Origin of the sequence: Paraburkholderia sp. UCT2 (genome assembly GCF_014397665.1) — a bacterium.
Classification (GTDB): Bacteria; Pseudomonadota; Gammaproteobacteria; order Burkholderiales; family Burkholderiaceae; genus Paraburkholderia; species Paraburkholderia tuberum.
In genome coordinates this window covers 1-56,101 of sequence record NZ_VZQO01000038.1, presented here as the reverse complement: position 1 = coordinate 56,101, position 56,101 = coordinate 1, and the positions used below count along the sequence as shown (strand labels likewise).

Here is a 56,101-nt window from a genome sequence, read left to right as displayed (position 1 = left end):
GCGGTGCCGTGCTGATCGTCGTGGAAGACCGGAATCTTCATACGTTCGCGCAGCTTCTTCTCGATGTAGAAGCACTCGGGCGCCTTGATGTCCTCGAGGTTGATGCCGCCCAGCGTGGGCTCGAGCATCGCGATCGCCTCGACGAGCTTGTCCGGATCGGATTCGCTCAGCTCGATGTCGAACACGTCGATGTCCGCGAACTTCTTGAACAGACACCCCTTGCCTTCCATCACCGGCTTCGCGGCAAGCGGGCCGATGTTGCCGAGGCCGAGCACCGCGGTGCCGTTCGTGATCACGCCGACGAGGTTGCCGCGCGACGTGTACTTCTGCGCGTCGAGCGGTTCCTCGTGAATTGCCATACAGGCTGCCGCCACACCCGGCGAATACGCGAGCGACAAATCCAGCTGGTTCGACAGCGCCTTGGTAGGCGTCACCGAAATCTTGCCAGGTTTCGGATTCTGGTGATATGCGAGAGCGCTTTGCTTGAGTTGTTCGTCCATTTCTAGGCCTGCGAGACGTAAGTGATTGGGCCCGGCGACACACATCGTTGCAGCGCTTTCATCTGTCGGACCGATAGCCGACCGAGGCGGTTTTCGCACGCGCCCGGTCAGGCGCGACGGCTTACCTCGACGAAGACGGGACGATGTGGAGTGCTTCGCGGGTCGATTAGTGTACACCCCGGACGTGTCGATGCACTGAGTGGTTAACAGGACTCGCCATTAGCGAAACAGGCGCTCAGGACGCTGCGTCGCCACGACCCGGCCGTGCTTTTCGCCACGCGGCGGGGCGCCATGCCGGCCGCATGGTCCACGCATTCGCAGTATTCGAAGCGATTGAAGGACGCGCTTCGTCGACGCGGTCAGTCGAGTTCGGCGCCGCGTCGCTCAGGTATCAGAACCAGGGTCGCGAGGATGTCGAGCAGGTAAATCGACGCCAGTAGCGCGAGCGCCACGCCGAACGAGTAGCGCGCCGCCAGCGCGCCCACGACGACCGGCCCAAAGCCGCCCACCGCGCGACCCGCATTGAACAGCACGTTTTGCGCGGTGGCGCGTGCATCGGTTGGATAGAGCTCCGAAATCAGCGCGCCGTAGCCGCCGATCATGCCGTTGACGAACACCCCCATCGCCGCGCCGCCGATCAGCAACGCCATCGGCGTCGTCAGTTGCGCATAGACGAACACCATGACGACGGCGCCCGCCTGGTAGAACAGGAACGTCGGCTTGCGGCCGAAGCGGTCGGCGGCGATGCCGAATAGCCAGATGCCGGCCGCCATGCCGAGAATCGTCGCGGCGGTCCACAGCCCCGATTTGGTCAGCGAGTAGCCGAAGGTCTTCGACAGATAGCTGGGTAGCCAGATCATCAGCCCGTAATAGCCGAAGTTCTGCACCGAGCACAGGATCGTGACGCCGAGGCTCGCGCGCGTCGTGCGTCCATCGACGAACAGCAGTTTCAGCGGCAGCTTGCGCATGCCGCGCGCAACGCGTTGGTTGAAAAGCGCCGGCTCCTCGACGCGGCGCCGCACGAAGAACGACACGACCGCCGGCAGCAGCCCGAGCGCGAACATGCCGCGCCAGCCGATCACCGGCAGCAGCAGCGGCGTCAGCAACGCGGCCGCCAGCACGCCAAGCTGCCAGCCGAGCCCGACATACGACGACACCCGCGCCCGCTGCGACGCCGGCCACGCTTCGGCGACCAGCGTCATACCGATGCCGAATTCGCCGCCCAGCCCGATCCCGGCGACGGTCCGATAGATCAGCAGGTCCGTGTAGCCTTGCGCGAGCGCGCACAGGCCGGTGAACACCGCGAAGATCAGGATCGTCCACGTCAGCATGCGCACGCGGCCGAAATAATCGCTGAGCACGCCGAAGAGCACGCCGCCCGCCACCGCACCGATGAGCGTCCATGTGACCAGCGCACCGGCCTGCGAGGAACTCAGATGCAGGTCGGCGGCGATCACCGGCAGCATGAAGCCGAGAATCAGCAGATCGAAGCCGTCCATCGCATAGCCCAGCACCGACGCAAGCAGCGCGCGGCCCGCATAGCCCGGTTCGACGGCGGAGCGGGTTTCGGTGGCGGAGGCGGAGGCGGGTGGAGCGGCGTTCATTGAAAGCATTCCGTAGGTCTGAAGGCGGCTGCGTGGAAAGTGTCCCGGGAAAGTCGCGTGAGTGTAAAGGCGGCCTCACCCGGTCACAAGACGATGCGCGCGCCAAAGCGCCCGCCGGCTGCGCCGCCGCGCACGACGGCCTCCTCGGTGCGACCCATTTCAGGTAAAATAGCGGCCCACGCGCGCAGCAAAAGCCGGTCTGTGCTCTTCCCCCGGCCGCGTATCCCGCCCAGCATGGCGCGGCATACACCGCTTGCTGCGCCACCGGGCCCAGCGCCCGCTTCTCCCCCGCTCACTCCGAAGGATCCGCCCATGACAGGCTTCGATCGCCAGACGATCTCCGACACCACCGCCAAGATGCTGCTCGAAGTGCAAGCAGTGCATTTCAACGCGGAGAAACCGTATATTTTCACGTCCGGCTGGGCGAGCCCGGTGTATATCGACTGCCGCAAGCTGATCTCGTATCCGCGTGTGCGCCGCGGCCTGATGGAAATGGCCGAAGCGACGATCCTGCGCGACGTCGGCTATGAGCAGATCGACGCGGTCGCCGGCGGCGAAACCGCGGGCATCCCGTTCGCGGCATGGCTGTCCGACCGCCTGATGGTGCCGATGCAGTACGTGCGCAAGAAGCCGAAGGGTTTCGGCCGCAACGCGCAGATCGAAGGTCTGCTGACCGAAGGCCAGCGCGTGTTGCTCGTCGAAGACCTGACGACCGACAGCCGCAGCAAGATCAACTTCATCAACGCGCTGCGCACCGCCGGCGCGACGGTGAACCACTGCTTCGTGCTGTTCCACTACAACATCTTCAAGGAAAGCGTGTCGGTGCTGAAAGACATCGACGTCGATCTGCACGCGCTCGCCACGTGGTGGGACGTGCTGCGCGTCGCGAAGCAGAACAACTACTTCGACACGAAGACGATCGACGAAGTGGAAAAATTCCTGCACGCGCCGGCCGAGTGGTCCGCTGCACATGGCGGTGCGACGTCTACGCCGCAATAAAGCCATCGCGCTAAGGCAGTGACAATAAAAACGTAGCCGCTTTATGCGGATTGAATGAAAAAGCCGCCTGTTTCGCAACAGGCGGCTTTTTTTATCGCCGATTGTTTATCGCCGATTACCCGGCGGACGAAACGAGGCCCGATATCAGGACTGGTTCGCGATGTCCTTACTCGAGTTCGACGAAAGATTCAGCAAACCATTGCTCTGCGCATACTGGAATAGTTGGGAGTCGCGATCGATTCCGAGCTTGCGCATGGCCGCGTTTTTTTGTGTGCTGATCGTCTTGATGCTGCGATTCAAACGCTCCGATATTTCCTTGATCGTCATACCCGATACGAACAGGCGCACGACTTCGAGTTCGCGCCGCGACAGCTTCGAGTCGTCGCGCTTGCCGGCTGAATTGACCCGCAACCCATCGAGCACCGCCTTCACCGACGGACTCATATAGGTCATGCGACGGCCCACGTGTTGTACCGCAAGCGCAATATGGCTGAGATCGTCCGATTTGTTCACGACCGACGTCACGCCAAGTTCCTTGAGCCGTTTGAGCAATGCGGCGTTCTCGAGCATGGTGAGCACGACGATCGGCAGATTCGGGAAATTGCGGCGCAAATAGTCGATGAGTTGCAAGCCGTCGCCGTACTGACCGCCCGGCATGGCCAGGTCGGTGACGAGCACGTCGCATTCGGTGGATTGCAACATTTTGATAAGTTCAGTCGACTGCCTTGCGCGCCCAACGACTTGCATACCGGGAAATTTGAGCAGCGCATTTTCAGCGCCAAACAGAATAACCGGATGATCGTCTGCCACCACGACCCTGAGTGAAACTTGCATCGTCCTCCTCTGGACGGATAAACCGGTCTCCACAACTTCTAACACTGCTTTTGACGCTCGCTATTTAAACGAGTCAAATGCAGTAAGGGTCGCGCGACAACCCCCTTACTATAGCTGATTTCCTGTCTGCGAATTCCGCGGCACGCGAACATATTGCGTCGCAGAGCTAATCAGCGCTGATGTTAGACTTGATTCGACCTTGGGGCACAATTCAGGACAACGACAGTCGCGAGGACCCGCGCCTCGCGCCCTTACAGGAGAACCGGCATATGCGCGTGCGTTGCCTGGTTGTTTCGCTGGCTTCATTTTGGCGGCATCGATCGCTCGCCGTCGGCGCGATGCTCGCGCTATTCGCAGCGCATAGTGCCGGTGCGCGGGCCGACGAGCCGTTCACGCTGACGAGCGCGAGCGTGCGCGCGGGCGGCACCGTGCAGAATGCGCAGGTATTCGACCGGAACGACTGCAAGGGCGGCAACCGTTCACCGCAGCTCTCATGGCGCGACGCGCCAGCCGGTACGCGCGGCTTCGCGATCACGATGTTCGATGAGGACGCGCCGGGGCGCGGCTGGTGGCACTGGGCGGTCGCGGGCATCCCCGCCACGGTCGACAGCCTGCCCGAGAATGCGAGCTCGTCCGGTTTCCTGGGCAAGCTCGGCGCGGTCGAAGCGCGCAACGACTTCGATACCGACGGCTATGGCGGCCCGTGCCCACCGCCCGGCAAACCGCATCGCTATATCATCACCGTGTACGCGCTGAACTCGGCCGATCTGCGCCTCGCGCAAGGACGTCCCGCGTTGATGTTCGATCACGAGATCGGCACGGCCGCGATCGGCAGCGCGCGGCTGGTGGTCAATTACGGGCGCTAGTGGCGGCCGTCGCGGTCGTGATGGGGCGCCGCCGCGCCGCATCGCCTGGCTTGCGCCGTTCGCCTTCCCGATCGCTTTGCTGGAGCACTTCATGTCGAAGATCGTCATCGTTTATCACAGCGGCTACGGCCACACGAAGAAGGTCGCCGAAGCCGTGCTCGCCGGCGCGCTGGAAGCCGGTGCGCAGGCAAAGATGATGCCGGTCGGCGACCTCGACGACGCCTCGTGGGACGAACTCGCCGCCGCCGACGCGCTGATCTTCGGCGCGCCGACCTATATGGGCGGCCCGTCGGCCGACTTCAAGAAGTTCGCCGACGCCAGTTCGAAACCGTGGTTCGCGCAGGCGTGGAAAGACAAGATCGCAGCCGGCTTCACGAACTCGGCGACGATGAACGGCGACAAGTTCTCGACCATCCAGTACTTCGTCACGCTGGCGATGCAGCACAGCATGATCTGGGCCGGCACCGGCATGATGCCGTCGAACACGAAGGCCGCGACGCGCAACGATCTGAACTTCGTCGGCGGCTTTACCGGACTGCTTACGCAATCGGCGGCCGATGCGTCGCCCGACGAAGCGCCGCCGCCGGGCGATCTCGAAACCGCGCGCCTGTTCGGCGCGCGCATTGCGGGCGTCACCGCGCGCTGGATCGCGCCGCGCGGGTAGCTGCGCGCGGCTAATGGCTGAACGGCGCCGAGACGACGTCGCGGCTCATCTGCGGTTCATCTTCGGTCATCAGCCCGCATTCGCCGCGCAACGGGTCACGCCGACGTCACGTTGTGCGCGCATCGTCGTTTTTTCGCGCTGCACCGCACAGTCGCGGCGATGACGCCTTAAAATAACGTTCCGGCGCGGCGTCGCGCCCCGTTTCCAGCGAGTGAGATCGAGATGAGCACGAAAGTTTTTGTCGACGGACAGGAAGGCACGACCGGCCTGAAAATTTTTGAATACCTGTCGCAGCGCGCCGACGTCGAAATCCTGCGTATCGAAGAAGCGAAGCGCAAGGACCTGGACGAGCGCCGTCGTCTCATCAACGCGTCGGACGTCACGTTCCTGTGTCTGCCCGATGTCGCCTCGCGCGAGTCGGCCTCGCTCGTCGAGAACGACCGCACGGTGCTGATCGACGCGAGCACCGCGTTCCGCACCTCGCCCGACTGGGCCTACGGTCTGCCCGAGCTGGCTCGCTCGCAGCGCGAGCGCCTGCGCACCGCCAAACGCATCGCCGTGCCGGGCTGCCACGCCTCGGCGTTCGTGCTCGCGATGCGCCCGCTCGTCGAAGGCGGCGTCGTCGCGCCCGAGTTCGCCGCGCACGCCTATTCGATCACTGGCTACAGCGGCGGCGGCAAGAAGATGATTGCGGACTACGAAGCCGGCGGCAACGACAGACTCAAGAGCCCGCGCCCGTACGCGCTCGGCCTCACGCACAAGCACCTGCCGGAAATGGCCACGCATACGGGCCTGAAGTCGGCGCCGATCTTCACGCCGATCGTCGGCGACTTTTACAAGGGCCTCGCGGTCACCACGTACTTCTCGCCGGGCCAGCTCGCGAAGAAGACGACGCCGCAGGATGTGCAGGCTCAGTTCGCCGAATACTACGCGGGCGAAGCGTTCGTGCACGTCGCGCCATTCAACGCCGACGCGAGTCTCGACAACGGCTTCTTCGACGTGCAGGCGAACAACGACACCAACCGCGTCGACCTGTTCGTGTTCGGCAACGAAGAGCGCTTCGTGACCGTCGCGCGGCTGGACAATCTCGGTAAGGGCGCATCGGGTGCGGCGATCCAGTGCATGAATCTCGCGATCGGCGCGGCCGAAGACACCGGTTTGAAACGCTAGGCGAGTCGACCCGCATCCGCGGTGCCACGAAAAAAGCCGGTCTTTGCAGACCGGCTTTTTTGTTTTAAAGCCCGCTCATTAAAACTGATACAAAACATTTCTGCCTGGTAGCCTCGGCGCCATACTCGCCGCCGGTGCGGGCAAGCCGGGGCTGACGCAGGTGTCGGCGAAGGCGTCGTCGTCGTGGGCGCCGGTGTTCAACGCGGGCCTTGCGTACAACATCACCGAGCACTGGGGGCTCGTTGCGTCGGTCACGTATATCCCGCTGAAGATGACGTCCTCGGTCATCATCAAGGCGGCCGATGGGACGGAGCTTGGCGTGTCGAAGGCGGATCTGGGCGCAAACCCGATCATTTCCTTCCTGGCCGTGTCGTATAAGTTCTGAATTTGATTTTCCGCGGTCGCGGCGCCGCTTTGGGCGCGCGGCGAATTCCGGGCAAAAAAAAGCCCACCTAGGTTGGCGGGCTGAATCCATATCAGAGGAGACATGGAGGAGACAAGACGAACTATAGCAGACCGCTTGGTGCGTTGCAACATGCAAATTAGGGTTGACCCTCAATGTTGCAGACATACAACGGTCACATGGGTACGGCTCAGTTTTCCCTTGTCTGCCGACACGCGCGGTGCTTAGTGCCTCACCAGCGCCATCATCGCGCCGAAACCGACGAACACACCGCCCGTCAGCCGGTTGAACATCCGCGCGACGCTGCGGCTCTTCAACCTGGCGCCGATGCGCGTGCCAAAACCCGCATACACCAGATACCAGCTGACCTCGATCGACGCGAATGTCGCGAGCAGCACGCCGAACTGCGGCAACTTCGGCTGGGTTGCATCGATGAATTGCGGCAGCAGCGCGGCCGCGAACAGGATCGCCTTCGGATTGCTGCTCGCGACCAGAAAGCCGTTGCGAAATAGCGCGAAGCGCGAGCGCGCGGGCCGGGCCGTCAGGTCGTCGACGTTGTGCGCGGCGGTTTCGTCGGCCGGCGCGCGCCATGCCTTGATGCCCAGATATACGAGGTAGGCCGCGCCGATCATGCGTAGTGCGTTGAACATGGTCGGCCATGCCGCCAGAAACACGCCGAGCCCCGCCGCCGATACCACCAGCATCAGCACCAGCGCCGATAGACAACCGGCCATCGTCGCGCTCGCGCGACGCAGGCCGTGCTGGGCGCCGTGCGTCATCACGAGCAGCATGTTGGGACCGGGAATCGCGGAAACGACGAAAACGGTGGCGGCGAACAGCCACCAGGTATGCAGAGTCATCGAAATCGGGTGTCGGGGAATCGGGTGGCTATTATGCCTTGCCGCCCAGCGCGACTGATGCGGGCACGCTGCGTCGATCGCTCGCGTCCGGCAATCGACAGCGCCGTCAGCGGCCGGCCCGACGCGTCGCGACCTGACCCAGCACCGCGAAATCCTTCTCGCCGTCGCCGTGCGCGATCGCCTCGATCAGGCTGTCGCGAACCACGCTCGCGACCGGCATCGGCGTCGTCACCGCATCGGCGGCGGCGAGCGCGAGGCGCACGTCCTTCAGCCCCAGACGCGCCTTGAACAGCGCCGGCTCGAAGCGCTGCTCGGCGATCAGCTTGCCGTAGCCCGAGTACACCGGTCCCGGAAACAGGCCGCTCGTGATCACGTCGAGAAAGTCCTGCATCGCGAGGCCGTGGCCCGTCACGAGCGCGGCCGCTTCGCCGAGCGTCTCGATCGCCGCGCCGAGCATGAAGTTCGCGGCCAGCTTCATCACGTTCGCCTGCTGCGGCAGCGAGCCGATGCGCCAGGTCTTCTGGCCGAGTGCGTCGAAAATCGGCTGGATCCGGTCGATCGATTCGGCCGGGCCGCCCGCGACGATCGTCAGCTTGCCCGCGGCCGCGACGTCGGGCCGCCCGAGCACCGGTGCGGCGACGTAATGCACGCCGCGCGACGCGTGCGCGGTCGCCAGTTCCTCGGCGAGCGCCACGGAAATCGTCGCCATATTCGCGTGGATCAGCCCGCGCGGCGCATGTTCGAGCAACGACGCGGTGATGACTTCGCGCAGCGCGGCATCGTCGGCGAGCATCGAGAACACGGCGTCGCCCGCAAACGCTTCAGCCGGCGTCGCGACGACTTGCGCGCCCAGTCCGGCCAGCGGCTGAGCCTTTTCCGGTGAGCGGTTCCACACGCGCACCTGGTGCCCGGCTTTCAGAATGTTTGCAACCATCGCGGCGCCCATCTCGCCGAGACCGATAAAACCGATGTCCATCTATCGCTCCGTCTTCTAAAGAACCCGAAGTAGAGCACACTCATGCGACAAGCGCAGGACAACGCGCAACCCGAGCGGTGCGATACTGCAGGCATGGTCACCGCGACATTCCGCTTCTACGAGGAGCTGAACGACTTCATCGCCCGGCCGCTGCGCCGGCGCGCGTTCACCTGCGTCTGCGCGCGCGGCGCAACGACCAAGCACATGATCGAAGTGCTCGGTGTGCCGCATACCGAGGTCGAGCTGATACTGGTGAACGGCGACTCGGTCGGTTTCGATCATCCGCTCGCCGACGGCGACCGCGTCGCGGTCTATCCGAAATTCGAGGCGCTCGACATCCAACCGCTGCTGCGCGTGCGCGAGCGTCCGTTGCGCGTGATGCGCTTCATCGCCGATGCGCATCTCGGCGGCCTCGCGCCGCTTCTGCGGCTTGCGGGCTTCGATACGCTGTACGACAACCACTTTCCCGACGCCGATATCGAGGCGCTCGCCGCCGCGCAGCAGCGCATCGTGCTGACGCGCGACCGCGAGCTGCTCAAACGCCGCAACATCACGCATGGCTGCTACGTGCGCGCGCTGCGGCCGCGCGAGCAGTTGCGCGAAGTGTTCGAGCGGCTCGACCTCGCGCGCAGCGCGCAACCGTTTCGGCTATGCCTCGTATGCAACGCGCCGCTGCGACGCATCGCGCGCGAGGAAGCCGGCCCGCGCGTGCCGCGCGGCGTGCTGCAGCGGCACAGCCGCTTCGTGACCTGCGATGTATGCGGACGCGTATTCTGGGAAGGCACGCATTGGCAGAGGATGCGCGCGTTGATGGACAGCGTCTCCGCCGGCGCGCCGGACCGTGTCGGCTGACGCCCCGCGCTTGCGTACAATGCGGGTTGATCTATTTGGCAGAGGCCTTTCCGATGATGAAAAAAACCGACCTTGAAAAGAACAAGGCGCTGAAACTGGGCAACGCGATGAAACAGGCGACCGCTAACCGCGGTGGCAAGAACGCGGCGACCGAGCCGAAGATTGACCGGCGCGAGCAGCGCAAGCTCGATCAGGCGCAAGGCCTCGTCCCGTTTGCGTGCAAGCTCAACGGCGAGCTGGTGGAGGAGCTGAAAACGCGCGCCGCCAGTCATCCGGACGGCCTGAACGGGCTGCTGGATGAAGTGATCCGGCGCGGGCTCGCGGGCTGATCTTCCCGCGCGCAATATCCGCCGCAACAGCAAAAAGGCCAGAGCGCGAGCTCTGGCCTTTTTGCTGGCAACGCATCTGCCGCCACCGGCTGCACCGACCGGCAAACGGTGCGGCGCAGCGCTATGTCGCGCCCAACGGGCGCGCGTTGGCTTAGTTCTGCACGCCCTTGTCGTTCGTGCCTGCTGCCGAAGCTGCGGCGGAAACGTGTGCCTTCTTGCCGTGGGTCTTCAACTGCTTGATGTGGTGCTTCTTCGGTGCGCTTGCTGCTTCCATAGCAGCGGCATCCGATGCCTGCGCGAAAGCCTGAACGGAAACGAGTGCGATCGAAGCGGCTGCGAGCGAGACGATAACTTTTTTCATGTGTTGATCCCCAAACCAGACGACTGAGTCAATGTGAATGAATACAGCTGCACGGTAGAGCGGCTGGACTTCGAGGTGCCTTGTGCTCCCCGCGGGAGAGTATTACCCAGGCGTAGGCGGTTTGTCATGCGCAAAACTCGATATGTATTTTCCGGGAGACAGCCTGCTTTCAGCCTGCTTTCAACTACCTGCAAGCCGCAGCGGGGACCCTACCAGATCCGCGTGAAGCCGCGGCCCGCGCGCCTCGCCGACCGCTTCGCGGCGCTCAAACCAGGTTCCGCAGCAGGCTCGCGGTCTCCTGCAGCGCCGGCAAAACGCGGTGCAGCGCGGCGTTCGCCGACTCCTCGCCGATCGGCATGCTGACGCTGATCGCCGCGACCACCGTACCGTGCCGGTCGCGCAGCGGGACCGCGACGCCGCGCACACCGATCTCGAGCTGCTGGTCGGTGACCACGTAACCGTTGCGGCGGATTTCGCCAAGCGCTTCTCTGAGCCGTTCGACGGTCGAATAAGTGTACGGCGTGAAAACCTTGATCGGATACGACGCGAGCCACGGGTCGATGCTGTGGGGCGGCTGGAACGCGAGCAGCACGAGCCCCGCCGACGATAACGGCGCCGGCGCGCGCGAGCCGGTCACGAAGCCGACCGCCATCGCCCGATTCACGCCGTTGCGCGCGACGTAGACGACGTCGTGTTCGTCGAGGATCGCAACCAGCGCGGTTTCCTGCACGGTCGCGGTAATCCGCTGCAGGAACGGTTGCACCGTGCGCGGCAGCCGCGCCGAATCGAGGTAAGACTGGCCGAGCCGCAGCACGCGTGGCGCGAGCCAGAACAGCTTGCCGTCTGTGTCGACGTAGCCGAGCTCGCGCAGCGTCAGCAAATAGCGGCGCGCAGCCGTGCGCGACAGGCCGGCGCGCGCGGCGACCATCGTTGGCGTCATGCGCGCGTGCTCTTCGTCGAATGCTTCGATGATCGCGAGCGCCTTCGCGGCGCCAGCGATCCAGTCCTTGTCGTCCATGTCGTTTGCTCGTGGAAGGAGCGGGGGATCGCGGTCCGGTCCGCAAGTCGCGATCACCGCGATCCGCAGGCCGGCGACCGCACGGCCGTTGCGCGATTATCGCGCGACTCGCGGGGTTTGCCTGCCCGGCGCGCGACGCCCGCGTATCATGTGAGCGATTCCTTACCGGCTGAGCACCGCGTGGCGCGCCTGCGCGGCGTCCCAGCGCGATCCCAAGACAAATCAGAAGAAATCTTGAATCCCGATACCCGCCAACACCTGCGCGCGAACGTGCTGATGCTGATCGCCGCGATGATCTGGGGCTCCGCGTTCGTCGCACAGCGACTGAGCCTCGATACGATCGGCCCGTTCCTGTTTACCGGCTTGCGCTTTCTGCTCGGCGCGCTCGTCGTGCTGACGATGATCGTCTGCGTGCGCCGCGCGGCGCTCGCCGAGCTGACGAAGCGCGCGCCCGGCGGAGCCCGCGAACTGCTTGGCGCGGGCGGGCTGCTCGGCGTCGTGCTGGCCGTGTCGATCTCGCTGCAGCAGATCGGCCTGCAGTACACGAAGATCGCGAACGCGGGCTTCATCAGTTCGCTGTATGTGGTGATCGTGCCGCTGCTCGGCGTGCTGTTTCGCCACCGGACTGGCCTCCGTACTTGGCTTGGCGCGCTACTGGCGGCCGTTGGCATGTACTTCCTGAGCGTCGACGAGCACTTTTCGATGCTGTACGGCGACTGGTATCAGCTCGCCGGGGCGCTGGCGATTTCCGCGCAGATGATGCTGGTCGGCCGCTTCGCGGCGCGCCACGACACGCTGATGCTCGCACTCGCGCAGTTCGTGACCTGTGGGATCGTGTGTCTGTCGATCGGCCTTGCCATTGAGCCCTTTAGCGCCGCGATAATTGCGCGAGCCGCGCCGACGATCGCGTACGGCGGTGCGTTATCGGTGGGCGTCGCGTATACGATCCAGGTGGTCGCGCAGCGCTACGCGGCGCCCTCGCATGCGGCGGTGATTTTCAGCATGGAAGGCGTGTTCGCGACGTTTGCGGGCTGGCTCGTCCTCGGCGAAACGCTGACGACTCGCGCGTTGTTCGGCTCTGCGCTGATGCTCGCGGGATTGATCGTGTGTCAGATACTGCCGGGCTGGAAACGCGCCCGGCAGCGTGCGCCGCAGGTGATGTGATTTACAGCGTTATAAAACGATTCGACGCCAACGCTCGGTGCGCGATGCGCGCCGACAGGCGTCTTGCCCTTCGCCAACTATGCCGCGCGCGGATGAGCGAATAGGCTCGGCGTATCGGCGGTTGGCGGAAACACGCACCAGCAGCCGTCGTCGTGGCGAAAGAAGAACAAACCCCGCCCGCCCTGTTCCCGCGACGTCTCCACCCGCACATAGCGCCGCCCGCCCGCACGTGTGCGGCTGAACTCCGTCACGTGAACCGGCTCGGCCGGCGATGGCGAAAGCCACTTCTCGACCAGAAACCGCAACGACTGTTCGCTCGCGGCTCTCATGATCTGCTCCGGAACAGCTTGTCGCGCTGCGCATCGCGCGTGGACTCGGGACTGTCGTCGTCGCGAGCGGCGTCGCCGTTCTCGGCGGCCTCGGCGGCTGCCAGCGCCATCATCCGACTGGTCGCGACTGCGCGCAACGAGCTGCAATGGGCCGCATGTCGAAGGTCCGACAGAAGACGGACTAGCTGTCGTGCTGATCTGCGTTTCATACATCCCCCGCACTGCACCAGAAACCTCACAAAGCACTTTAACTCTATGCCGGATTGTTCGCTGGGCAAATGGTTTTGACTAAATAGCAACAGTTGCGCTTGCAATAAGAAGGCGTGCAATCTTCGTACCGAGTTATCAATGTGCGCGTTCGGTGGGCGGAAATCTGTGCGTTGGCGAGCCCTTCGCGTCGCGCGAAGCGTCGATGCGGGAGCAACGGGAAGTGTCGGTCGGAGGCGTGGTTATCCACAGCGACCTCTGAATAACTTCGGGATAGCTCGACGAACAGCCTGTGCGCGAAATCTTGATAAAGATCAGGGTCGGCTAACGGTGTTCGAACTTATCCCAGTTATGTAGTTTTTCTACCGACGTGTTCCGCAGGGTTATAGGTTTCGCATGATGTTGAAGCGGCGCGACATTTGCGACTTATCCACAGAATCGGTTAACCCTTGTTAACTACTACTACGTATGTATACGTATCAAGTAAACACCATAAGGTGAAATCGCCGCGCGCCTGAATCAGAGGCTGATCGAACCTTGATCAGCCTCGATGCGAAAGCCGCTGCGCGGCTGTCACGGCACCAGAGGCGCCGTGCCGCTCGCGGGTTCGATCGCTGCAGCCTGGCCAATCGAGTCGGCGGGTTGGACCGGCGAGGATGTCGACGGTGTCGTCAACGGAACCGGTGCGGGCGCGGTTAACTGCACTGGCGCGGGCGCTGACTGGACCGCCTGAGCCGCGGCTGGTGGCGTCACGGCGACAGGCTTGTCGGTCGTCGGTTGGGCGAGCGCTGGTGACGTCGTCTGAACCGGCACGGTCGGCGTCGCTCGAACTGCAGCGGAGGTGGTCGCCGCTACCGGCTCGGGCACCGGCTCAGGGATTGTCAGTTGAAGCGGCGCTGCTACCGGCATCGGCAGCGTCCGCGTCTCGATCGGGCTGCTCGTCACCGGCTGCGTGCGCACGACCGTCTGCAAGTAATGATCGACGAGACCGAAAAAGCGGTCATAGAACTTGCCCGACGGAATCGTCTCGCTCGAGATCTTCACCATCGCGTCGCTATTGGAGCGAATCGGCAGCGACAGCGAACCGAGCACGCTGAGCCCGACGCTCGCCGACGTATCGCTCTTCTTCAATGCGAAGCCGTTCTGCACCGCGTTCACGTACACGATGCTGGTATCGGCCGCCTCTTCGCCGGGCGTGCACACGACGTGAAATTCGACGACCACGTGCGAATCGCCGGTCGGCTGAAAATTCTTCGTGCCGTCGACGGTATCGGGACGCGACATCGTCGTCAGATAGCCTTGGCTCAGCAATGCGCGGCGCGCGGCTTCGCAGCTATCGCCCGTACTCGAATTGAAATTGCGCGCGTACGGGCTTGCACCGGTTTCGAATAGTTCCTGAGTGAATTGGGGTTGCGGCGTGCTGCTGCATGCCGTGAGCGCGACCAGCCCGAACAGGGCCGCGGCGGTGGTGCGGGAAAAGGGGTTCTGCATGATCAGTTGCAAGAAGCGCCTCGTGGGCGCGAATGGAAATGCATTGTAGAGCGGGCAGCGTCACGTGCGTAAAAAGCGTGCAAGGTGCAGCCCCGACCCTATTACAGGGGGAAACAGGGCGTCAATTTGAAGCACGCCGCCGCGCCCTCGCAGTACATACGGGCGAAAATGCGAGACGAGACCGCGCGTGCGTGCCTAGTTCGACGTCGTGCGCGCCGAGCCCACCGTCGCGGCCGAAGTCGACCCAGAGGTCGCGGCCGACGATGCCCCGGCTGCCCCGCTCGCGGCGGGTGCCGCGGATGCAATGAGCGCCGCCGGCACGCTGAACGCGTCGGCCCACGGGTTCGCGCTGGCGCAACGATCCGCCTCGCACGACGCGGCCCGCCCAGCGGCCCCGGAAGCGCCGTCAGCGGGTGTCGCAACCGCCGCGAAATCCTCCACGCGCAGATTCACCTTCTGCGCATAGGCCTTCGAGCCGCCATAGCTCTTGAGCGCGGTATTCAGATCGCCGTTCGCCGAGCGCATGTAGCCGTACAGAATCGCCGAGCCCGCTTCGATGTTCGCACCCGGCTCGGTCAGATCCTTCACGTTGCGCAGCAGGCCGCGGTGCGCCTGCGGCACGACCTGCATCAGCCCCGTCGCGCCATTGGCGCCGCGGGCTTTTTCCTTGAAGCGGGATTCGATCGAGATGATGGCGAGCAGCAGCGCCGGAGGAAGGGAGTATTTGTTGGCAGCGGATTGCACCGCGTCGGAGATCTTTTGAGCCTTTTCTTTGCCCACACCGAACTTCTGCGTCAGGTACGCCGATATTCGGTCGGTGTTTTCGTCGGCCGCCGCGGTTTGCGCGAGGCCGAGCGAAAGCACGATCAGGCAAAGTAACCGGCTCATAGTGGACGTCGGAGGAAGCAAAGATCCGCGCATTATAGCGCCGCTGCGTCGGGCGGCGCCTTTCCTCGGCAATTTTTGTCTTTTAAATCAAGGGTGAGCGGAACTCGCCCCGCTTTCCGATGCGTTCATTTGAGCGCTTTTGACTTCAGGTCATAGCCGTCGCTCAGCGTCGCGAGGAACGCGGCGACGTCGTCGATATCACGCTCGGACCAGACCGGACGCTCGCCCGTTTTGCGCGTCAGCGGCTCGTCGGTCGTATCGACGTTCACGCGCAGTGCGACCGGCAGATCGTTGAATTTGTCGACTTTGCCGTGCGCATCCCTCGGATACCACTTGTCCGGGTTCGTATCGCGTTGCACGTAGAAACGCAAGGCCTCTTTCAGCGTGTGGAAGCGACCGTTGTGAAAAAACACGTGACGCGTGGCGGTATTGCGCAGCGATACCGACTTGAACAGTCCGCAGTTCAGCTTGTCGCTCTGATCCGTGCGCAATGGTCCGCACAGGCCCATGTCGAAATACTTCGGATCGGCGTTGACCTTCAGTTCAGCGTTGCGCGGCACGCCAAGCGCCTGAAAGTTGAAGTCGGTGAAAAGCGGATGAGCGCCGTTCACGCCCGACTGGTCGATATGACAGGATGCGCAATTGCCGCCGGCGGGGTCGTCGAACAGCTTTTTGCCGCGCAACTCTTGTGCAGTTAGTTGCACTTTCCCGTCCAGGTAGTAGTCGAACTTGCTCGTGTACGGATGAAAACTCGGGTCTTCGAGCTCGAAGCGCTCGATCGCGTACATCGCCTGGGTGAACGCCTTGGTCGGATCGGCAAAAATGTTCTGGCCGAATACTTCCTTGAAGCGCGCAGCGTATGGCGCGCGCTGCATCTTCGCGAGCAATGCGGCCGGATCCTTGTTGGCCATCTCGTTCGGATTGAACAGCGGGAAGTTCGCCTGATCGTGCAGATAGTTGAAGCGCCCGTCCCAGCCGAAGCCGCCGACCGGCGCGTTGTCCGTTTCGCTGAGCCGCTCGGACAGGCTCGCCGCCTGCGCATGCGTCCAGATCGGCGTACGGTTCAGCACGTAGCGCAGGCTCGGCACCGCGCGCGTGCCCTGCTGATGCAAGTCCGCGCCGCCCAGTTGCGCGGCGAGACCGTTGGGCGGCCCGTACGCGTGCTCGGGACTGTGACAGCTCGCGCACGACATCTTGCCCGAGGCCGACAGCGCCGGATCGAAGAACATCAGTTTGCCGAGCGCGGCGGCGTCGCTATAGACGGGCTTCGCATCGGCGGATGCCGGTGTCGCATTCGACGCAATAGCGCGCGCCGCACCGGCGCCCCCCAGTAACGCGCCGCCCATCAGGGCGGCGAGCGCTATCCGACGCGCGCTCGCGCGCGCCGTGAATCGCATGACAGAAGACAGCATCGAGTCTTTTACAGGTTCGTGAAGATGTCGCTGCCGAACCCCACCAGACCGGCCTGTCCCGCATAACCAAGGTGGTCCAGCTGGAAGATGTCCTCGATGCTCTTCAGCATCGAATAGTGGTTGTACGGCACCGTGGACACCGTACCCGGCTTGATGAACTTCGAGATCATCACGGCGCCGGTCTGGTCGCCGCCGTAGCTCGACTTGGTCAGGTTGATCGTGATGCCGTTATAGGCGAGCGACGAAGTCTCCGGGAACGACGGCAGGTTCGGGCCGGGTTGTTGGCTACAGCAGGTCGTGCCCGCAAATACCAGATCCTCGCCCGACGCGGACTGCGTGACCGTCGCGTAGCTGCTTTCGTCGAAGTTGATGATCAGCAGGCCATCCTTCTGGAACGCCGGCGATGCGGTAATGATCGGCACCCACTTCTGCAGGAACGTGTTCGCGCTCGTCAGGCCGCCCGGCTGGCCGTTCACGCAAGGTGCGTCGTGGCCGTCGTCGCACAGGTTCGGCGTGATCAGGTTGAAGTTCGCGGTGGTCGAGACCGATTGCAGATCGTTCTGCAGGTTATTCAGATTGACGACGTGCTGTCCGCAGTCCGGCGAATCGATGATCGAATGGAAGTACATGAACGGATTGTGGCGCGTCGCATACTGGTCGCCGAGCGGCACGGCCGCGCTCGGCGCTTCGGCCGACTGCGTCAGGTCCGTCGTGTTCAGCGTCGGATGGCCGCAGGTAGCGGCTTCGCGCGACGGATCGTTGCCCATGTCGCCTTCATAGCCCTTCCACGTATAGCCCGCTGCCTTCAGCTGGTCCGGCAACGTCTTCACGCTCGCCGGATACACGCAGCCCGAGCCGATCGCCTGGCCATCGGACGTCATGCCGGTCAGCTTGAAGTCCTGATAGGTCATGCAGTCGTTGTCGGTCTCGTTGGTCGGCGACTGGCCGCTGATCATCGAGATGTAGTTGTCGAGACTCACGTGGCCCGTGCCGTAGTACTGCTGCACGAGCGCGCCTTGCGATGCCAGTGTTTGCGCGAGATACGGCGCTTTGGTGTTGGCGCCGAATGTGGTCGCGTAGTTTTCGTTTTCGAGCGTGATCACGAAGACGTGGCGAATCTGCTGCTGTCCGGTCAGTTGCAGCCCGCCGGACGAAGAAGACGAGCCGCAGGCGGCCACGATCAAAGCGATTAAAGCCGCGCAAGCGGCCATGATGAGTGCGCGTAGCCCAATGCGGTGTGACATGTTCGTTGCCCTCTGTTGCTGTCTCTTTGTTGCCCTGTCGGGAATGCGGTTTTATTTGCGGGCAGACTTTATGGAGCGCCTATGACATTGCCGTGAAAGTTGACGTTCGTTCACCGATAAAACCATTGGCGAACCAGCGGGTTGCCGACTCGATTCACGCTTCGCGCCGATTTGAGACAATGCGCGTCGGCCGCGCGCATCGTTGCGCGCCGCCTCAACGAACAACCGATGTTTTCAGCTATGAGCAAGACCGCGTTTATTCCCAGCGTCCCCGGCACGTCGGAGGACGACTTCGAGATTTCGGCGAGCGCGAAAATGGCCGGCTACCGGCGCTTCTTCGGCGTATTGAAGGTGGTGCGCACGACCGACGGCCGCGTGCTGTTTCCATTCGATGGCGCGCCCGAACTGGGCCCACACGCGAGCCGACTCGAAGCGCTCGCGGCCGCGCAGGTGTATGGCGAACACATCGTCGCGAGCGATCTGGCGCGGCCGGAGTTGTAGATTTCGTCGATCACCCGGCGATATGCCGATACGCGAAAAAATACGGGTGGGTCAGCGCACGCGTACCCGGTTTGCCGCGCCTGCCCCCGCACGCGCGGCGAGCACACCACCGAGCACGCCGCCGACATGGCTCTGCCACGACACATCCGGATAGATCGGCAGTACGCCGAACAGCAGGCTCAGACCGTAGCTGCTGACGACGACCAGGGCCACGAGGATCGACACGAGATCGCGCGTGTAGTAGCCGCGGGCGACCAGGTAGCCCGCATAGCCGAACACCAGCCCACTCGCGCCGATATGCACCGAATACGGCGCGCCGAATAGCCACGCGCAAAGACCGGCGCCGAGCATCGCGCCGATGGTCGCGCGCCAGAAGCCGGCGATGTTCGGCCACGTACACAGCCAGCCGAGTACGACGAGCCCGCTGGTGTTGGCGGCGATGTGTCCGACGCTCGCATGCAGCCACGGCGCGAACAGGATGCCCTGCAAGCCGTCGAGCGAACGCGGCACGACGCCGTGTTCGTTCAGATGCAGGAACGGCAACGCAACCGACAGAAAGAACACCGCCCACATCGAACCGACGAACAGCGCGATTAGCACGACGCGTGACTTCAGCTTTTCGGTTAGCGTGTTGGGAGATGAGGTCTTCATGATGACGAGGCCACGTGGGATGTCGACAGAGGGTAGTCGATGTGGCGTCGTCACGTCGAGGCATCGTGGCAAGACAGATGCCGATGGTGTTTCGTCCGCCGGACCGCATGGCGGCGCGGCGGAATGCGTGAGCTTGCGGCCCGGTTTGCCGCTACGTCTTCGTCACTCCACCGTCACCGACTTCGCCAGGTTCCGCGGCTTATCCACATCCGTGCCACGCGCACAAGCGGTGTGATACGCGAGCAACTGCAGCGGCACGACGTGCAGGATCGGCGACAGCAAGCCATAGTGCTCTGGCATCCGGATCACATGCAGCCCTTCGCCGTTGACGATCTTCGTATCGGCATCGGCGAACACATAAAGCTCGCCGCCGCGCGCGCGCACTTCCTGGATGTTCGACTTCAGCTTTTCGAGCAGCGCGTCGTTTGGCGCGACCGTCACCACCGGCATCGCTTCGGTCACGAGCGCCAGCGGCCCGTGCTTCAGCTCGCCGGCCGGATACGCCTCGGCGTGGATATACGAAATCTCCTTGAGCTTCAGCGCGCCTTCGAGCGCGATCGGATAGTGCATGCCGCGTCCGAGGAACAACGCATGTTCCTTGCGCGAAAACTCCTCCGACCACGCGATGATCTGCGGCTCCAGCGCGAGCACGCTGTTGAGCGCCGCCGGCAGGTGGCGCAACTGCTTCAGATAACTCGCTTCCTGCTCGTCGTTCAAACGTCCGCGCAGCTTCGCGAGCGTTGCCGCCAGCGTGAACAGCGCAACCAGCTGCGTCGTGAATGCCTTGGTCGACGCGACGCCGATCTCGCGGCCCGCGTGCGTGAGGAACGACGACTCGGTCTGCCGCACCATCGCGCTCGTGCCGACGTTGCAGATCGCGAGCGTGTGCTTGTGGCCGAGCTCCTGCGCGTGCTTGAGCGCCGCGAGCGTGTCGGCGGTTTCGCCCGACTGCGAAATCACCACCACCAGCGACTTCGGATTCGGCACCGACTCGCGATAGCGATACTCGCTCGCGATCTCGACCTGAGTCGGAATCTTCGCGAGCGATTCGAGCCAGTACTTGGCGGTGAGCCCCGAGTAGTAGCTGGTGCCGCACGCGAGAATCAGCAGGCTGTCGATGTCCGCGAACACCTGGCGCGCGCCTTCGCCGAAGATCGATGCATCGAACGCGTCGGCCTGCGGAATCGTGTCGGTGATCGCGCGCGGCTGCTCGAAGATTTCCTTCTGCATGAAGTGGCGATACGGGCCGAGTTCGACCGCCCCGCCATAGGCCGCGACCTGGCGCACCTCGCGTTGCGCGGCCTCGCCCTGGCGATCGGCGATGCGCACGCCATCGAGCGACAGTTCGCAGACGTCGCCTTCCTCGAGGAAGATGAAGCGCTCGGTGCTGCCTGCGAGCGCGAGCGCGTCCGATGCGAGGAAGTTTTCGCCGTCCCCGAGCCCGACCACGAGCGGCGAGCCCTGGCGCGCGCCGACCACCGTATGCGGCTGATCCTTGTGCAGCACCGCGATCGCATACGCGCCGTGCAGTTGCGCGATCGCCTCGCGCACCGCAGCGAACAGGTCGCCGCGATACAGGCTATGGACCAGATGCGCGATAACCTCGGTGTCGGTCTGCGAGACGAACTCGTAACCCTTGCCGCGCAGCATTTCGCGCAAGGTCTCGTAGTTTTCGATGATGCCGTTGTGTACCAACGCCAGCGCATCCCGAGAGAAGATCGGGTGCGCGTTGTCGGTGACCGGTGCGCCATGCGTGGCCCAGCGTGTATGCGCGATGCCCGTCACGCCTTCGAGGCGACCGTCGCGCACCTGGCCTTCGAGGTCGGCCACGCGCGCGACGCTGCGCGCGCGGCTCGGCCCGCGAGCGCCGAGCACGGCGACGCCGCACGAATCGTAGCCGCGATATTCGAGGCGTCGCAGTCCTTCGATCAGGACGGGAACGATATTACGTTGCGCAACCGCGCCGACAATGCCGCACATGGTGTATTCCTTTTCAGTGCCGGATTCAGTGAGCGCGCCTCGTGGGCACGCCGTATCGATCAGCTTTTCTTTTTGACAGGGCGCACGTAGCCCGTCTTGCTCGTCTGGGTTTTATCGTTCAACACCAGCGCGTCGGCGGCGACGTCCTTCCACACCGTGGTGCCGGCCGCGATCGTCGCGCCGCGCTGCACGCGCACCGGTGCGACCAGTTGCGTGTCCGAGCCGACGAACACGTCGTCCTCGATCACGGTGCGGAATTTGTTGGCGCCGTCGTAGTTGCAGGTGATCGTGCCCGCGCCGATATTCACGCGCGCGCCGACATCCGCATCGCCGATGTAGGTGAGGTGGTTGGCCTTCGAGCCATGACCGAGCACCGCGTTCTTGATCTCGACGAAGTTCCCTACATGAGACTCGTCTTGCAGCGCCGCGCCTGTGCGCAAGCGCGCATACGGACCGACAACGGCCTTCGCGCCGACTTCCGCGCCTTCGATGTGCGTGAACGCATCGACGCGCGTACCGGCGCCGATACTCGCGTTGCGAATCACGCAGTTCGGCCCGATGCTGACGTTGTCGGCCAGCGTCACACGGCCTTCGAACACGCAGTTGACGTCGATCGACACGTCGCGGCCGCATTCGAGCGTGCCGCGCACGTCGACGCGCGCCGGGTCGGCGAGCGTCACGCCCGCGACGAGTAGTGCGTCGGCGACATTGCCCTGATGAATCCGCTCGAGCTCGGCGAGCTGCTGCTTGCTGTTGACGCCGAGCGTTTCCCACTCGTCGTCGGGCTGCGTGGTGACGACTTCGAGGCCGGCTTCGATCGCCATTTCGACCGCGTCGGTCAGATAGAACTCGCCTTGCGCGTTGTCGTTTTTGAGCGCCGCGAGCCAGCCGGCAAGGCGCGCGGTCGGCGCGACGATGATGCCGGTGTTGATTTCGGCGATCTTCAACTGCTCGGGACTCGCGTCCTTCTGCTCGACGATGCGTTGCACGTTGCCGTGCTGATCGCGCACGATGCGGCCGTAACCGGTCGGGTCGTCGAGCGTGACGGTGAGCACGCCGTAGCCGTCCTGGCCAGCACGCCCGGTCAGTGCGCGCAGCGTTTGCGCACGCGTGAGCGGCACGTCGCCATAAAGCACCAGCGTGGGCAACGAAGGATCGAGCAGCGGCAGCGCCTGCTGCACCGCGTGGCCGGTGCCGAGCTGTTGCTCCTGCACCGCGAACTGGATATCGGGCGCCGCGACGGCTTCGCGCACGGCTTCGGCGCCGTGGCCGATCACGACGATCAGGCGGGCGGGCTTCAGCGCGCGGGCGGTGTCGATGACATGAGCGAGGAGCGGCCGGCCGGCCAGAGGATGGAGCACCTTGGGAAGCGCGGACCGCATGCGCTTGCCGGTACCTGCCGCCAAAATGACGATGTTCATGGCGTCGGCAAATAGACGAGTTTGGAGCGGACGATTCTATCATGCTGCACCTGCAAAAAAGGCCGCAGACGCGGCCTCGGCAGGGCTTGCAAGCCAGCGGAAAAGCGCCGGAATGCCGCCGGAATGCCGCCGGAACAGGCACTTTTCGCTCGTTACAGGTCGTCGAACTGGACCAGCGGAATGGTCTTCGCACTGGTAAGCGGCGCGCCTTCGTCGCCGCTCGAGCATGGTTCTTCGTCGAACGCGATGTCACCTTGCGGGTCGGCTTCGCCGCTCGCGCGCAGCCCCGCGAACGCAAACAGCTGGTGATCCATCAGATGCGACGGCACCACGTTCGACAACGCATTGAACATGTTCTCGATGCGGCCCGGGAAACGCTTTTCCCAGTCGCGGACCAGCGCCTTCATTTCCGCGCGCTTAAGGTTTGGTTGGCTACCGCACAGATTGCACGGAATGATCGGGAATTCACGCAGCTCGGCGTACTTCTCCAGATCGGTTTCCTTCACGTAGGCGAGCGGCCGGATCACGATGTTCTTGCCGTCGTCCGATTGCAGCTTGGGCGGCATGCCCTTCAACTTGCCGCCATAGAACAGGTTCAGCAGCAGCGTTTGCAGGATGTCGTCGCGATGATGGCCGAGCGCGATCTTGGTCGCGCCGAGCTCGCCGGCGACGCGATACAGGATGCCGCGCCGCAGCCGCGAGCACAGCGAACAGGTGGTCTTGCCCTCCGGCACGAGCCGCTTGACGATGCTGTAGGTGTCCTGGTTCTCGATGTGAAACGGAATGTCGAGCTGGGTCAGATACTCGGGCAGCACGTGCTCGGGGAAGCCCGGCTGCTTCTGGTCGAGGTTTACCGCGACGATGTCGAAATTGATCGGCGCGCGCTCGCGCAGCCGCATCAGGATCTCGAGCATCGCGTAACTGTCCTTGCCGCCCGACAGGCACACCATCACCTTGTCGCCGTCCTCGATCATGTTGTAGTCGCCGATCGCCTGGCCGACCTGGCGCGCGAGACGCTTGAAGAGCTTGTTGTTCTCGTACGCTTCCTTCTGCTCGCGGCGCGTGAGCGGCGATTTCGAGGCGCGGGCAGCGCTCGGTGCCGCGGTGGCGTCAGCGGCTTCGTTGTCTGCGGTCAGCATTTCCGGTGCGTTCATCGCTCAGTCCTCCTTGATGCGGAAGACTTCGACGCCGACCGCATCGCAGTCCGGATACACGTCCGGCTTTTCGGTCGACACGCGCGCGCCACGCACCTGCGGATGTTCGAGCATCGCGCGCACGAGGTCGTCGCACAGCGTTTCCTGCAGATGAATATGGCCTTGCGAGACGCGCCTCGCGATCGTCGAGCGCATGAAGTCGTAGTCGACGACTTCGGTGAGCTTGTCGTGCACCGGCGTGGACATCGCGAGCGGCACGAACAGTTCGACGTTGATCACGACGCGCTGCTCGCCGCGCTTTTCGAAGTCGTGCACGCCGATATTGATGTGCACTTCGTAATTGCGCAGAAAAAGCCGGCGGCAATCGGCGAGCCGGGGGTGCGAAAGAGCGGCAAACATGTTCGTTCCAGTCCAAAAAAGCGTGCGGGGCACGCAAAGGGGCGCTTCGCCACACGCGATGACCGCCTCGAAGGCCGGCCGCGCGCGCGGGTCAGGCGCCCGTCAAAAACATCACGTCGCGCGGCAGCGGCACGAGATGCTGCCCGCCGTCGACCACCAGCGTCGTTCCGGTAACGCCGGCTGCATCCGCGAGATACAGCGCGGCGGCGACGATATCCTCGGGCCGCGACGCACGGCCAAGAGGCGTCATACGGTGAGCGGCCTCGAACCCGTGCTGGGTCTGGTCGCCCGATTGCATGGTCAGCCCGGGCGCGAGCCCGACCACCCGGAGCTTCGGCGCGAGCGCCTGAGCGAGCGCGACCGTCGCGGTCTGCAGCGCCGCCTTCGACAGCGTGTACGACAGATAGTCCGGGTTCATGTTGTACAGCTTCTGATCCAGCACATTGATGACGACGCCGCGCTGGCTTTCGTCGCGCAACGCCGCATCGGGCGTCGCGTCGTAAAGCATGCGCGCGAGCACGAGCGGCGCGCCGACGTTCATCGCGGTCAGCTTCAGCAGCAGCTCGTAGCCGACGTCGCGCGCCGTGTCTTCCTCGAAGCGCGACGCGTTATTGACGATGCACGACGGCCGGCCGAGCGCAGCGGCGCAGTCCGGCAGCAACCGGGCGACCTGCGCCTCGTCGCCGAGCTCGGCGTGCAGCGCGACCGCGCGGCGGCCCAGCGCGACGATCTGCGCGACCACTTCGTCGGCGTCCTCACGCGAGGCACCGTAGTGCACGGCCACGTCCCAGCCGCGCGCGGCGAAGCCGAGGGCGAGCGCGCGCCCGATGCGGCGCGCGGCGCCCGTAATCAGCACGACACGGGGCGTTTCGGGCGGCAGTTCAGCCGCGCGGGCAGCGATGTCCGGAGAAACGGTCATTTACAATGCGGGGATGAATCCCAAAGCTCACCAACCCGATAGTTTACCTGCTCCCGGCCCGAGCGCGCTCGCGCAGTCCGACGCGCTCGTCGCCGAGATCCGCGCGCGGCTCGACGCGGCCGGCGGCTGGCTGCCGTTCGACCGCTACATGGAGCGCGCGTTGTACGCGCCGGGTCTCGGCTACTACAGCGGCGGTGCGCGTAAATTCGGCCTGCGCGCCGACGACGGCAGCGACTTCGTCACCGCGCCGGAATTGTCGCCGCTGTTCGCCGCGACGCTCGCGCGCCCGCTCGCCGAAGCGTTGGAGGCGAGTGGCACGCGCGACGTGATGGAGTTCGGCGCCGGCACCGGCAAGCTCGCCGCGGGCTTGCTCAATGCGCTCGACACGCTCGGCGCCGAGTTCGACAGCTATTCGATCATCGATCTATCGGGTGAGCTGCGCGAGCGGCAGCGCGAAACGATCGCGGCGGCCGCGCCCGCGCTGCTCGCGAAAGTGCGCTGGCTCGACGCGTTGCCGCAGCGCTTCGAAGGCGTGGTGATCGGCAACGAGGTGCTCGATGCGATGCCGGTGCGGCTCTTCGCGCAAAACGGCGGTGTCTGGTGCGAGCGCGGCGTGGTGTGGCGCGACGGCGCCTTCGCGTTCGACGACCGCCCCGTCGCGGCCGCCGCGGACCTCGCGCTGCTGACCGAAATCGATGCGACCCGCGAACCGGCCGGCGACGACTACGTGACAGAAACGCACGAAGCCGCGCGCGCCTTCACGCGCACCATCTGCACGATGCTCGCGCGCGGCGCGATCTTGCTGATCGACTACGGTTTTCCGCGCCACGAGTACTACCACGACCAGCGCGCGCAGGGCACGCTGATGTGCCACTACCGGCACCGCGCGCACGGCGACCCGTTCCTGTACCCCGGTCTGCAGGACATCACCGCGCACGTCGAATTCACCGGCATCGCCGAGGCGGGCGTCGAGACCGGCGCGGACCTGCTCGGCTTCACATCGCAAGCGCGCTTTCTGCTGAACGCGGGCGTCACCGAGGTGCTCGGCGAAATCGATCCCGCCGACGCCGCGCGCTTTCTTCCCGCCGCCAACGCGGTACAGAAGCTGCTGTCCGAGGCGGAGATGGGCGAGCTCTTCAAGGTGATCGCGTTTTCGCGTGGACTCGACGATACGCTGCGCGCCTTTTCGAGCGGCGATCGTTCGCATACGCTGTGATTGTGAATCCGCTCTGGCTCGAGGACTCGCGATGATTCGCTGGCTTTTGACGACCTTCGTTGCCGTCGCGGTGCTGTCGTCGTGCTGGCCGTGGCTGAGGAAGCTCGGCATCGGCCGGATGCCCGGCGACGTGACCTTGCGGCTGTTCGGCCGCGAGTATCCGTTTCCGTTCATGTCGACGCTGGTGCTGTCGATGCTGTTGTCGCTGTTGGCGCGGGTGTTGTAGTCGCCGTCGCGCGCTACTTTACGCCCGCGCGACTTCAAGCCAGCGCAGCCTCTACCGCACGCACGCGCTCCTCATGCACGGCGTCCTTGATGCCGGCCGGCGCATCGGCGAGCCGCTGCGCCACTGCCCCTGCATCCACGCCTCGCGCGGCCACCAGTGCAAGCCTCAGCCGCTCGGCCTGCGGGTACTCGCTCATCTCGAGGCCGAGCCGCCCACGTGCATCCGACTCGCAGGCCTGCAGCGCCTCGGCGAAGCGCGCCGGCTTCCTGATCGCGTCGCTGCGCTCGAGCAGGCGCAACAGAGCCGCCGCCCCCATCTCCATCACGCGATGAATATTGCCGTGCTCGCGCGCGACCAGCACCGCCAGATCGCGGCACTCGTTCGGCACGCGCAGCCGCTCGCACAGCGGCTTCAGCAGATCGACGCTGCGGCCCTCGTGGCCGATGTGCCGCGGCAGCAGGTCCTCCGGCGTGGTCGCCTTGCCGAGGTCGTGCGTCAGTGCCGCGAAGCGCACCGGCAGCGCGTAGCCCTGCTGCGCGGCATGGTCTAGCACCATCATCACGTGGACACCGGTATCGACCTCGGGGTGATAGTCGGCGCGCTGCGGCACGCCGAACAGCGCGTCGATCTCCGGCAGAATTCGCGCGAGCGCGCCGCAGTCGCGCAGCACGCCGAACATCCGCGACGGCTTCTTCTCCATCAACCCGCGCGACACCTCCTGCCACACGCGCTCGGCCACCAGCGCATCGGCTTCGCCGTCGGCGACCATCTCGCGCATCAGCGCCAGCGTTTCCGGCGCGACCGTGAAATCGACGAAACGCGCCGCGAAACGCGCGATGCGCAGAATCCGCACCGGATCTTCGAGGAACGCGGCGCTGACATGGCGAAAAAGCCGCGCCTGCAAGTCAGCCTGGCCGTTGAACGGATCGATGACGGGGCCGGTCAGCTCGCCGTCCGGACGCACCTCGCGCGCCATCGCGTTGATCGTCAGATCGCGGCGCGCGAGGTCTTCTTCGAGCGTCACGTCGGGCGCATAGAAAAACTGGAAGCCGTGATAGCCGGCCGCCGTCTTGCGCTCGGTGCGCGCGAGCGCGTACTCCTCCTGCGTCTGCGGATGCAGGAATACCGGAAAGTCCTTGCCCACCGGCCGATAGCCCTGCGCGACCATCTGCTCGGGTGTCGCTCCCACCACCACGTAGTCGCGGTCCTGCACCGGCACGCCGAGCAGCTCGTCGCGGACCGCGCCACCTACTGCATAGATATTCATGGGCATTCGTCTTGATAGGCGATCGCGTGCGTTTCGCGGCGCGAGGCGTCGATCCATGCATTGACCGCGGGCAGCTCGGTGAGCCGCTCGACATAGGCGGCTGCGGTCTCCGACAACGCGGGCTTCCACGTGTTGAAGCGCATCGCGACCGGCGCGAACATCGCGTCGGCAATGCCGAATTCGCCGAACAGGAACGGACCGCCGTAGGTCTCGAGGCAGTCGCGCCAGATCGTCTCGATCCGCGCGATATCGGCGAGCGCGCCCGGCGTCGCGTTCTTGCCCGGGAACGACGCACGGATGTTCATCCACATCTTCGAGCGCAACTCGCCGAACCCCGAATGCATCTCGGCGCTGACGCTGCGCGCATGCGCGCGCGCCGCCGCGTCTCGCGGCCACAGCGCGTGTTGCGGGAAGCGCTCGGCGAGCGTTTCGGCGATCGCCAGCGAATCCCACACGGCCTGCCCGGCGTCGTCGATCAGGCACGGCACCTTGCCCGGTCCGCGCGGCGCCTGAGCGCGGATCTTCGCATTCGTGTCCGCTTCGTACAGCAGGATCAGTTCCTCGTCGAACGGAATGCCGAAGTGCGTGAGCAGCAGCCACGGACGCATCGACCACGACGAATAGTTCTTGTCACCAATCAGCAGTTTCATACTTGTTATCAGGTAGAGGGAAAGGCTTCAGCGCCCGGCGTTGGCGCGGAACGTGTCGAGTCGCGAACCCGAGGCAGCACCGGTCAGGTACGTCGGCACGATCGCTTCGATGCTGACCGGTTCGAGTCCGAGCTCGGGCGCGAGCGGCCCGCTCAGAATGTTGGCAACCTTCATCGAATCGAGATTGTCGCGCGAAATCACCGGTTCGCCCGGCGCCAATTCGAAGCTCAACGCCTGCAGGCGCGCGAGCGGCTCGGGCAGACGGATGATGCGCGCATGCTTGCCGATCACGTCGCCGCAGTACGAAACCAGGTCTTCGAGCGTGTAGACGGTCGGGCCGCCGAGCTCGTAGGTGCGGCCGCTCGCGCCATCGAGATCGAGCACGTTGACGATCGCCTTCGCGACGTCGCCGACATAGACCGGTTGGAACTGCGCGTCCGGCATCGCGAGCGGAATGGCCGGAAACACGCGCTGCAGGAACGCGAACTTGTTCAGAAACGCGTCCTCGGGTCCGAACACGACGGACGGCCGGAAGATCGTCCATGCGACGTTGGCCGCATGCACGGCCTTCTCGCCGTCGGCCTTCGAGCGCGAATACATGCTCGGGCCGTTCGGATTGGCGCCTAGCGCGCTCAGATGAATCAGCCGATGCACGCCCTTGCCTTCGCAGGCGGCGACGATGCGCGTCGGCAGCTCGACGTGCGCATGCGCGAACTCCCGCCCATAGGGCTTGCCGCGCTTGCCGTTCAGGATACCGACGAGATTGATTACGCAATCGGCGCCCTCGACGAAGCGCGCGAGTTGCACCGGATCGAACACGTCGGTTTCGAGCACGTCGATCGGCAGCATGGTCAGATGGCGCGCGTTGTAACGTCGCCGTGTGGCGACGCGCACGTCCTTGCCCATCTCGACGAGCGCGTTGACGAGGTAGCTGCCGATAAACCCTGAACCGCCGATGACCGCGATGGCTTGATGTCGCATTTTTCGACTCCCTGATGGAAGCCGCGGCAACGGCTGGCGAAGCGCGTCGCAACCTCGAAGCGAGATTGCGGCGCCAAGGCGCTTACGGTGCGATGTAACCCAGGCGCGCCTTCAGCGATTGCGGACGGCCTTCGAACAATGCCGCGTAGTAGACCGTGTTGGACAACACATTTTTCACGTAGTCGCGAGTTTCCTGAAACGGAATCGCCTCGGCGAAGACCGCGCCTTCGACCGGGCGCTGCAGCGACTGCCGCCAGTTGCGCGGACGGCCCGGACCTGCGTTGTAGCCAGCGGTGGCCAGCACGGCGGACCCGTCGAACTGATTGTAGATCATCGCCAGGTAGTTCGTGCCGAGCAGGATGTTGGTGTCGATGTCGTTCATCTGCTCGCGCGACACCGGTCCCAGACCGATCTTCTTCGCGACCAGTTGCGCGGTGGCGGGCATCAGCTGCATCAGTCCGCCCGCGCCGACGCCAGAGCGCGCGTTGATGATGAAGCGCGACTCCTGGCGAATCAGCCCGTACGCCCACTCGACGTCGAGCCCGCTCGACTGCGCGTCCTGCTCGACGATGTTGCGGAACGGCGATAGATAGCGCAGCGAAAAATCGTGCTCGCTTTTCGTGCGGTCCGCGGTGTTGACGGTGCGGTCGTACAGCTCGATGCGGCGCGCGTACTCGGCGGCGGCGAGCAGTTGCCGGTCGGACATGTTGCGCAACGGCCAGTTCCACTCGCGATTGCCTTCGAGCCGCAGATTCAGCCCATAGAAGCGCTGCGCGAGATCGAAGCCCGGCGTGGTGGCGGCTTGCTGCACTTCGGCGTCGGTCACGGTGGTTTTCGGCGGCACGGTGATTTTCTGGCCGAGCTCTTCGAGCGCGAGCTGGCCGTAGAAGTTGAAGTTCGACGCGATCGACTGGAATTCCTGACTGGCCGTGGCCGTGTCGCCGGCCTGCTTCAGCGCGCGCGCGTGCCAGTACACCCACGACGATTGCTTGCGCAGCGACTCGGGCATCTGCTCGATCGACCAGCGCACCATGTTCCAGTCGCCTGCGAGCAGCGCGCTGCGTGTGCGCCATTCATACGCGGGATTCGACAGCGGCGCGTTGGCCGACAGCCGGAACCAGTCGACCGCGCCAGGCATCTGCTTGAGCGCGCCCTGATAGCCGATCGTGCCCCAGCCGATCGCGCGCTCCGGCGAATTCAGCGACGGCGCGACCGACGCGAACGTGGCCGCGGCCATGGCCGGATCGTTGCGCGCCATGCGCGTGATGGCGAGCAGCGCCAGCTGGTGCGATTGCGCATCCGGTCCGACGCCGCGCGCGAGCAATAGCGGCGGCGTATTGGTCGCCTGGCTGAACAGCACCGGGTCGGGCGGCTGGTCGCCGAGCGCGTCGACGAGCTTGCTGCCGGTGCTCGTGTAGTTCTGCTCGTACGCGAGACGAATTTGCGCCCAGATGTCGTCGGCGCTGAACTGGTGGTTCACGCCGAGCACCGTGATCAGATCGACGCAGCCGTCGCCGTACCACTTCGGCTCGACGAGCAGCGCGCGCGCCGCGTCCGCGACGTTCTCGCCGCGCGACGCGCGCGATTCGAGCGCGTAGCACTTGACCTGAGTGTCGTCGTCAAGCACGAACTTCGCGTACTGCTGGTCGAAGTTGCGCCAGTCGTGACGCGTGCCGAGCACCGTCAGGTAGTCATTGCGCATGCGATCGGCGATCGCCTGGCCGTCGTACTTCTGCAGGAACGCGAGCACGGGCGCGTCCGGCGCGTCGATGCGCGCATGGCCGGTCGAGTCGAACAGCTGCGGCTTGATCTGGAAGTACTCCAGATACGAGGGCGCCGGATAATTCGGGATCATGCTCGCGAGCTGGGCTGCGCGCGCCGCGTCGTTAGTACGCGAGGCTTCGCGAAGCTGGACGAAAATCTGGTCGTCGTTCGTGAGTTGCGAGATCGGAAGGGGCTTGACGGCCGAGGCAGTGCTGCAGGCCACGAGTGCCGCTGCGGCAAGCGCGATACTGGCCGCGCGATATACTCGAAAAAGGCGTTTTGACATCGTTGTTTCTGGAGCGCGAATTGGACCCAAGCATAGCATGCAACCCTGTCCCGGCAACGAAAAAGGCGCTGCGCCGGATGTTGCTGGAAAGCCGTCTGCAAGCGGCTTCCGAGCCGGCGAAGAATGCCGCGCTCGGGCGTCGGATGCTCGACGCGCTGAAGCACTACGCGGTACGCAGCGCGGGATTCTACTGGCCGCTTGCCGGCGAGTTCGACGCGCGCGGCGCGATTGCGCTCTGGCTTGCCGCAGACTCGCACCACGAAGCCAGCCTGCCAATCGTTAAAGAACGTGGCATGGCGCTCGAATTCCATGCCTGGACGCCCGCGACGCCGATGAAAATCGGCCATCACAAGATTGCCGAGCCCACCTCGGGGCGCGTGGTGCTGCCCGAGCTGCTGTTCGTGCCCTGCGTGGGTTTCGACTCGGACGGCTACCGCCTCGGCTACGGCGGCGGCTATTACGACCGCACGCTGGCCGGCTGGCCGGCGGCGCACAAGCCGATCACGGTCGGCATCGCCTACGAAGCGTGCCGCACCGACACGCTGGAACGCGAGGCGCATGACATTGCGCTCGATCTGATCGTCACAGAGGCGGGGTTTCATCCGGCGCTGCCGGGCTGAACGCGCGATGCGCGGCGTGTGACGCGCCGGCGCTTGCGCGGTGCTTCGTCGTTACAGCGAAGCCGCCGCGCGCGCCGCCGTGTCGTACAGGCCCGACGCATTGCGCATCAACTGCGCGGCCTCGCCGATCTGCTGGTTGGTCAGGCCGCTTTCCTTGAGCGTCGAGATCAGGCAGTTTTCGCGCACCTCGCGATACTTCAGGCATAGTTCGCGGCCCGCGTCGGTTGCGGAAAAGAACACTTCCTTGCCGGTTTTTTCGCTTTTTACGTACCCTCTAGCTACGAGCTTTTTCAACGCGTACGTCGCGACGTGCGTGTCCTCGATGTTCAGCACGAAGCAGATGTCCGCGAGCTTCTTGCGGCGTTCGCGATGGCTCACGTGGTGCAGCAGCGATACCTCGATCGCGGTCATGTCCTTGTCGCCGGCCGCCGACATGCAGCGCACCATCCAGCGGTTGAACGCATTGCCCGCCATGATCAGCGCGTATTCGAGTTCCGAGAGTTCCGCGCTGCTCTCGGAGACGAGATGTTCCGACGAAACGATCTTGGTGGGATGACGCGTCATACGAGGTTCCCGTGACGAAAATGGGCTGAAAAAGTGTCGCAAGTGTACGACGATGCCCGCCGCCGACGAGCCTGGCAAAAACGCTTATTGGTAAATCATCGATATTTTATTGATAATGTACACTCCAAACGTCGCCGCCTCCGTGCCGGGCATGCGCCAACGCACCGCGCTGTCCGCCTCATCCTCCGACTCGATCCGGGCCGCCCAGTCATGAGCCAACCACGAATTTTTCCCCTCGGCGATGCCGCGCTCGTCTGCGAAGCGCCGCCGCCCGCCACGCTGGAGTGCCAGCAGCGCGTGTGGGCTGCGGCCGAAGCCGCGCGCGACTGGCCGCAGGTGCTCGAAGTCGTGCCCGGCATGAACAATCTGACGCTCGTGTTCGACCCGCTCTCGACCGACGCCGACGCGCTCGGCGAGCAGTTGCTGACGGCCTGGAACGCAGCGGCCGAAGCCGTCGCGCCCGGGCGCGACGTCGAGATTGCAGTGCAGTACGGCGGCGCATTCGGCCCCGATCTGCGGGCGGTCGCCGAACATACGGGCTTGAGCGCGCGCGAGGTCGTCGAACGTCATGCGGGCGGCGCCTACGTGGTGTTCTTTCTCGGCTTCCAGCCCGGCTTCGCCTATATGGGTGGGCTCGACACCGCGCTGCACACGCCGCGCCGCGCGTCGCCGCGGCTCGAGGTGCCGGCGGGCTCGGTCGGCATCGGCGGCGAGCAGACTGGCATCTATCCGGCGGTGTCGCCGGGCGGCTGGCAGCTGATCGGCCGCACCGAGGTGCCGCTGTTCGATCCGGCGCGCCGTCCGCCCACGCTGCTGCAGCCCGGCGACCGGGTGCGCTTCACGATCGCGGGGATGCACGCATGATCGACGTGATCCGCGCGGGTCTCCAGACCACGATCCAGGACCTCGGCCGCCACGGCTATCGGCATCTCGGCGTCGCGATGGGGGGGGCGCTCGACCGGCTGTCGCTCGAAGTCGGCAACCGGCTGGTCGGCAACCGCCCCGACGCGGCCGGCCTCGAAATCACCTTCGGCCCGACCGTGCTGCGCTTTTTGCGCGCGACGCGCGTCGCGATCACCGGCACCGAGTTCGGCGCGACGCTCGACGGCAAACCCGTCTATTCATTTTGGAGTCTGCCCGTGCAGGCCGGCCAGGAGCTCGTGCTGCACGCGGCGAAGCGCGGCATGCGCGGCTATGTCTGCGTGGCGGGCGGCATCGACGTGCTGCCGATGCTCGGCTCGCGCAGCACCGACCTTGCCGGCCATTTCGGCGGACTCGGCGGCCGCGCGCTCAACGACGGCGACCGTCTGCCGGTCGGCGCGCCGCAGCAGCGCGGCCACCTCGGCTTCACGCCCGAGGCGCCCGAGTTCGGCGTGAAGGCGCCCGCCTGGTGCAAGTTCGTGCTGGTCAACGAGCCGCTGCGGCGCGGTCGTCATCCGTCGGGCGTGCCGTGGGCCATACCGATCCGCGTGCTGTGCGGCCCCGAATACGACAGCTTCACCGCGGATGCACAGCAGTCGTTCTGGTCCGACGAGTGGCTCGTGACGCCGAACAGCAACCGCATGGGCTATCGCCTTGCCGGCACCGCGCTGAAGCGCACGCACAAGACTGACCTGCTGTCGCACGCGGTGCTGCCCGGCACGATCCAGGTGCCCCCGAACGGTCAGCCGATCGTGCTGATGAGCGACGCGCAGACCACCGGCGGCTATCCGAAGATCGGCGCGGTGATACAAGCCGATCTGTGGAAGCTCGCCCAGGTGCGCCTGAACGGTGCTGTCCGTTTCATCCCGACGACGCCCTACGAAGCGCGCCAGGCTTTGCTGGAAGAACGCACGTATCTGCGGCAGATCGATGCCGCGATCGCGATGCATGAAGAGCGTTGCGCGCGCCGGGTGGCGCTCGCGGCGCTGTGACACTAAGTAAAGGAATCCCCATGGAAATCGATCTGAACGCCGATCTCGGCGAAGGCTGCGGCTCCGACGAGGCGCTGCTCGACCTCGTGAGCTCGGCCAACATCGCATGCGGCTGGCATGCGGGCAGCCCCAACGCGATGCGCGACTGCGTGCGCTGGGCCGTGCAGAAAGGCGTGTCGATCGGCGCGCATCCGAGCTTCAACGATCCCGAGAATTTCGGCCGCAAGGAAATGGATCTGCCGGCGGGCGAGATCTACGCGGGCGTGCTGTATCAGCTCGGCGCGCTGTCGGCGATCGCGCAGGCCGAGGGCGGGCGCATCGCGCACGTAAAGCCGCACGGCGCACTGTACAACCAGGCCGCACGCGACGCGAAGATCGCTGACGCGATCGTCTCCGCGGTGCACGATTTCGATCCGTCCGTGGCGGTGTTCGCGCTCGCCAACAGCGGGCTCGTGAGCGCCGCGCGCAACGCGGGCCTGACCGCGATCGAGGAAGTGTTCGCCGACCGCGGCTATCGCGCGGACGGCTCGCTCGTGCCGCGCAAGGAGCCGGGCGCGCTGCTCGACGACGAGGACGAAGTGCTCGCGCGCACGCTCGTGATGATCCGCGAGCAGCGCGTGAAAGCCGTCGATGGACAGTGGGTGCCGTTGAACGCGCAGACCATCTGCCTGCACGGCGACGGCCCGCATGCGCTGGCGTTCGCGCGACGCATTCGCGGCGCGCTCGCCGACGCAGGCATCGAAGTGCATGCGGCGGCCGCCGCGCGCGTCTGAGCGTTCGCATCACCGTCGATCACACCGCACGCCGAGCCGATCCGGCGGTTCCTTTCATATCGACGAGGTGCTGGCCATCTGACGCAGTACCTCGTCGTCCGAAAGCGGCTGCTGTCCAATCAACGGTGGCGCGGCCGACGCAAATGACTAACGATCGCTAATAGAGCGACGGCCAATATCAAGGAGACCAGAAAACTGACAACGAGCAACGTTGCGACGATGATGTCCGTGTCGTTTTCTCCGCCAACCGAATCCAGCACCTTGAAAAGCGGAGCAAAAAACTCGGAGCCCGCGCCGCTCGCAAACCATTCATCAATACTCGGCATGCGGGCAATTCCCACTGCGATGGGAAGCGTCAGCGCCAGTGCGAGCGCAATACAAATCAGCACCTTTTTCATTTCACGTTGATCGTGCCGTAGTATCTGGTCATCGTTCCGGGAATGAACGCGGGCGGCTGTGCTTTCAGGTATGACCGCAGCGCCTTGAACTCCTCGCGGGACGAAAGCGTAATGCAACCGTCGCTTTCTCCGAATCGTCCTACCGGTTGCAACCGAAAGCTACCGCGTCGCACACCGTCTACGAACGTCCAATCATCAATGTGTTGGTCGATGTGGTAAAGAGCAAACCATTCCGCGCGGTGCGTGTCCGCCAATGGGATCTCCTTCCTGTTAGTCGCTTGCGAAAAAAAGTTCTGACGAAGCTAACAGGCATAGGATGCAACACGACTCGGACGCCTCCGAGAAATGCGCCAGAGATTCACGGCGCTGATCGCGATGGCCTGGCTCAGCACGCGATCGCGCTATACGGTGGTCTGCAGTTGCCTTCTGATCGATCCCGCCGCTACGGCCGCAGTCTCGAACCGACTCAACCCGCCTCAACCACGAAGCCGTGCTGCCGCAACAGCTGCAGCACGCCCTTCGGCCCACCCAGATGCAGCGCGCCGATCGCGACGAACAGCGGCTTGTTCGGCGCGGCGAGCTGCAACATTCTCGCGACGAAGCGGCGATTGCGCTCGTAGACGATCCGGTTGTCGATCAAATTGGAGACGCGCGGGTCGCGCGCGAGCTTCTCCGATTTGGCAGCCTGCCACGCGGCGATCGCATCGGCATCGCCGACCCGCCACAGCCGGTGCAGCGTGCGCACGTCCTCGACGTTCTGCGCGGGCGTCTGCACCAGATCCTGCGCGAGCATCTCCCGCTGCTGCGCGGCCGACAGTCCGGTGAACGCGCGCATCTGTTGCGCGAGCGTTTCGAGTCCGACGATCTTGCCGCGCGTCTTCAGATAGACGTTCTGCAATTGCGCTTCGGTGCCGTATTCCGTTTGCAGACCCGCGGACAGCGAGTCGTAGGTCTCGACCACCAGCGACGCGAGCCACGGCCGCATCTTTTTGATCGCATCGAGCGCGGCCGGGTTGCCGCGCAGCCGCAACGCGAGCTTGTGCCACAGCGGCTCGGGCAGCAGACCCGGCAGGCAGTCGTGCTTGCACACGCCGTACTTCGACACGTCGTCCTGCGACACCAGCAGCTCGTCGGGCGACAGTTCGAGCGCGAGCGTCGGCGACGCGGCGAGCGCCGCGAGGATCGGCGCGCGGAACGGCTGCCCCGCCGGATAGTCGGCGGGATCGCCGACGTGCAGCGTGCCGAGCACGTAGATCGTCGTACTGCCGCGCGTCGCGACATAGAACGGCATGCGCGCCGGTTGCTGGCGCACCGGGCCGCTCGCCGTGGTGCCGGGGACCGGGGGCGGCGCAATTGACGGCGGTGGCGGGCTTGGCACCGTGACGGCAGGACGGGCCGCCTGGGCTGGCGCCCTGGCCGCCGCGCCGGCCGCGTGAGCGATGCAGGGTACGGCCGCGCCGACCGACAGCGCGCAGCCTACGCGAAATAAAGCGGACAGCGACGCGGGAAGAAATACGGAGAAAAAGGCGCGCGCGAGCGCATGAACGAACGCGCAGAGAAACGTGCGAAAAAACTTGCCGGCGAACCTTCCAGCAAATGCGCCACAGGGCGCGGCGCCTCCCAGCGCACGCGCCCCGCGGCGCCGCGCGAAGGCGGCTATCCAGCCGCCCTCACACAAGCGGCGCGCAAGACGACGCGCCGCCACCACATCAGGCATCCACGTCCCCCACCTCTTCAGCGCGGTGACAGGAGACCAGGCGGCCATCCACTTCTCGCAGCTTCGGCTCCTCGCTGCGGCAGCGGTCGATCACGTACGGGCAGCGCTGATGGAACGTGCAGCCCGACGGCGGATTCAGCGGCGACGGCATTTCGCCTTGCAGCTTGATCTTGATCGTGCGGTCGGCCTCGAAGATCGACGGGGTCGCCGACATCAGCGCGCGCGTGTACGGATGGCGCGGCTTCGAGAAGATGCGCTGCTTGTCGCCGAGTTCAGCGACGCCGCCGAAGTACATGACCATCACGTCGTCGGCGATATGCTCGACCACCGACAGGTTGTGCGAGATGAACACGTAGCTCGTCTTGAACTCGTCCTGCAGGTCCATGAACAGGTTCAGGATCTGCGCCTGGATCGAGACGTCAAGCGCCGAGACCGGTTCGTCGGCGACCACGATCTGCGGATCGAGGATCATCGCGCGCGCGATCGCGACACGTTGACGCTGGCCGCCGGAGAACATGTGCGGATAGCGCTTCGCGTGCTCGGGCCGCAGGCCGACCGTGCGCATCATCTGCGCGATGCGCTCGGCGCGCTCGGTCGCGCTCATCTGCGTGTTGATCGCGAGCGGTTCGCCGAGCGTCTGCTCGACGGTCTTGCGCGGATTGAGCGACGCAAACGGGTTCTGGAACACCATCTGCACGCGGCGCCTGAGCGCCGCGATCTTCTCGTGATTCGCGCCGGCCACGTCCTCGCCGTCGATCAGCAGGCGACCCGCGCTCGGCGTTTCGATCATCGTCAGCTGACGCGCGAGCGTCGACTTGCCGCAGCCGGACTCGCCGACTACCGCCAGCGTCTTGCCGCGGTCGAGCGCGAACGACACGCCGTTCAGCGCCTTCACCGTGCCGTGCGCGAACATGCCGCGCTTGACCGTGTAGTAGCGCGCGAGCTGGTCGGCGACGAGCACGTGATCGCCAGTACGATCGGACTGGCGACGGGTTTCGGGTACTGCGCTCATCGGGCGCCTCCTTGCGTGTGAACGTTGGCGTCCTTCTCGAGGTTCAGCGGCTTGATGCAACGCACGCGCGTGAGCTCGGCGTGCGCGGGCAGCGGCGCGAGCGCGGGGCGTGCCTTCATGCAGTCGTCGACCACGTACTTGCAGCGCGGCGCGAACAGACACCCCTTGGGCCGGTCGTCGCGGCCCGGCACCATGCCCGGCAGCGCCGCGAGTCGCACCGCGCCGACGTTGTGCTCGGGAATCGCGGCCAACAGCGCTTCCGTGTACGGATGATGAGGCGCGGCGAAGATGTCCGGCACCTTGTTCGTCTCGATCACCTCGCCCGCATACATCACGGCGACGCGCTGCGCGACCTCGGACACCACGGCCAGATCGTGCGAAATCAGCACGAGCGCCATGCCGCGTTCCTTCTGCAGGCGCATCAGCAATTCCATGATCTGCGCCTGGATCGTCACGTCGAGCGCGGTGGTCGGCTCGTCGGCGATCAGCAGCTTCGGGTTGCAGGCGATCGCCATCGCGATCATCACGCGCTGGTTCATGCCGCCCGACATCTGATGCGGAAACGAGCCGATACGGTTCTTCGCGTCCGGAATGCCGACCTGATCGAGCAGTTCGAGCGCGCGTTTGTCTAGCGCGCTGCCGCGCAGGCCCTCGTGCAGCTTCAGCACTTCCTTGATCTGATAGCCGACCGTGTAGCTCGGGTTCAGGCTCGTCAGCGCGTCCTGGAACACCATCGCGATGTCCTTGCCGATGATCTTGCGGCGTTCCCTCGCGGAAGCCTTCAGCAGGTTCTTGCCGTCGAACGTGATTTCGTCGGCGGAGACCTTGCCGGGCGCGTCGATCAGGCCCATCAGCGCCATCATCGTCACGCTCTTGCCCGAGCCCGATTCGCCGACCACGCCGACCACTTCGCCCGGCGCGACGTCGAGATTGATGCGGTCGACCGCGGGCAGGCCACCGAAGTTGACCGCGAGATTGCGGATGGTCAGTAAGTTGCTCATGGTCAGGCCATCCGTTTCAGTTTGGGGTCGAGCGCGTCACGCAGCCCGTCGCCGAGCAGGTTGATCGCAAGCACCGAGATCAGGATGGACAGGCCGGGCATCGTGACGATCCACCATGCGCTGTCGATGTAATCGCGCGCCGACGCGAGCATCGCGCCCCACTCCGCCGACGGCGGCTGCACGCCGAGGCCGAGGAAGCCGAGCGCGGCGGCATCGAGAATCGCCGACGAAAAGCCAAGGGTTGCCTGCACGATCAGCGGCGCGGTGCAGTTCGGCAGCACCTGCGAGAACATCAGCCGCAACGTGCTCGCACCCGCGACGCGTGAAGCGGTCACATACTCCTTCTGCAACTCGCCCTGGGCAGACGCGCGCGTCAGACGCACATAGCCCGGCAGCGCGACGATCGCGATCGCGAGCATCGTGTTGACGAGACCCGGACCGATGATCGCGACCACCGCGACCGCGAGCAGCAGCGACGGCAGCGCGAGCAGCACGTCCATGATGCGCATGATCGGCGTGTCGGCCCATTTCTCGAAGAACGCGGCGACGAGGCCGAGCACGACGCCCGGAATCAGCGCGAGGACCACCGAGACGAAGCCGATCCAGAACGACAGCCGCGCGCCGTACATCAGACGCGAAAGGATGTCGCGGCCCGCTTCGTCGGTGCCGAGAATGAACTTCCAGTTGCCGCCGTCGAGCCACGCCGGCGGGATCTTCACGGAGTCGCGGTATTGCTCGATCGGGCTGTGCGGCGCGATCAGCGGCGCGAAGATCGCGATGAAGACCAGCACCAGCACGATGATGCCCGCGCCGACCGCACCGCGGTTGCGCGAGAAGTTCGCCCAGAATTCGCGTGCCGCGATGCCGCGGCCGCTCGGCGGGGTAACCGCCTGGGGGACGGTGTTTTGAATGTCAGCCATCGTGATTTACCTCGTATGGCGAATGCGCGGGTTGAGCACGCCGTACAGCAGATCGACGACGAGGTTCACGACGATCACCAGCGTGGCGATCAACAGGATACCGCCCTGCACGACCGGATAATCGCGCCGGCCGATCGCGTCGATCAGCCACTTGCCGATGCCCGGCCATGAAAACAGCGTTTCGGTCAGCACCGCGCCCGCAAGCAGTGTGCCGACCTGCAGGCCGATCACGGTGACGACCGGAATCAGCGCATTGCGCAGCGCATGCACGACGATCACGCGTCCCGGCGACAGCCCCTTCGCGCGCGCGGTGCGGATGTAGTCCTCGCGCAGCACTTCGAGCATCGACGAGCGCGTCATGCGCGCGACGACCGCGAGCGGAATCGTGCCGAGCACGATTGCGGGCAGGATCAGGTGACTGAGTGCGGATTTGAACGCGCCTTCGTCGGTGGACATCAGCGAGTCGATCAGCATGAAGCCGGTCACGTGCGGAATGTCGTATTCGACCGCGATGCGGCCCGACACCGGCGTCAAGCCGAACTTGACCGAGAACACCATGATGAGGATCAAGCCCCACCAGAAGATCGGCATCGAGTAGCCGGTCAGGGCGGTGCCCATCACGCCGTGATCGATCACCGTGCCGCGCCTCAGCGCCGCGAACACGCCCGCCGGCAGGCCGACGATCAGCGCGAACAGCATCGCGCAGAACGACAGTTCGACGGTGGCGGGAAAGCGCGCGAGAAATTCGCCCATCACGCTCGTGTTGGTGATGATCGACGTGCCGAGGTCGCCGTGCACGGCACGGACGATGTAGTGGAAGTACTGCATTGGCAAGGGCTCGTCGAGCCCGAGGCGGTGCATCGCGGCCGCATGCATGGCCGGATCGACGCCGCGCTCGCCCATCATCACTTCGATGGGGTCGCCCGGGATCAGGTGAATCAGCGCGAACGCGAGGATCGTGATGCCGATGAACGTCGGTATCACCATGCCGATGCGGCGCAAAACGAAGCGGAACATGGTTCGCTCCCATGGTACTGGTGATGAAAAAACGCAACCGGCGACGAGGGCTCGTGACCCCGGTCGCCGGACCATTTCGACCAGTTTTCTAACCGTGCGAAAAGTGTACTGTGTTGCGGCGTACTGTATTGCGGCGTACTGCGCTAACTTTACGATTACTTGACGCTGACGCCGTCGAAGCGCGCGTAGCCGAGCGGTTCGATGCGCATGTCGACCACCTTCTTGCTGACCGGCTGATAGACGGTCGAGTGCGCGATCGGCGAGAACGGCAGTTGCTGCGCGAAAATATGCTGCGCGTCGCCGTAGATCTTCGTGCGCGTCGCCACGTCCGAAGTCGTGCGACCCTTCTGGATCAGATCGTCGAACGGCTTGTAGCACCACTTCGAGAAGTTGTTGCCGTTGATCGCCTCGCAGCCGAGCAGCGTGCCGAGCCAGTTGTCCGGATCGCCGTTGTCGCCGGTCCAGCCGATCAGCATCGTGTCGTCTTCGCCCGCGTGCGCGCGCTTGATGTACTCACCCCATTCGTACGTGACGATCTTCGCCTTCACGCCGATCTTCGCCCAGTCCGCCTGGATCATTTCCGCCATCAGACGCGCGTTCGGGTTGTACGCGCGCTGCACCGGCATCGCCCACAGCGTGAGGTCGAAGCCGTTCGGGTAGCCCGCCTTCGCGAGCAGATCCTTCGCCTTGGCCGGATCGTACGAGGCGGCCGGCAGGTTCTTGACGAACGACCATTGCGTCGGCGGCATCGGGTTCGTGGCCAACTGGCCCGCGCCCTGGTAGACCGAGTCGATGATCGCCTTCTTGTTGATCGCCATGTCGAGCGCCTGACGCACTTCGAGCTTGTCGACCGGCTTGTGCGTCACGTTGTACGCGAGATAGCCGAGGTTGAAGCCCGGCTGCGACGGCATGTCGATGTTCGGCTCGGCCTTCAGCGGCGCGATGTCGGCCGGGCGCGGATAGCTCATCACCTGGCATTCGTCGCGCTTGATCTTCTGCACGCGCACGCCGGCATCCGGCGTGATCGAGAAGATCAGCTTCGAGATCTTCACCGCGCCCGGCTTCCAGTAGTCCGGGTTGCCGTCGAAGCGGATCGTCGCGTCCTTCGTGTAGCTGCGGAAGATGAACGGACCGGTGCCGACCGGGTACTGGTTGATGTCGGCGGCCTTGCCTGCCTTGAGCAGCTGATCCGCATATTCAGCCGACAGGATCGACGCGTATTCCATCGCCAGATTCTGGATGAACGGCGCGTTGACTTCCTTCAGCGTGAACTTGACCGTGTACGGGTCGACTTTCTCGACGCTCGTGATCAGCTTGTCGAGGCCCATGTCGGTGAAGTACGGGAACTGCACCGGATACGCCTTGCGGAACGGCTGGTTCGGGTCGAGCATGCGCTGGAACGAGAAGACCACGTCGTCCGCGTTGAATTCGCGCGTCGGCTTGAAGAACGAGGTGGTCTGGAACTTCACGCCATGACGCAGATGGAACGTGTAGGTCTTGCCATCGGGCGACACGTCCCACTTCTCCGCGAGGCCGGGCTCGACCTTGGTGCCGCCGCGTTCGAACTCGACGAGGCGGTTATAGACGGTGAACGTGTTGGCCGTGAAGTCGACGCCCGTCGTGTATTGGGCCGGATCGAAACCCGCGGGGCTGCCTTCCGAGCAGTAAACGAGGGTTTTGTTCGGGATCCCAGCGGCCTGCGCGCTCGTGACGCCAAGCAGGGATGCCGCTGCGGCAGCGACGAGCGTGGATATACGCGCGACGCGCAACAGATTGTTTTGCTTCATGTTTCCTCCAGGTTCGGGGCCGGCTTGCGCCGGCGTAGCGGGATATTACTTGAGCTTGGGCCGGCTACCAAGCGGAGCAAAATCCCCCTGTCGACGATAGGAAACACTTCGTGCAAACGTTTTGCGACGGTTTTGTCACGGGCCGGGCGAGCCCATTCGAGCCGCCCGGCGACGAATGCGGCGCAAAAAGCGCGTCGCGCCCGCTTATTTCACCCCAACCTCCAGGAATTGCGTCGGCCCGAACGGATCGATCTTGAAGCCCGTCACGTTCTTGCTGATCGGCTGATAGACGGTCGAATGCGCGATCGGCGTGAACGGCACCTGGTCCTTGAAGATCTCCTGCGCCTGCGTATAAGCCTTGGTGCGATCGGCCATGTTGGTGGTGCTGCGGCCCTGTTTGATCAGATCGTCGTAAGGCTTGTAGCACCACTTCGAGAAATTGCTGCCGTTGACCGCGTCGCAGCCGAGCAACACGCCGAGCCAGTTGTCAGGGTCGCCGTAGTCACCCGTCCAGCCGATTAGCATCGCCTGATGCTCGCCGGCGTGCGCGCGGCGAATGTACTCGCCCCACTCGTACGTGGCGATGTTGACCTTGACGCCGATCTTCGCCCAGTCCGCCTGCAGCATTTCGGCCATCAGGCGTGCATTCGGGTTATACGGGCGCTGTACCGGCATCGCCCACAGCGTCAGCTCGAAGCCGTCGGGGTAGCCCGCCTGCTTCAGCAGCGCTTTCGCTTTGTCGACGTCGTAGGGCGCGTCCTTCAGGTTCTTGTCGTAACCCCATTGCGTCGGCGGCATCGGGTTCGTCGCGAGCTGGCCCGCGCCCTGGTAGACCGCTTCGATGATCGCCTTCTTGTTGACCGACATGTCGAGCGCGCGGCGCACGAGCACGTTGTCGAGCGGCTTTTTGGTCGTGTTGTACGCGATATAGCCGAGGTTGAAGCCCACTTCGCTTGGCATCGCGAGCGACGCATCGGCCTTCACGGTGGGGATGTCGGCCGGGCGCGGATAGGACATCACCTGGCATTCGCCGCGCTTCAACTTTTGCAGGCGCACGGCCGGATCGACCGTGATCGCGAAGATCAGCTTGCCGAGCTTCGCGACGCCCGGCTTCCAGTAGTCGGGATTGCCGTCGAAGCGGATCGTGTCGTCCTTCGTATAGCTGCGGAAGATGAACGGACCGGTGCCGACCGGGTACTGGTTGATGTCGGACGCCTTGCCGGCCTTCAGCAGCTGATCCGTGTATTCAGCCGACAGGATCGACGCGAACGGCATCGCGATCTGCTGCAGGAACGGCGCGTCGACTTCCTTCAGCGTGAAGCGCACCGTGTACGGATCGACCTTCTCTATTTTGGCGATGTTCTTCGCGAGACCGAGGTCGTTGAAGTACGGGAAATTGACTGGATACGCCTTGCGGAACGGGTTCTCGGGATCGAGCATGCGTTCGTAGGTGAACACGACGTCGTCCGCGTTGAATTCGCGGGTCGGCTTGAAGTACGACGTGGTCTGGAATTTGACGCCGTGGCGCAGATGGAACGTATAGGTGAGGCCGTCGGGCGACACGTCCCACTTTTCGGCGAGTCCTGGCTCGATGTCCGTGCTGCCGTGCGCAAATTCGACGAGCCGGTTATAGACCGTGTACGAGCCGGCGCTGAATTCGACGCTGGTCGTGTATTGCGCGGTATCGAAACCCGCCGGGCTGCCTTCGGAGCAGAACACCAGCGTCTTGTCGGGCAGCGTGGCCGCCTGCGACGCGGCCGGCGCGAGGCCGCTCGTGGCGACCGCGAGCGCGGCGAGAGCCGGCAGGCAGAACTGGTGAAGCGCGAACAGCCGGTGTGCCGCAGTCTTTCTTGTCACTGTCATATCGTCCTCCGCACAGCAGCCGGGTTGGCTGCGTTTCGATGATAGACAGCCCAAAAATGAGCTTCAACAGGGACTTACCACGCTATTTGGGACAAATTTGCGACCCATGCCAGACTGGCGGGGACCGCGCGGCCGTTGCAGCCGCGCGGGCATCGCAATTACACGGCGAGCCGTTCGCAGATCGCCTTGGTCGACGCGGCCGCGTTCAGCGTATAGAAGTGCAGACCCGGCACTTTCGCGTCGACGAGCCGTTGACACAGAGCCGTCACCACGTCGAGCCCGAACGCGCGGATCGACTCGCGGTCGTCGCCGAAGCTCTCTAGCCGGCGCGCGATCCAGCGCGGCACTTCGGCGCCGCACATTTCGGAGAAGCGCATCAGCTGCGAGAAGTTCGTGATCGGCATGATGCCGGGCACGATCGGCACGTCGACGCCGAGCTGGCGCGCATCGTCGACGAAACGGAAGTACGCGTCCGCGTTGAAGAAGTACTGCGTGATCGCCGAGTTCGCGCCGGCTTTCACCTTGCGCGCGAAGTTTTCGAGATCGTGACGCGGCGAGCGCGACTGCGGATGGTATTCCGGATAACCCGCCACCTCGATCCAGAACCAGTCGCCGAACTCGGCACGGATGAAGCTGACGAGCTCCGACGCATAGCGCAGCTCGCCGACCGCGCCCATGCCCGAGGGCAGATCGCCGCGCAGCGCGACGATATGGCGGATGCCGTACGCGCGGTACTCGTTGAGGATCGCGCGCAGGCTGTCCTTCGACGAGCCGATGCACGACAGATGCGGCGCCGCCTCGAGCCCTTCCTTCGCCATGTCGACGACGGTATCGAGCGTGCCTTGCTGGGTCGAGCCGCCGGCGCCGAACGTGACGGACACGAACTTCGGTTTGAGCGACACGAGTTCCGCGCGCGTCGCGCGCAGTTTGTCGATGCCTTCCTGCGTTTTCGGCGGGAAGAATTCGAATGAGAGTTCGATCGGATTCATAGTCAAAAAGGTCAACCGAGACTGCGGTTGCCGAAAATGAGCGCGGACAGTAGCCACGACACGATGCTGTACAGGATCGAGCCGAAGAACGCCGACCAGAAGCCCGACACCTCGAAGCCCTTCAGCAGCGACGCGCACAGCCAGAAGCACAGCGCATTGACGACCAGAATGAAGAGTCCGAGCGTGAGGATCGTGACGGGCAGCGTCAGCAGGATCAGCAGCGGCCGCAGCAGCGTATTGATGAGGCCGAGCACGATCGCGACGATCAGCGCGGTACCGAAGCTACGGATATGGATCGACGGAACGATGTAGGTGATGATCAGCAGCGCGAGCGCGTTGATGAGCCAGGTCAGCAGCACGGTCATGTAGAACTCCTTGTAAGCACCTGTGCGAAGAAGATGTCCAGCAAACGAAAAGCCGCGCTGGCGAACAAAGCGGCGCATTGCGCGCCGCCCCGGGATCGGACCGTCAAGCTATTACCGCCGCCCGCGTGGCCGGGCGCGCGAACGCGCGCATCGAGCCGCGGACGGCCGCGTGCTTAATAGCGGTAGTGGTTCGGCTTGAACGGACCGTTCTTGTCGACGCCGATGTAGCCGGCCTGCGCGTCGGACAGCACGGTCAGGTTCGCGCCGATGCGCGCCAGATGCAGACGCGCGACCTTCTCGTCGAGATGCTTCGGCAGCACGTACACCTTGTTTTCGTACTTCGCGCCCTGCGTGAACAGTTCGATCTGCGCGAGCGTCTGGTTCGTGAACGAGTTCGACATCACGAACGACGGGTGGCCCGTCGCGCAGCCGAGGTTCACGAGGCGGCCTTCGGCCAGCAGGATCACGCGCTTGCCGTCCGGGAAAATGATGTGGTCGACTTGCGGTTTGATGTTTTCCCACTGGTACTGACGCGTCGACGCGACGTCGATTTCCGAGTCGAAGTGGCCGATGTTGCAGACGATCGCGTTATGACGCATCGCCTTCATGTGATCGTGGTTGATCACGTGGTAGTTGCCGGTCGCGGTCACGAAGATGTCGGCCTTGTCGGCCGCGTATTCCATCGTCACGACGCGGTAGCCTTCCATCGCCGCTTGCAGCGCGCAGATCGGATCGATTTCGGTGACCCACACGGTCGCGCCCAGACCGCGCAGCGATTGCGCGCAGCCCTTGCCCACGTCGCCGTAACCGGCCACGACCGCGATCTTGCCCGCGATCATCACGTCGGTCGCGCGCTTGATGCCGTCGACGAGCGACTCGCGGCAGCCATACAGATTGTCGAACTTCGACTTCGTGACCGAGTCGTTGACGTTGATGGCCGGGAACGGCAGGCGGCCTTCCTTTTCCATCTGGTACAGACGGTGCACGCCGGTGGTGGTTTCTTCGGTGACGCCCTTGATTGCCGCGAGGCGCTTCGAGTACCACGTCGGGTCGATCTCGAGGTGCGCGGCGATCGACTTGTACAGCGCGACTTCTTCTTCGTTGGTCGGCCTGGCGATCACCGAGCGGTCTTTTTCGGCCTTCGAACCGAGGATCAGCAGCAGCGTCGCGTCGCCGCCGTCGTCGAGGATCATGTTGGCGAACTCGCCGTTCGGCCATTCGAAAATGCGGTGCGAGAACTCCCAGTATTCATCGAGCGATTCGCCCTTGAACGCGAACACCGGCGTGCCGGCCTGCGCGATCGCGGCGGCGGCATGGTCCTGAGTCGAGAAGATGTTGCACGAGGCCCAGCGTACGTCCGCGCCGAGCGCGGTCAGCGTCTCGATCAGCACGCCGGTCTGGATCGTCATGTGCAGCGAGCCGGCGACGCGCGCGCCCTTCAGCGGCTGCTGCGCCTTGTACTCATCACGGGTCTGCATGAGGCCGGGCATTTCGGTCTCGGCGATCGTGAGTTCCTTGCGGCCCCAAGCGCCGAGCGACATGTCGGCGACAACGTAATCCTGCTTCTGGGAATCGATGACTGCGGCGTTCATCACGCCCTCCTTTCTAAGAAATTGACTAGAAATGTGACGTGAGCGCGGTTTGAGGCAGCGTTCGGATTCGCGCGATGCGCATCCCATGCTGCCAATTGAAGCCTTCGAGCCTGGCGGGCGGCCGGCGAATGCGGATTCGCGGTACCCGTCGCAACGCTCCTCGAAGACGAACGGCGATTGTAGCAAATCGAGATGACTTCGGCGTGCGCCGGATGGTGCGGCAGCGCGCTGGTTCAGATCGGCAGCAGCCCCAGCATCGGCGCGAGTAGCACCATGGCGACGCCGGCGATCATCATCGTCAGGCTGGACACTACGCCCTCCTCGCTGCCGAGCTCGCGTGCCTTGGCGGTGCCGACGCCGTGCGCGGCCGCACCGAACAGCGCGCCGCGCGCGAGCCGCGTGCGCAGCGGCACGAACGCGAGCACGATTTCGCCGAACAGCATGCCGCAGACGCCGGTCGCGATCACGAACAGCGCGGTCAGGTCCTTCGGCGCGTGAATCCTGTCGGACACGGCGAGCGCGAATGGCGTCGACACCGAACGCGTCATCAGGCTGCGCTGCAAGTCCGGCGACAGGCGCAGCAGCTTCGCGAGCATCAGCGAGCCGCCGACGCCGACCAGAATGCCCACCGTCACGCCGACGGACAGCGAGATCCAGTGGCGCTTCAACAGTGCGCGGTACTCGTAGATCGGCACGGCGAACGCGACCGTCGCGGGGCCGAGCAGCCACATCAGCCAGCGCGTGTCCTCGAAGTAAAGCGAATACGGAATGTGCGCGAGTACGACGATCGCGACGAGCGCGGCCGGCACCGTCAGCATCGGCGTGAGCCACGGCGAGCGCACGCGCGCATACAGCGCCTTCGACGCGAAGTACAGCGCGATCGTCAGCACGAGGCAGCCGGCCGCGATCAGGCGCGAGGCGTCGTCGGCCAACAGCGAAGCGAACGGGAGCGGGTTCATCGGCGCTCGCGCGACAGACTGCCTGCCTTACGCGCAACCCGCACGCGGCGCAGCGCGAAACGCCGTTCGACGCGCGCGGCCTGATCGACAGCGAACGCCACCGCGACCATCACCATCAGGGTGCCGGCGATCACCACCAGCGCGAGGCGCCAGCCGTCCGCGCGGAACAGGCCGCCGTATTGCACGGCGGCGACCGCCGCCGGAATGAAGAACAGCAGCATGTCGGACAGCAGCCAGTCCGCGCCGGCCTTGACCCAGCGCGGCGCGATACCGCCACAGAACAGCAGCGCGAACAGCACGACGAGGCCGACCACGCCGCCCGGCACCGGCAGATGCAGCCGCCGCACGATGAAATCGGCGCCAATCCACAGCGCCGCGATCGCGGCGCTTTGTACGGCGATGCGTGCGACACGGCCGAAGCCACCCGCGTCCCCACTTGAGCCGCCACCGGCGGGACGCACGGAACGGGCGAAAACTGGCGCGGACATGAGACATTCCCTGGCTGGCGTGGAAAGCACTCAGTATGGGGCCCGCCGCGCTATAAACAGAATGACTTACAATCATCGAAATCATTCCAAACTGGAATTCTGGAGACCACGCTCATGGAACTCCGCGCGCTGCGCTATTTCGTCGAAGTGGTCCGTCAGCAAAGCTTCACCGTCGCCGCTGAGCAGATGTTCGTCACGCAGCCGACCATCAGCAAGATGGTCAAGTCGCTGGAAGACGAGATCGGCTCGCCGCTGCTGCTGCGCGACGGCCGCCAGATGGTTCTCACCGACGTGGGCCGGATCGTCTATCAGCGCGGCCAGGACGTGCTCGCCGCGCACGCGCAACTGCAGGCCGAGCTGAACGATCTCGACACGCTCGGGCGCGGTGAACTGGCAATCGGCATTCCGCCGATGGGCGGTGCGCTCTTCACCCCCGCGATCGCCGCGTTCCGCCAGCGCTATCCGAAGATCGAGCTGAAGCTGTTCGAGCAGGGCTCGCGCGCGATCGAGGCCGCGCTGATCAACGGTGAACTGGAACTGGGCGGTGTGCTGCAGCCGGTCGACCCCGACAACATCGACGTGCTGCCGATGTCGCGCGAGCTGTTGTGGCTGGTCGCGCGCGCCGGCTCGCGCTGGGATGCGTTGAGCGAGGTGCCGCTCGCCCAACTCGCCGATGAGCCGTTCGTGTTTTACGGCGAAAGCCTCGCGCTGAACGACGTCGTGTTGAACGCGTGTCGCGCGGCGGGATTTGCGCCCGCGATCGTCGGGCGCAGCGCGCATTGGGACTTCATGGCGGCGCTGGTGCTGGCCGGCGTCGGCATCGCGCTGCTGCCCGCGCCCTATTGCCGGCGGCTCGATCCCGCGCAGTTCACCTGCCGCCCGGTCGTCGAACCGGAGATCCCGTGGGAGATGGCGATCGGCTGGCGCCGCAACGGCTATCTGTCGCACGCGGCGCGCGCGTGGCTCGACGTCGCGCGCGAAACGCTGCCGACACACGTCAGCGACGATTTCATACTCGGACCGGGGATCGGCTTTAACGGAATCACAGCGCCGCAAGGAGCTCTGCCACCCTCAGGCGAGTGACGGGCGGCGGCCGGCCGCGTTACGCCGCTCGCGTTTGCCGACCTCCTTGCAAACGGCGATCAAACCGCCTGCGCCGGCAAGTCACGTGGGTTCGGGGGCGTCACCGTCGCCGACCTCCCCGCTCCGTCTCGCCGGCTCGTCGCGATCAACTCCGCCGCCCGTTCGCCGATCATCACAGTCGGCGAATTGGTGTTGCCGCCGATCAGGGTCGGCATGACCGACGCATCGACGATCCTCAACCCCGTCACGCCGCGCACGCGCAATTGCGGATCGACGACCGAGCGCGTGTCGCCGCCCATCCGGCAGGTCGCGACCGGGTGATAGATCGTGTCCGCGCGCTTGGCGATGGTCTGGCGCAGCTCCGCATCCGATTGCCCTGGCCGCGTGTACAACTCCTCGCCGCCGTGCAGCGCGAGCGACGGCGCGCCGAGAATGCGCCGCGCCATCTTCGCGCCCTCGACGAGCAGATCGAGATCGCGCGCATCGCTCAGAAAGCGCGGATCGATCAGCGGCGCGACACGCGCATCGGCGCTTGCGAGCGTCACGGTGCCGCGGCTATGCGGACGCAGCACGCATACATGCAGCGAATAGCCGTGGCCCCAGTGCATATGGCGGTTGTGATCGTCGACGATCGCCGCGCAGAAATGCAGTTGCAGATCGGGCCGCGCGAGCGTCGGCCGGCTCTTCAGAAAACCGCCCGCCTCGGCGACGTTGCTCGTCAGCATGCCGCGCCCGTGTCGCATGAAGGTCACGAATTGCGGCAGCATCCGCGCGATGCCGCGCACCGAGAAACCGGTGGGCTCGATCGACCTCACGCGCTTGTTGATCGTGAAATCGATGTGATCGATCAGGTTCTGGCCGACCTCGGACGCATCGTGAAGCACGTCGATGCCGAGCGAGCGCAGATGCGCGGGCGGCCCGATGCCCGAGCACATCAACAGTTGCGGCGAGTTGAACGCGCCAGCGGCGAGCACGACCTCGGCGCGCGCCGCGAGCGTTTCGGCGCGGCCGCCGCGCACGATTTCGACGCCGCTCGCGCGCTTGTGGTGGAACACGACGCGCAGCACGGTTGCGTCGGCCATCGTGTGCAGGTTCGCGCGCGCCCGGTCGTAGATGTACGCGCGCGCGACGCTGCAACGGCGCCCGTCACGTTGCGTGACCTGATAGAAGCCGATGCCCTCCTGGTCCGCGCCGTTGAAGTCGTCGTTCGCTTTGTAGCCCGCTTCGAGCGCGGCCTGCACGAAGCGCCTGGAAAACGGATTCCTGAAGCGCAGATCGGACACGGTCAGCGGACCGGCCTCGCCATGCCACGCATCGGCGCCGCGCTCGTTGTCTTCGGCGCGGCGGAAATACGGCAGCACCTCGGCCCACGACCAACCGTCGCAGCCGAGCCGCGCCCACTCGTCGTAATCGAGCGGATGGCCGCGCGTGTAGATCATCGCGTTGATCGCGCTCGATCCGCCGAAACCGCGTCCGCGCGGCTGATAGCCCTGGCGACCGGCGAGCCCCGGCTGCGGCGTGGTCAGGTAGCCGTAGTTGGTCTTCAGTCTATTCGGCACCACGGCCGCGACGCCAACCGGCATGTTCACCAACAGATTGCGCCCGGTATGCGGACCGGCCTCGATCAGCGCGATGGTCGCGTCGGGACAGCTATCCGCGAGACGGCTCGCGAGCGTGCAGCCGCCCGAGCCCGCACCGACGATGATGTAGTCGTATTGCATGCGCTCCTCCCGATGGGCCGCGTTGCTCGCGGACCCTGTCTCGTGCACACTTGTCTACGTGTGTTTTCTGCGCATTGTAGGGAGCGTATTGGGGCTGCGGCGGCTCCCTGACAGAACGATTCCTCTAAACGCCGGCGGCAACGCGCCCCTATGATGAAAGGCGCGCACGGCCCGCGCGCGGCTTCCAAACATGGCGCGACGCGCGCCCTCCTTCCGGCATGCGGCATCACGCGCGGCGCTCGAACAGATGCGACGAAGCGCATCACGGATGCCGTCGGCAAAGCGGCGCACAATAGCGAAAGCACGGAGACAGCAGATGGAACGGCACGGCTTCGGCCAGACTCACGAGGTGACGAATCAGGCACCGCCGCTCGCGGACTACAACCTGTTCGCGAGCGACGCCGCTTTGAGCGCGGCCGTCGATCGCGACGGCGCGAGCTGGCATCGCGAGGCGCTGCTGCGACACGGCGCGACGCTGACGACGCCCGACACGCTCGCGCTCGCGGAGCTCGCCAACCGCCATACGCCGGAGCTGGTCACGCATAGTCCGCGCGGCGAGCGCATCGACGCGCTCGAGTTCCATCCCGCGTGGCATGAACTGCTCGCGCTGCTGCGCCGCGAAGGGCTACACGCGCTTCCGTTCGCCGAGCCGCGAAGCGGCGCGATGGCTGCGCGCTGCGCCGGCTACTTCATGCATGCGCAGATCGAATCCGGCTCGCTGTGCCCACTGACGATGACATTCGCGAGCATTCCGGTGTTGCAGCGCGAATCCACGTTGTTCGATACGCTGCGCGACCAGTTGTACACACGCGAGCACGATCCGCGCGACGTGCCGCTCACGCAAAAGCGCTCGGCGATGATCGGCATGGGCATGACCGAGAAACAGGGCGGCTCCGACGTGCGCAGCAACCGGACGCGCGCCCATGCGTTCGACGGTGCCGGCGGACGCGGCGGCGCCTACCGGCTCGTCGGTCATAAATGGTTCTTCTCGGCGCCGCAGTGCGACGCGCATCTGGTGCTCGCGCGCACCGACACGCACGAGGGGCTGTCGTGCTTTTTCGTGCCGCGCTTCGCGCCGGACGGCAGCAAGAACGCGGTGCAGATCCAGCGTCTGAAGGACAAACTCGGCAATCGCTCCAACGCAAGCAGCGAAGTCGAATTTCTCGACGCGTACGGTGTCATGATCGGCGACGAAGGACGCGGCGTGCCGACCATCATCGAAATGGCGAGCTACACGCGACTCGACTGCGTGATCGGCAGCGCCGCGCTGATGCGTGCCGCGCTCGTGCAGGCGGTCCATCATGCGCGGCATCGCAGCGCGTTCGGCCGGCACCTTGCCGAGCAGCCGCTGATGCGCAACGTGCTCGCCGATCTCGCGCTCGAATCCGAAGCGGCTACGGTGCTGTTCATGCGTCTCGCGCGCGCGTTCGAGGAATCCGCCGACGCGTCGTCGGCTTCATCGGCCGAACGCGCCTGGCGGCGCATCGTTACGCCTGCCGCGAAGTACTGGGTCTGCAAGCGCGCGCTCGAATTCACCGGCGAGGCGATGGAAGTCTGGGGCGGCAACGGCTACGTCGAAACCGGGCCGATGGCGCGCTTCTATCGCGAGGCGCCGGTCAACTCGATCTGGGAAGGCTCGGGCAACGTGATGTGCCTCGACGTGCTGCGCGCGATGGAGCGCGAGCCGCAGGCCGCGCAAGCGCTGTTCGCCGCCTGGCAGGACGTTGCGCGCGCGCATCCGGCGTTGGGCGCGGCACTCGCGCGTCTCGCCGCGACGCTGAACGGACCGGCCGAACCGCGCGAGGCGTCGGCGCGACGTATCGCGCAGCAGATCGTGCTGATCGCGCAGGCGACGCTGCTCGCGCAGCACGCGCCCGCCGGGGTCGCCGACGCGTTCATCGCGACACGTCTCGCCGACGGCTGCGGCGAAAGCGGCCGCGTGTACGGCACGCTGCCGGCCACGTTCGATCACGCGGCGATCGTCGAGCGCGCCTTTCCCGCGTAAACGCGGCGGGCACGCAAACCCCGAGCGCACCGCTCGCAACTCCGACTCAACCTCAAACCAATATAAGTGCGCTCGACGCGCACGGTCATCCATCTGGGAGTGGACTCACATGAAGAACGATGTGCCGGACGTTGCCGCGCTTGAAGCACTGTTGCGCGATCAACGTCATGCGTATCTGCGCGCGCCCTATCCGTCATGGGACACGCGCGCGACGCATCTGCGTGCGCTGCGCAAGCTGATGCTCGACAATCGCGACGCGCTCGCCGACGCGATGCACGCGGACTTCGGCAATCGCGCGAAGGAAGAAGTGCTGCTCGCCGAATTCCTGCTCGTGAAGGAAGAGATCGACGCCGCGCTGCGTCACGGCAAGCGCTGGATGAAAGCGCAGCGCCGCCGCATCAACAAGTGGCTGCTGCCGGCGCGCGCGAAGGTAGTGCCGCAGCCGCTCGGCGTGGTCGGCATCATCGTGCCGTGGAATTATCCGGTGCTGCTCGCGGTCGGGCCGTTGATCAGCGCGCTGACGGCGGGCAATCGCGCGATCATCAAGATGTCCGAGCTGACGCCGCGCACCTCGGCGCTATTCGAGCTGCTGATCGGTCAGACGTTCGCGCGCACTCACGTCGCGGTCGTCAACGGCGATGCGGCGCTCGCGGCCGCGTTCAGCGCGCTGCCGTTCGATCATCTGCTGTTCACCGGCTCGACGAAGGTCGGTCACGAAGTGATGCGCGCGGCGGCCGAGCATCTGACGCCGGTCACGCTCGAACTCGGCGGCAAGTCGCCGGCGCTGATCGGCGCGCATGCGCGTTTCGACAACGCGGTCGACAATCTGATCGCCGGCAAGACCCTGAACGCGGGGCAGACCTGTGTGGCGCCCGACTACGTGCTGGTGCCGCGCGGCAAGGAGCAGGCGTTCATCGAACGGGCGCGCGTGCGGATGGCGAGGATGTATCCGGACTTCGCGCAGAACCCGGATTACACGTCGATCATTTCTTCGCGGCACTTCGAGCGGCTCGAACGTCTCGCCGACGAAGCGCGGGCTGCGGGCGCGCAATTGCATGCGCTGACCAACGCGACGCCCGATGCCGGGAGCCGGCGCTTTCCGCTGATCGCCGTGACTGGCGCGCCGGACGAAGGCGCGCTGATGCAGGAGGAGATTTTCGGGCCGCTGTTGCCGCTCGTGCCGTACGACACGCTCGACGACGCGATCGCGTGGATCAATGCGCGGCCGCGGCCGCTGGCGCTTTATCTCTATGCCGACGATGCGCGGACGGTTGAGCGTGTCACGCATGAAACGATCGCCGGCGGCATGGCAGTTAACGAGACGCTGATGCATCTGGCATGTGAGAGTTTGCCGTTCGGCGGGGTCGGGGCGAGTGGGATGGGGGCGTACCACGGGTACGAGGGGTTCGTTACTTTTTCCAAGATGAAGCCCGTGCTCATGCAGGCGCGCTTGAATGCGCGCGGGTTGATTTCGCCACCGTACGGGAGACGCGTGAACGCGGTGTTGAAGTTGATGATGAGGTTTTGATTTTGCCCCTGGGCGGGGGGAGGCCTTTTTTTGTCTTTGTTCTTTGCGGTGTTGGCCTTTCCTTGCTTTCTTGTCGGTCTATTAGCGTTGCCCCTGTGCGGGGCGGCACCTACTTTCTTTGCTGCTGCAAAGAAAGTAGGCAAAGAAGACAGCTCAAACCGCCAACTCTTAAGCGGGTCCCTCGGTCCGCATGAGGTAGT

55 protein-coding genes, 1 pseudogene and 1 riboswitch (1 of these 57 cut by a window edge) are annotated in these 56,101 nt (G+C 64.9%); of the genes and pseudogenes, 18 read left to right on the top strand and 38 right to left on the bottom strand.

Annotated elements, in window-relative coordinates:
* On the bottom strand, window positions 1-500 hold the 5' end (the start) of the coding sequence (locus F6X39_RS26470; protein WP_187618755.1) for an NADP-dependent malic enzyme. The gene continues 1,783 nt to the left of window position 1, outside the view; the window shows 500 of its 2,283 coding nt (coding positions 1-500); its start codon is at window positions 498-500; the stop codon falls past the left edge of the window.
* A gap of 359 nt (window positions 501-859) precedes the next feature.
* Entirely contained in the window at window positions 860-2,104 is a 1,245-nt protein-coding gene (locus F6X39_RS26465; protein ID WP_187618754.1) for an MFS transporter, read from the bottom strand.
* A 312-nt stretch (window positions 2,105-2,416) separates the two neighbouring features.
* On the opposite strand from F6X39_RS26465, the gene F6X39_RS26460 reads away from it, so the two are divergent.
* A complete protein-coding gene (locus F6X39_RS26460; RefSeq protein ID WP_018418686.1) occupies window positions 2,417-3,103 on the top strand; it encodes an orotate phosphoribosyltransferase in 687 nt (228 codons plus the stop codon).
* A gap of 144 nt (window positions 3,104-3,247) precedes the next feature.
* Here F6X39_RS26460 and F6X39_RS26455 read toward each other — a convergent pair whose 3' ends face one another.
* Window positions 3,248-3,937, bottom strand: coding sequence for a response regulator (locus F6X39_RS26455; RefSeq protein ID WP_184056372.1), 690 nt, complete (start codon window positions 3,935-3,937; stop codon window positions 3,248-3,250).
* Window positions 3,938-4,206: 269 nt separating this feature from the next.
* On the opposite strand from F6X39_RS26455, the gene F6X39_RS26450 reads away from it, so the two are divergent.
* From F6X39_RS26450 to F6X39_RS26435, 4 genes and pseudogenes are all read left to right on the top strand, one after another.
* A complete protein-coding gene (locus F6X39_RS26450) occupies window positions 4,207-4,803 on the top strand; it encodes a YbhB/YbcL family Raf kinase inhibitor-like protein (protein WP_187618753.1) in 597 nt (198 codons plus the stop codon).
* Window positions 4,804-4,894: 91 nt separating this feature from the next.
* A complete protein-coding gene (locus tag F6X39_RS26445; RefSeq protein ID WP_026225500.1) occupies window positions 4,895-5,467 on the top strand; it encodes a flavodoxin family protein in 573 nt (190 codons plus the stop codon).
* 222 nt (window positions 5,468-5,689) lie between these two features.
* Window positions 5,690-6,637 carry an N-acetyl-gamma-glutamyl-phosphate reductase gene (gene argC, locus F6X39_RS26440; RefSeq protein WP_184034699.1) on the top strand — a complete coding sequence of 316 codons (948 nt, stop codon included), beginning with the start codon at window positions 5,690-5,692 and terminating at the stop codon, window positions 6,635-6,637.
* 109 nt (window positions 6,638-6,746) lie between these two features.
* Window positions 6,747-7,022: pseudogene (locus F6X39_RS26435) on the top strand (OmpW family outer membrane protein); the annotation flags it as partial.
* A gap of 242 nt (window positions 7,023-7,264) precedes the next feature.
* On the opposite strand, the gene F6X39_RS26430 reads toward F6X39_RS26435, so the two are convergent.
* Both F6X39_RS26430 and F6X39_RS26425 read right to left on the bottom strand, forming a co-directional pair.
* On the bottom strand, window positions 7,265-7,900 hold the full coding sequence (locus F6X39_RS26430; RefSeq protein ID WP_184065758.1) for a LysE family translocator: 636 nt from the start codon (window positions 7,898-7,900) through the stop codon (window positions 7,265-7,267).
* Window positions 7,901-8,006: 106 nt separating this feature from the next.
* The gene (locus F6X39_RS26425) at window positions 8,007-8,876 is read right to left on the bottom strand and encodes an NAD(P)-dependent oxidoreductase (protein WP_184034705.1); all 870 of its coding nucleotides are present in this window, start codon (window positions 8,874-8,876) and stop codon (window positions 8,007-8,009) included.
* A 93-nt stretch (window positions 8,877-8,969) separates the two neighbouring features.
* Between F6X39_RS26425 and F6X39_RS26420 the strand changes: the two genes are divergently transcribed.
* Entirely contained in the window at window positions 8,970-9,728 is a 759-nt protein-coding gene (locus tag F6X39_RS26420) for a Mut7-C RNAse domain-containing protein (RefSeq protein ID WP_184056392.1), read from the top strand.
* 53 nt (window positions 9,729-9,781) lie between these two features.
* A complete protein-coding gene (locus F6X39_RS26415) occupies window positions 9,782-10,057 on the top strand; it encodes a hypothetical protein (protein ID WP_018418694.1) in 276 nt (91 codons plus the stop codon).
* Window positions 10,058-10,208: 151 nt separating this feature from the next.
* Here F6X39_RS26415 and F6X39_RS26410 read toward each other — a convergent pair whose 3' ends face one another.
* Both F6X39_RS26410 and F6X39_RS26405 read right to left on the bottom strand, forming a co-directional pair.
* Complete coding sequence (locus F6X39_RS26410) at window positions 10,209-10,418, bottom strand: hypothetical protein (RefSeq protein ID WP_184034708.1); 210 nt, start codon at window positions 10,416-10,418, stop codon at window positions 10,209-10,211.
* A 265-nt stretch (window positions 10,419-10,683) separates the two neighbouring features.
* Window positions 10,684-11,436, bottom strand: coding sequence for an IclR family transcriptional regulator C-terminal domain-containing protein (locus F6X39_RS26405; RefSeq protein ID WP_187618752.1), 753 nt, complete (start codon window positions 11,434-11,436; stop codon window positions 10,684-10,686).
* A gap of 234 nt (window positions 11,437-11,670) precedes the next feature.
* Between F6X39_RS26405 and F6X39_RS26400 the strand changes: the two genes are divergently transcribed.
* Complete coding sequence (locus tag F6X39_RS26400) at window positions 11,671-12,600, top strand: DMT family transporter (RefSeq protein WP_187618751.1); 930 nt, start codon at window positions 11,671-11,673, stop codon at window positions 12,598-12,600.
* Between the two features lie 77 nt (window positions 12,601-12,677).
* Here F6X39_RS26400 and F6X39_RS26395 read toward each other — a convergent pair whose 3' ends face one another.
* The 5 genes from F6X39_RS26395 to F6X39_RS26375 form a co-directional block, all read right to left on the bottom strand.
* A complete protein-coding gene (locus F6X39_RS26395; RefSeq protein ID WP_187618750.1) occupies window positions 12,678-12,929 on the bottom strand; it encodes a hypothetical protein in 252 nt (83 codons plus the stop codon).
* Between the two features lie 780 nt (window positions 12,930-13,709).
* Window positions 13,710-14,627 carry a DUF2242 domain-containing protein gene (locus F6X39_RS26390; RefSeq protein ID WP_187618767.1) on the bottom strand — a complete coding sequence of 306 codons (918 nt, stop codon included), beginning with the start codon at window positions 14,625-14,627 and terminating at the stop codon, window positions 13,710-13,712.
* 195 nt (window positions 14,628-14,822) lie between these two features.
* A complete protein-coding gene (locus F6X39_RS26385) occupies window positions 14,823-15,515 on the bottom strand; it encodes a lytic transglycosylase domain-containing protein (RefSeq protein ID WP_090802598.1) in 693 nt (230 codons plus the stop codon).
* 125 nt (window positions 15,516-15,640) lie between these two features.
* Entirely contained in the window at window positions 15,641-16,912 is a 1,272-nt protein-coding gene (locus F6X39_RS26380) for a cytochrome-c peroxidase (protein ID WP_187618749.1), read from the bottom strand.
* A gap of 23 nt (window positions 16,913-16,935) precedes the next feature.
* A complete protein-coding gene (locus F6X39_RS26375; RefSeq protein WP_184034723.1) occupies window positions 16,936-18,171 on the bottom strand; it encodes an alkaline phosphatase family protein in 1,236 nt (411 codons plus the stop codon).
* A 240-nt stretch (window positions 18,172-18,411) separates the two neighbouring features.
* Between F6X39_RS26375 and F6X39_RS26370 the strand changes: the two genes are divergently transcribed.
* Complete coding sequence (locus F6X39_RS26370) at window positions 18,412-18,672, top strand: DUF6723 family protein (protein WP_090805534.1); 261 nt, start codon at window positions 18,412-18,414, stop codon at window positions 18,670-18,672.
* 51 nt (window positions 18,673-18,723) lie between these two features.
* Here the strand turns inward: F6X39_RS26370 and F6X39_RS26365 are convergent, their stop codons facing one another.
* From F6X39_RS26365 to F6X39_RS26340, 6 genes are all read right to left on the bottom strand, one after another.
* Entirely contained in the window at window positions 18,724-19,323 is a 600-nt protein-coding gene (locus F6X39_RS26365; RefSeq protein ID WP_187618748.1) for a rhomboid family intramembrane serine protease, read from the bottom strand.
* Between the two features lie 162 nt (window positions 19,324-19,485).
* Window positions 19,486-21,303, bottom strand: a complete 1,818-nt coding sequence (gene glmS, locus F6X39_RS26360; RefSeq protein ID WP_187618747.1) for a glutamine--fructose-6-phosphate transaminase (isomerizing) — start codon at window positions 21,301-21,303, stop codon at window positions 19,486-19,488.
* Window positions 21,304-21,362: 59 nt separating this feature from the next.
* Complete coding sequence (glmU, locus tag F6X39_RS26355; protein ID WP_187618746.1) at window positions 21,363-22,724, bottom strand: bifunctional UDP-N-acetylglucosamine diphosphorylase/glucosamine-1-phosphate N-acetyltransferase GlmU; 1,362 nt, start codon at window positions 22,722-22,724, stop codon at window positions 21,363-21,365.
* Window positions 22,725-22,876: 152 nt separating this feature from the next.
* Window positions 22,877-23,878, bottom strand: coding sequence for a tRNA 2-thiocytidine(32) synthetase TtcA (gene ttcA, locus F6X39_RS26350; RefSeq protein ID WP_187618745.1), 1,002 nt, complete (start codon window positions 23,876-23,878; stop codon window positions 22,877-22,879).
* A 3-nt stretch (window positions 23,879-23,881) separates the two neighbouring features.
* Window positions 23,882-24,277, bottom strand: a complete 396-nt coding sequence (locus F6X39_RS26345; RefSeq protein WP_090802589.1) for a dihydroneopterin aldolase — start codon at window positions 24,275-24,277, stop codon at window positions 23,882-23,884.
* Window positions 24,278-24,368: 91 nt separating this feature from the next.
* Entirely contained in the window at window positions 24,369-25,196 is an 828-nt protein-coding gene (locus tag F6X39_RS26340; RefSeq protein WP_184065800.1) for an SDR family oxidoreductase, read from the bottom strand.
* 13 nt (window positions 25,197-25,209) lie between these two features.
* On the opposite strand from F6X39_RS26340, the gene F6X39_RS26335 reads away from it, so the two are divergent.
* Both F6X39_RS26335 and F6X39_RS26330 read left to right on the top strand, forming a co-directional pair.
* Window positions 25,210-26,412: a class I SAM-dependent methyltransferase gene (locus F6X39_RS26335; protein WP_187618744.1), complete on the top strand. Its 1,203-nt coding sequence runs from the start codon at window positions 25,210-25,212 to the stop codon at window positions 26,410-26,412.
* Window positions 26,413-26,443: 31 nt separating this feature from the next.
* Window positions 26,444-26,638, top strand: a complete 195-nt coding sequence (locus F6X39_RS26330) for a DUF2905 domain-containing protein (protein WP_018418711.1) — start codon at window positions 26,444-26,446, stop codon at window positions 26,636-26,638.
* Window positions 26,639-26,672: 34 nt separating this feature from the next.
* Here F6X39_RS26330 and F6X39_RS26325 read toward each other — a convergent pair whose 3' ends face one another.
* The 4 genes from F6X39_RS26325 to F6X39_RS26310 form a co-directional block, all read right to left on the bottom strand.
* On the bottom strand, window positions 26,673-27,905 hold the full coding sequence (locus tag F6X39_RS26325; RefSeq protein ID WP_187618743.1) for a multifunctional CCA addition/repair protein: 1,233 nt from the start codon (window positions 27,903-27,905) through the stop codon (window positions 26,673-26,675).
* A complete protein-coding gene (locus F6X39_RS26320) occupies window positions 27,902-28,555 on the bottom strand; it encodes a glutathione S-transferase family protein (protein ID WP_184034757.1) in 654 nt (217 codons plus the stop codon). The genes F6X39_RS26325 and F6X39_RS26320 overlap by 4 nt, the downstream gene beginning before the upstream one ends.
* A gap of 27 nt (window positions 28,556-28,582) precedes the next feature.
* Entirely contained in the window at window positions 28,583-29,536 is a 954-nt protein-coding gene (locus F6X39_RS26315) for a complex I NDUFA9 subunit family protein (protein ID WP_184073554.1), read from the bottom strand.
* An 82-nt stretch (window positions 29,537-29,618) separates the two neighbouring features.
* Window positions 29,619-31,586, bottom strand: coding sequence for a lytic transglycosylase domain-containing protein (locus F6X39_RS26310; protein ID WP_187618742.1), 1,968 nt, complete (start codon window positions 31,584-31,586; stop codon window positions 29,619-29,621).
* Between the two features lie 77 nt (window positions 31,587-31,663).
* Between F6X39_RS26310 and F6X39_RS26305 the strand changes: the two genes are divergently transcribed.
* Window positions 31,664-32,206, top strand: a complete 543-nt coding sequence (locus tag F6X39_RS26305; RefSeq protein ID WP_260330584.1) for a 5-formyltetrahydrofolate cyclo-ligase — start codon at window positions 31,664-31,666, stop codon at window positions 32,204-32,206.
* A 51-nt stretch (window positions 32,207-32,257) separates the two neighbouring features.
* Here the strand turns inward: F6X39_RS26305 and F6X39_RS26300 are convergent, their stop codons facing one another.
* On the bottom strand, window positions 32,258-32,770 hold the full coding sequence (locus F6X39_RS26300; RefSeq protein WP_018418717.1) for a winged helix DNA-binding protein: 513 nt from the start codon (window positions 32,768-32,770) through the stop codon (window positions 32,258-32,260).
* Window positions 32,771-32,980: 210 nt separating this feature from the next.
* On the opposite strand from F6X39_RS26300, the gene pxpB reads away from it, so the two are divergent.
* Genes pxpB through pxpA form a run of 3 tightly spaced genes read left to right on the top strand, consistent with a single transcriptional unit; the run spans window position 32,981 to window position 35,456 of the window.
* The gene (gene pxpB / locus F6X39_RS26295) at window positions 32,981-33,634 is read left to right on the top strand and encodes a 5-oxoprolinase subunit PxpB (RefSeq protein ID WP_187618741.1); all 654 of its coding nucleotides are present in this window, start codon (window positions 32,981-32,983) and stop codon (window positions 33,632-33,634) included.
* Complete coding sequence (locus F6X39_RS26290) at window positions 33,631-34,683, top strand: biotin-dependent carboxyltransferase family protein (protein ID WP_187618740.1); 1,053 nt, start codon at window positions 33,631-33,633, stop codon at window positions 34,681-34,683. The genes pxpB and F6X39_RS26290 overlap by 4 nt, the downstream gene beginning before the upstream one ends.
* Before the next feature lie 20 nt (window positions 34,684-34,703).
* A complete protein-coding gene (gene pxpA / locus F6X39_RS26285) occupies window positions 34,704-35,456 on the top strand; it encodes a 5-oxoprolinase subunit PxpA (protein WP_184065837.1) in 753 nt (250 codons plus the stop codon).
* A gap of 119 nt (window positions 35,457-35,575) precedes the next feature.
* Here pxpA and F6X39_RS26280 read toward each other — a convergent pair whose 3' ends face one another.
* The 14 genes from F6X39_RS26280 to F6X39_RS26215 form a co-directional block, all read right to left on the bottom strand.
* On the bottom strand, window positions 35,576-35,854 hold the full coding sequence (locus F6X39_RS26280) for a hypothetical protein (protein WP_187618739.1): 279 nt from the start codon (window positions 35,852-35,854) through the stop codon (window positions 35,576-35,578).
* Window positions 35,851-36,108: a tlde1 domain-containing protein gene (locus F6X39_RS26275; RefSeq protein WP_222945326.1), complete on the bottom strand. Its 258-nt coding sequence runs from the start codon at window positions 36,106-36,108 to the stop codon at window positions 35,851-35,853. Before F6X39_RS26275 ends, F6X39_RS26280 begins: the two co-directional genes overlap by 4 nt.
* Before the next feature lie 212 nt (window positions 36,109-36,320).
* A complete protein-coding gene (locus tag F6X39_RS26270) occupies window positions 36,321-37,571 on the bottom strand; it encodes a TraB/GumN family protein (protein ID WP_187618765.1) in 1,251 nt (416 codons plus the stop codon).
* A complete protein-coding gene (locus F6X39_RS26265; protein ID WP_090802569.1) occupies window positions 37,564-38,583 on the bottom strand; it encodes a peptide ABC transporter ATP-binding protein in 1,020 nt (339 codons plus the stop codon). The genes F6X39_RS26270 and F6X39_RS26265 overlap by 8 nt, the downstream gene beginning before the upstream one ends.
* Window positions 38,580-39,584, bottom strand: a complete 1,005-nt coding sequence (locus F6X39_RS26260) for an ABC transporter ATP-binding protein (RefSeq protein ID WP_184034804.1) — start codon at window positions 39,582-39,584, stop codon at window positions 38,580-38,582. Before F6X39_RS26260 ends, F6X39_RS26265 begins: the two co-directional genes overlap by 4 nt.
* 2 nt (window positions 39,585-39,586) lie before the next feature.
* Window positions 39,587-40,504, bottom strand: coding sequence for an ABC transporter permease subunit (locus F6X39_RS26255; protein WP_090802566.1), 918 nt, complete (start codon window positions 40,502-40,504; stop codon window positions 39,587-39,589).
* A 6-nt stretch (window positions 40,505-40,510) separates the two neighbouring features.
* Window positions 40,511-41,521, bottom strand: a complete 1,011-nt coding sequence (locus F6X39_RS26250) for an ABC transporter permease subunit (protein WP_187618738.1) — start codon at window positions 41,519-41,521, stop codon at window positions 40,511-40,513.
* A gap of 155 nt (window positions 41,522-41,676) precedes the next feature.
* Window positions 41,677-43,308, bottom strand: a complete 1,632-nt coding sequence (locus F6X39_RS26245) for an ABC transporter substrate-binding protein (protein ID WP_187618737.1) — start codon at window positions 43,306-43,308, stop codon at window positions 41,677-41,679.
* 204 nt (window positions 43,309-43,512) lie between these two features.
* A complete protein-coding gene (locus F6X39_RS26240; RefSeq protein WP_262414825.1) occupies window positions 43,513-45,171 on the bottom strand; it encodes an ABC transporter substrate-binding protein in 1,659 nt (552 codons plus the stop codon).
* A gap of 158 nt (window positions 45,172-45,329) precedes the next feature.
* Window positions 45,330-46,160: a methylenetetrahydrofolate reductase [NAD(P)H] gene (gene metF, locus F6X39_RS26235; RefSeq protein WP_176078847.1), complete on the bottom strand. Its 831-nt coding sequence runs from the start codon at window positions 46,158-46,160 to the stop codon at window positions 45,330-45,332.
* Between the two features lie 11 nt (window positions 46,161-46,171).
* A complete protein-coding gene (locus F6X39_RS26230; protein WP_090805530.1) occupies window positions 46,172-46,525 on the bottom strand; it encodes a phage holin family protein in 354 nt (117 codons plus the stop codon).
* 173 nt (window positions 46,526-46,698) lie between these two features.
* Entirely contained in the window at window positions 46,699-48,117 is a 1,419-nt protein-coding gene (gene ahcY / locus F6X39_RS26225; RefSeq protein WP_187618736.1) for an adenosylhomocysteinase, read from the bottom strand.
* Window positions 48,118-48,150: 33 nt separating this feature from the next.
* Window positions 48,151-48,285, bottom strand: a riboswitch (S-adenosyl-L-homocysteine riboswitch).
* Between the two features lie 65 nt (window positions 48,286-48,350).
* Window positions 48,351-49,076: an LrgB family protein gene (locus F6X39_RS26220; protein WP_187618735.1), complete on the bottom strand. Its 726-nt coding sequence runs from the start codon at window positions 49,074-49,076 to the stop codon at window positions 48,351-48,353.
* A complete protein-coding gene (locus F6X39_RS26215) occupies window positions 49,073-49,564 on the bottom strand; it encodes a CidA/LrgA family protein (RefSeq protein WP_187618734.1) in 492 nt (163 codons plus the stop codon). The genes F6X39_RS26220 and F6X39_RS26215 overlap by 4 nt, the downstream gene beginning before the upstream one ends.
* Before the next feature lie 114 nt (window positions 49,565-49,678).
* Between F6X39_RS26215 and F6X39_RS26210 the strand changes: the two genes are divergently transcribed.
* Entirely contained in the window at window positions 49,679-50,647 is a 969-nt protein-coding gene (locus F6X39_RS26210; RefSeq protein WP_187618733.1) for a LysR family transcriptional regulator, read from the top strand.
* A 59-nt stretch (window positions 50,648-50,706) separates the two neighbouring features.
* Here the strand turns inward: F6X39_RS26210 and F6X39_RS26205 are convergent, their stop codons facing one another.
* Window positions 50,707-52,368: a GMC family oxidoreductase gene (locus tag F6X39_RS26205; RefSeq protein ID WP_187618732.1), complete on the bottom strand. Its 1,662-nt coding sequence runs from the start codon at window positions 52,366-52,368 to the stop codon at window positions 50,707-50,709.
* A 316-nt stretch (window positions 52,369-52,684) separates the two neighbouring features.
* On the opposite strand from F6X39_RS26205, the gene F6X39_RS26200 reads away from it, so the two are divergent.
* Window positions 52,685-54,373, top strand: coding sequence for an isovaleryl-CoA dehydrogenase (locus F6X39_RS26200; protein WP_187612730.1), 1,689 nt, complete (start codon window positions 52,685-52,687; stop codon window positions 54,371-54,373).
* Window positions 54,374-54,482: 109 nt separating this feature from the next.
* Complete coding sequence (locus tag F6X39_RS26195; protein ID WP_187618731.1) at window positions 54,483-55,901, top strand: coniferyl aldehyde dehydrogenase; 1,419 nt, start codon at window positions 54,483-54,485, stop codon at window positions 55,899-55,901.
* Window positions 55,902-56,101: the final 200 nt, after the last annotated feature.

Coding starts and splice junctions, on each gene's coding strand:
- F6X39_RS26370 (WP_090805534.1), top strand. CDS start 18,412: ATGAGCAAGACCGCGTTTATTCCCAGCGTCCCCGGCACGTCGGAGGAC.
- F6X39_RS26455 (WP_184056372.1), bottom strand. CDS start 3,937: ATGCAAGTTTCACTCAGGGTCGTGGTGGCAGACGATCATCCGGTTATT.
- F6X39_RS26465 (WP_187618754.1), bottom strand. CDS start 2,104: ATGAACGCCGCTCCACCCGCCTCCGCCTCCGCCACCGAAACCCGCTCC.
- pxpA (WP_184065837.1), top strand. CDS start 34,704: ATGGAAATCGATCTGAACGCCGATCTCGGCGAAGGCTGCGGCTCCGAC.
- F6X39_RS26445 (WP_026225500.1), top strand. CDS start 4,895: ATGTCGAAGATCGTCATCGTTTATCACAGCGGCTACGGCCACACGAAG.
- ahcY (WP_187618736.1), bottom strand. CDS start 48,117: ATGAACGCCGCAGTCATCGATTCCCAGAAGCAGGATTACGTTGTCGCC.
- F6X39_RS26200 (WP_187612730.1), top strand. CDS start 52,685: ATGGAACGGCACGGCTTCGGCCAGACTCACGAGGTGACGAATCAGGCA.
- F6X39_RS26325 (WP_187618743.1), bottom strand. CDS start 27,905: ATGAATATCTATGCAGTAGGTGGCGCGGTCCGCGACGAGCTGCTCGGC.
- F6X39_RS26290 (WP_187618740.1), top strand. CDS start 33,631: ATGATCGACGTGATCCGCGCGGGTCTCCAGACCACGATCCAGGACCTC.
- metF (WP_176078847.1), bottom strand. CDS start 46,160: ATGAATCCGATCGAACTCTCATTCGAATTCTTCCCGCCGAAAACGCAG.
- F6X39_RS26345 (WP_090802589.1), bottom strand. CDS start 24,277: ATGTTTGCCGCTCTTTCGCACCCCCGGCTCGCCGATTGCCGCCGGCTT.
- F6X39_RS26390 (WP_187618767.1), bottom strand. CDS start 14,627: ATGCAGAACCCCTTTTCCCGCACCACCGCCGCGGCCCTGTTCGGGCTG.
- F6X39_RS26365 (WP_187618748.1), bottom strand. CDS start 19,323: ATGAAGACCTCATCTCCCAACACGCTAACCGAAAAGCTGAAGTCACGC.
- F6X39_RS26305 (WP_260330584.1), top strand. CDS start 31,664: ATGTTGCTGGAAAGCCGTCTGCAAGCGGCTTCCGAGCCGGCGAAGAAT.
- F6X39_RS26395 (WP_187618750.1), bottom strand. CDS start 12,929: ATGAGAGCCGCGAGCGAACAGTCGTTGCGGTTTCTGGTCGAGAAGTGG.
- F6X39_RS26405 (WP_187618752.1), bottom strand. CDS start 11,436: ATGGACGACAAGGACTGGATCGCTGGCGCCGCGAAGGCGCTCGCGATC.
- F6X39_RS26260 (WP_184034804.1), bottom strand. CDS start 39,584: ATGAGCAACTTACTGACCATCCGCAATCTCGCGGTCAACTTCGGTGGC.
- F6X39_RS26210 (WP_187618733.1), top strand. CDS start 49,679: ATGGAACTCCGCGCGCTGCGCTATTTCGTCGAAGTGGTCCGTCAGCAA.
- F6X39_RS26450 (WP_187618753.1), top strand. CDS start 4,207: ATGCGCGTGCGTTGCCTGGTTGTTTCGCTGGCTTCATTTTGGCGGCAT.
- F6X39_RS26280 (WP_187618739.1), bottom strand. CDS start 35,854: ATGAAAAAGGTGCTGATTTGTATTGCGCTCGCACTGGCGCTGACGCTT.
- F6X39_RS26380 (WP_187618749.1), bottom strand. CDS start 16,912: ATGCGATTCACGGCGCGCGCGAGCGCGCGTCGGATAGCGCTCGCCGCC.
- F6X39_RS26215 (WP_187618734.1), bottom strand. CDS start 49,564: ATGTCCGCGCCAGTTTTCGCCCGTTCCGTGCGTCCCGCCGGTGGCGGC.
- F6X39_RS26330 (WP_018418711.1), top strand. CDS start 26,444: ATGATTCGCTGGCTTTTGACGACCTTCGTTGCCGTCGCGGTGCTGTCG.
- F6X39_RS26320 (WP_184034757.1), bottom strand. CDS start 28,555: ATGAAACTGCTGATTGGTGACAAGAACTATTCGTCGTGGTCGATGCGT.
- F6X39_RS26310 (WP_187618742.1), bottom strand. CDS start 31,586: ATGTCAAAACGCCTTTTTCGAGTATATCGCGCGGCCAGTATCGCGCTT.
- argC (WP_184034699.1), top strand. CDS start 5,690: ATGAGCACGAAAGTTTTTGTCGACGGACAGGAAGGCACGACCGGCCTG.
- ttcA (WP_187618745.1), bottom strand. CDS start 23,878: ATGAACGCACCGGAAATGCTGACCGCAGACAACGAAGCCGCTGACGCC.
- glmU (WP_187618746.1), bottom strand. CDS start 22,724: ATGAACATCGTCATTTTGGCGGCAGGTACCGGCAAGCGCATGCGGTCC.
- glmS (WP_187618747.1), bottom strand. CDS start 21,303: ATGTGCGGCATTGTCGGCGCGGTTGCGCAACGTAATATCGTTCCCGTC.
- F6X39_RS26265 (WP_090802569.1), bottom strand. CDS start 38,583: ATGAGCGCAGTACCCGAAACCCGTCGCCAGTCCGATCGTACTGGCGAT.
- F6X39_RS26270 (WP_187618765.1), bottom strand. CDS start 37,571: ATGCCTGATGTGGTGGCGGCGCGTCGTCTTGCGCGCCGCTTGTGTGAG.
- F6X39_RS26240 (WP_262414825.1), bottom strand. CDS start 45,171: ATGACAGTGACAAGAAAGACTGCGGCACACCGGCTGTTCGCGCTTCAC.
- F6X39_RS26220 (WP_187618735.1), bottom strand. CDS start 49,076: ATGAACCCGCTCCCGTTCGCTTCGCTGTTGGCCGACGACGCCTCGCGC.
- F6X39_RS26300 (WP_018418717.1), bottom strand. CDS start 32,770: ATGACGCGTCATCCCACCAAGATCGTTTCGTCGGAACATCTCGTCTCC.
- F6X39_RS26410 (WP_184034708.1), bottom strand. CDS start 10,418: ATGAAAAAAGTTATCGTCTCGCTCGCAGCCGCTTCGATCGCACTCGTT.
- F6X39_RS26430 (WP_184065758.1), bottom strand. CDS start 7,900: ATGACTCTGCATACCTGGTGGCTGTTCGCCGCCACCGTTTTCGTCGTT.
- F6X39_RS26415 (WP_018418694.1), top strand. CDS start 9,782: ATGATGAAAAAAACCGACCTTGAAAAGAACAAGGCGCTGAAACTGGGC.
- pxpB (WP_187618741.1), top strand. CDS start 32,981: ATGAGCCAACCACGAATTTTTCCCCTCGGCGATGCCGCGCTCGTCTGC.
- F6X39_RS26230 (WP_090805530.1), bottom strand. CDS start 46,525: ATGACCGTGCTGCTGACCTGGCTCATCAACGCGCTCGCGCTGCTGATC.
- F6X39_RS26340 (WP_184065800.1), bottom strand. CDS start 25,196: ATGACCGTTTCTCCGGACATCGCTGCCCGCGCGGCTGAACTGCCGCCC.
- F6X39_RS26195 (WP_187618731.1), top strand. CDS start 54,483: ATGAAGAACGATGTGCCGGACGTTGCCGCGCTTGAAGCACTGTTGCGC.
- F6X39_RS26460 (WP_018418686.1), top strand. CDS start 2,417: ATGACAGGCTTCGATCGCCAGACGATCTCCGACACCACCGCCAAGATG.
- F6X39_RS26385 (WP_090802598.1), bottom strand. CDS start 15,515: ATGAGCCGGTTACTTTGCCTGATCGTGCTTTCGCTCGGCCTCGCGCAA.
- F6X39_RS26205 (WP_187618732.1), bottom strand. CDS start 52,368: ATGCAATACGACTACATCATCGTCGGTGCGGGCTCGGGCGGCTGCACG.
- F6X39_RS26245 (WP_187618737.1), bottom strand. CDS start 43,308: ATGAAGCAAAACAATCTGTTGCGCGTCGCGCGTATATCCACGCTCGTC.
- F6X39_RS26315 (WP_184073554.1), bottom strand. CDS start 29,536: ATGCGACATCAAGCCATCGCGGTCATCGGCGGTTCAGGGTTTATCGGC.
- F6X39_RS26250 (WP_187618738.1), bottom strand. CDS start 41,521: ATGTTCCGCTTCGTTTTGCGCCGCATCGGCATGGTGATACCGACGTTC.
- F6X39_RS26255 (WP_090802566.1), bottom strand. CDS start 40,504: ATGGCTGACATTCAAAACACCGTCCCCCAGGCGGTTACCCCGCCGAGC.
- F6X39_RS26335 (WP_187618744.1), top strand. CDS start 25,210: ATGAATCCCAAAGCTCACCAACCCGATAGTTTACCTGCTCCCGGCCCG.
- F6X39_RS26425 (WP_184034705.1), bottom strand. CDS start 8,876: ATGGACATCGGTTTTATCGGTCTCGGCGAGATGGGCGCCGCGATGGTT.
- F6X39_RS26420 (WP_184056392.1), top strand. CDS start 8,970: ATGGTCACCGCGACATTCCGCTTCTACGAGGAGCTGAACGACTTCATC.
- F6X39_RS26375 (WP_184034723.1), bottom strand. CDS start 18,171: ATGTCACACCGCATTGGGCTACGCGCACTCATCATGGCCGCTTGCGCG.